We start from the raw sequence: 57,450 nt of genomic DNA on the forward strand, positions 1-57,450 counted from the left end.
ATCATCGGGCGTGACAGCGATGCCGGACGCGGTCGCCAACCCGCACATCGCGTGTTGCTCGAGCATCACGCCTTTCGGGATCCCCGTCGATCCCGAGGTATAGATCACCGCGCCGAGCCGGTCGGCGCCGGTGATGGCCGGCAGATTCTGCCGCTCGTGCGGCAGGCGGTTCAGATCGCCCAGCGTGAGGACGGACACGGCGTGCGGCATCATCGCCGCCAGCGCCTCGGCGGCCGACTGCAGGCTTTCCCCGGCGATGAGCACCGGCGCGCGCGTTTCTTCGAGAATATGCCGAATGCGCGCCTGAGGATAATTGCAGGAGAGCGGCACATAGGCCGCACCGGTTTTCAGCACCGCCAGCAGCGCCACCACCATTTCCAGGCTTTTCTCGCTGTACAGCGCAATCAGCGTGTCCGCCTGAGGGGCGACCCCGGTCAGCGCTTGGTAGCGGAGCGTAATTTCGCGCGCCAGGCTATTCGCCATGCCGTTCAGCTCACGGTAGCTGACATGCAGCCCCTCAAACTCCAGCGCAATCTTATCCGGATAACGCAGCGCGATCGCCTCAAACCGGGCGCTGAGGGTTTCTCTCGGCAACGCAGGGACCGCGTCGTCATCTGGCGGCATGTCGGCGGCGGGATAAAAGGCGAGGTGGCGTAAAGGCGCGTCAGGCGCGCGCATCGCCGCTTGCATCAAACGCATGAAATGTTCCGCGCAGTCGCGCATGTCATCTTCGTCAAACATGTCCTGACGAAAACGCAGCCGGAACTGCAAGGCATCGCTGTCGGCCCGATCCTCATATTCCAGGGAAAGCGACGCGCTGGCCATATCGTGGTTGGCTTCAAACAACGGCGAAGTGGCGCAATCGGCCAGCGCCAATGCCGCATCGCGCAGGTTGGTTTGGGCAAAGGAAATCGGCATCGCGCGGATCCCCAGCGCCTGCACCACCTGTTGCGTGGGCAGTTGGTTAAACCGTTGGCGCGAGTGCGGCGCCGCGGCGGTAATAAACGCCAGCGCGCGTTGATAAACGGCGGCGAAGCCTTCGCCGTCACGCAGCGCGAGGGGCATCACGCTGGTGTTGACATGCCCGCCAAGCGCAAATCTTTGCCCCTTTTTTATCGACACCGGATAGCTGATATAGACCGTTTCCTGATTGCCGCTGCGCGCCATCAAGATGCCCCACAGCACCAGCAACGCCAGAAAGTCATTCATTCGCCGTATTCCCGCGCCCTGTTTCAGCGCTTTCCATTGCGCTTTGGGCACCTGGAAACGCAGCTCGGCCGCCTCATCGTTTCGCACGGCGCCGCTTTTCTCAAAGGGCACGTCTATCGCGCCCAAATTTGCCGCTTCGGCCCGCCAGTGCGCCAGCGCTCCATCGGCGGCCAGTTGTTCCACCTCGCGCTGCAGCTGCCGGTTGATGGCGGCAATCTCGGTCGCCTCGAGGCGGGTCGATAGCCGCTGTTGACCATAGTACTGGCTCACCAATGAGAAAAACTCGTCGGAAGACGCGCCGTCGATCACCAGATGATGGCCCACCAGCGCCAGGGTATAGCGCCCCGGCCCCTCGGCGAAAAGCGCCCAACGATAAAGCGGCCCGCGGTAAATGTCGAAGGGCTGGCGAATCACTTGGGTCAGCAGCGTGCGGTCCGTGTAATGCTGCAAAGGATGGATTGCGTCATTGCGACGCCAATACAGTTCGCCATTCCGTTCATGAATATGGCTGTTCAGCAGGACATGATCTTGCACCAGCGCATTCAGCGCAGCTTGTAATCTGATGGGATCCAGCGCGCCCTCAATACGCTGCAGCACCAATACGTTGTAATTACAGCCCTCTGGATGGCGGTCATATTCATCGATAAAAACTTTTGAATAGGGTGATACAGGAATCTCTTCCATGACAAACACTCCATTTAGAATACACGTGCCCTGCTTAACGGCGATCCATGCGGCATACCCAAACCTCTTTCGGCATCAGCTCGCTTATCTTTTCTGAGTAATAACCGATCAGCATGTTGATGCGCTTTTCTGCAATGACCTCCGCCGCCTGAGCGCAAATCGACTTGTAAAAACCAATAGGGATCATCACTTTGCAACGGCTATGCAGGTGCCGACAAACGCCGATGGCCCAGGAAAAACACTCCCTGGAGGGATTGGAAATATCCAAAAGTTCGGCACACTCACTGGAACAGCCAATCACAGCGTAGAGATTGCCTTTATTAATATAATGAATTTTATGATACAGAGGATGTTTTTCAATATATTCAAATGCGCGATGATCTTTTTCTCGCCCCAGATTATTGATAAAGCTGGCCTGCCGCGCTTGGTCGCCCTCGGTAAAACGAAAGGCCATAAACTTATCAGGCTTTAAGGTTAATTCGACGAAGGGATAGATTTGCGTATTGGTCGTTAAATACTTTCTAAAAATCTTTTCATAAACCCTGATCTTCCTGTCATCGGAAAAGCAGATATCCGCCGCCACATCCGAACGCCTGGCCTGCAGGAAAAAATCTTTCAAGACGGTGGAAGATTTGACCTGACGGTGGATCCCAAGATCGCCAAGCATATTGACATTAAAAGACAATTCATTGATTTTAAAAGGATAAAAACTGGATACAAACATCCCGAGATAACGTTCTTGATCCTTGTAAAATATGCCCGTTTTTTCCATCGGCGCCCCACAATGCGGATCGAGCAAATGCTTCCAGTGCAGGAAACGCTCCCCGCCCAAATCTCTGCCATAAAGCTCTTGCAATAATTTGAAATGATTATGAGAAACCGCTTCTCTCACAAAGACAGCCATGTTTTATCTCCCTATAAAACCGATTCCATGCCGGGCGGAAATCAATAAAAGATGACCGCTCAGCGCCGCTGATAATACGGCGCCGGACCGTTCGCTTCCTTTCCCTGATTAACAAGAGTCGCTGTGCATTTTTAACCAGCGCAAGAATTCAATATTATTATCGATGTTCAGTTTTCTCATGGCCGAACGTTTATGAATGCTCACCGTCTTCGGGCTGATGCCGAGCAACATCGCCGTTTGGTTTTGTGAATAGCCCAGATGGATTAAACGGCACACTTTCCCCTCGCTAAAGGTCAACTGGGTACGACAACGCGGGCAATAGCTTGAAACCAAACTATTTTTCTTGCGATAGCAGAACATGACCTTGTCCACGATCGCCGCCACGCTGTCTTTGCGCGTAATACTTCCGGCTTCCAAATTGCAATGAATTTTAGGGAATGTCTTTTTATGCTCCAATATTGAAAAATAGAGCGGAATAGAAGAAAAGTTGCCCTGCAAAAGCTGGGTATGACAAAAATTTATGGACACCCGCTTGTCCGGCGCCCTGAATATGATGTTGGCACGTTCTTCTCCCGTGATCTTGGCCTTAATGCCATTCGTGAGAAAACCTTCTTGCAAGGCAAGACTCAACCCCAGCTTGAAGAATTGATTTTTATCCACAATAGCGATATTGACGCGCTCCATTAACAAACCTCCCTTTTGACTACGCTTGCTCACTCTCCTTACTGCAATATCATTGCTGTGATTATTTTTTGTTTTAACGTGCTTTTTAATAAAAAAGCGTTATAGGCGAAGCAAAAAAGACCTTGCCTCGCAAAAGTGCATTTTATATATAGGTTATATAAATCATCTGCCCTGGAGAGCATACAAAAGCAAGACGCGGTAAGCTGCCGCGCTTCGCAAGGGAAATTGTTATCGTAAGATATATTTATAAGGCATCATTGCCATCAGCATCACGGTGCTAAGATTTTTCTCTGATACGTTAATTTTACTCCAAGAGCGCAATATATCCAGATAAATATCGAAAAAACACATAATATAGAACATAACATTGCGCGACATTGATTGTTAAGAGAATCCGTTTATGCATTAGGAATTTACTTATGATAAAGGCAGGATAATGCTTTTTTCGCACGAGGCGGCGGGGTCATCGCAGACCCTATTAAACAGAGTATAACCATATTCATTTTATTGTAAAAAAATTGCATAAAAAAAAGCTACACTTTATGGCAGTAAGTGATTCCCGCCCTTTCATGTAGACGGCAACAAAAAAGAAGAAGGCGAACCCATCGGCCGCCCGCGCAAGAAATGCCTGGTAGGAGTAACGATTTTTCAGGAGTGATGCGCAGCGCAGAAAGATAACGCGGCATCGTTGACGAGCGGGATGATTTATATTTTTTTTATCCTCATCAATTTTTTAGCCTCCAGGCAGGAAACCAACCCGAGGTGATCTTTTTTTAGCTGCTTGTCGCTCCCAAGAGGAAGAATGACTTTGAACGTTTGCAACTTACCGTGATTATTATAGATATCAAAGACTATCACCGGCGGGCCATAACCCAGGATCATGCAGTCTAAAAACCGCAGAACGGCGCAGCCCAAGCGGCTCCTGGCCTCCCGGATGATTTTATCCGCAAGCTCATCATACCGGAAAGGTCTTTCCGGCGTCGTCAATACCTTCATAAGGTCTCCCTTCTGGTATATATCATTCCGATTTAAAATAATAACCTCATAAAACCGCCGCCGTTCAAGGCGAGTAAGATATAAAAACCAAGGCTTCGGCAATATATAATCTAACGATGCAAAATCAATCTAACAAAAAACACAATAGTATAAAAAAACAGCACGAGTTTTATTGAAAAAATGACCTGATTTGCAATAATGAAATTGCCTGAAGTAAAGGGCTAACTGAAAAAGGAGTTTCAATCATGAAAGAACTATCCGCAGTAGAAATTGAACAAGTTAACGGTGCTGGTTTTTTTGGTGACGTAGGCACACTGATTGGCAGTGCGGTAGGTACAGGTATTGATACCATTTCCGCGATTGCCGGTGTTAACCCGGATGCCAAAACCGTTGTCGGCACCATCGGTAAAGGTATTGGTCTGGCCGTCGATGCGCTGATTTCCAGCGGATTGCAGATCATCTCTAAACTGTAATAACAACTCATAATCATCCCTTCCTATTTTTTAATTCGCTTCATTTTAAGCACCTTCGCGGGTGCTTTTTTTTACACCAAAGAATCAAAAAATAGATAAGGTCAGAAAAACCAATATCCAAAAAAACAGGCTGGGTATCACCATGATAAAAAAACCCATGCGTTTATTGGCGTTTTTGAGCATCCAGTCATAGATCATCGCAACACTCCTTGTGAATACCAGGAGGCATTTCCGCCTCCCGGTATTTTATCCATCGAGTTTTTGATTACAGTTTCGGCACTTTGGAAAAGAAGTCCGCCATTTCGTGCGGGAACCCTTTCGCAATCGCCGGACGAAGATCGTCCATGGAAACATTAAAATCTTTCGGCTGCTCGCTCGTTTGCATTTTTTGGTGTGCGTTCACATTCGATTGCAGACCATTAAAAATGCCCTTCATATTGCCGAACATATCATCGCAAGATTTTGTCACATTACTCATGACCGACTTGGCCGCATCCGGCCCCGACATTTGAATATTGCTGACGCCTTGCATAAACGGTTGACTCAGCGACGATTGGGAATTGGTGCCCAAATTGCCGCCGGCCTTCATGGTTTCTAAAATTTTGGCTGGATCTAACATGTTTATCACCTCTTTACGGTTGTGTTTACATCGCTTTCGGGCACGAGAATCCTCGCAACGCCCGTGACCAAAGTGGGAAATCTTTCATCGTCGAGCGCAATTCCAGTTTGAGCACGCCCACCACCGACGACATCGACATCGTCAGCTCTCGCCTGTCGCTGGCGAGCGGCACGGGATTGCTGGCGTCGAACATTCGGAACAAGGCCCAGGGCCCGTCGAAACTGGCGACCTGGATCTGGCCGGTGCCGGTGCGGAAGGTGAGTCGAACATAGCTGCCGCCTTTCGGGCCCGGCCAATCGATACGGGTAGGCTGGCTGAAGCCATGGCTGTAGTTAATCACCTGCCCATCGATATCCAGGGTCGCTTCCGTAATGGTCGGCGTCAGGGACAACGGCCTGATGAACATGGAGAAGGACAGCTTGTCGCCGGCGGTGAAGAAGGTATCGCGGATCAGGCGGGCATTTTCAAACGCGCCCAGCGTGCTGGCATTGACGATCCCCTCTGAACCCGGTTTGGCATTCCATTTCTGCGCGTTGACGTCCACATAAGGGGCCAGGTTCTCATCGAAGAACTGCTGCATCGCGCCGCTTTGGCCAAACATGCGCGAGAAGTCCTCGATGCCGACCTCCGCTCTGGCGTTGCGCGAGAATGGATAACGCCCGCTGATGCTGCTCTTGCACAAGCCGGAGGCCAGCGACGAAGCGCCTTTGCTCAGGTTCTTTTGGCTCTGCTGAATAGTCTGGCTGTCCCCGACCTGCAACAGATCCATCATCACGCTGCGCACCGGTTCCGGCTGGCGCGCCGCATCCAACTGCAGACGCTTCAGCGTGCCTCCGGCGGGCACCACCTGGCCGCCGCGCAGCGAGGTGGACAAGGTGGTCAACTGGCTGTACAGCGCTTCGAAACTGCGGCTCAACGGATCGTTGCTGGCGTTGGTGGTCTGTAACAGCTGATAGCCCAGACGCCGCAGCAGCTCGAAGCGATCTTCCACCGCACGTTCCGGCGTGAGACGAAAACGCGCGCGCTCGCCGGAAATCTCGCCGAGGATGTCGCGCCGCTGCTGCTCGATGCGGTTGCGCTGGCGATCGAACCAGCTTGCCGCATCGCCCTGGTTGGTGCCGGTCATGCTGGTTTCGCGCGCGGCGAAGCGCACCAGATTGGCCAGCGGGGAAGAAGGGTCGGACAGTTGACGCGCCAGGATCGCCGCATCCTCAAGCCCGTTGACCGGCCGGGCGCGCACGTCGCGCATGAAAGCATCCCATTTGTCGGCATACTCGATGAGGTATAGCTTCCTCGCCTCGTCGGCCAGCTTCTGCGCCGAGGCCAGCGAGTTCACCGCGTTTTTCCCTTCCGCGCTGTCGCGCAGCACCCAGGACTCTTCTTCGATCATGTCCTTGGCGGCGTCATCGAGCTGCGCCAGGAAAACGTCGCGATAGCTGGCGCGGGTATAGAACCCCGGCACGGCGGTATCGGTGACCGTCGCCTGGCTCTTGCGGCGCAGCATCAAGGAGACGTTCGGCCCGGCGGCGTCGGCTAACGAAATATCGTTGATCGCCGCCGGCAACGGTTTCTCTTCGATGCGGCGCACCACCCGCACCTGCATCGGAATGTTCATCGCTTTCACCCGCGCCAGGCGCAGCAGATCGCCGTTCATCTTCATGACCGGCGCGTCCGGCAAAGAGAACATCTCCCGCAGATGGTAAGCGAAGATGCCTTTGTTCATGTCGGTGTAACCCTGCGGCATAAAGGTTTCCCAGCGCGCCATGAACCAGTCGACCAAGGCTTCGGCGGAGCGATGCGAAGGTTCGCCCATCATCAGGTACACTTTCAGAGTGCCGTAGACGTCCTTGTTGGACGCCGAGACGTCATTCTTGAGTTCGTCCGCGATATAGTTTTCCACCGCCGGCCAGAAGATCTGCAGCAAATGGCGTTGGTAGGTTTTTTGCGCCGCGCTGTTGATCAGCTTGTGCTCGAAATAGGGATTCGGCACCGGCGACACTTCGCCGCCCAATTGCGCGTTCATGTACCCCAGCTGCTCATAGGCGGAAATGACATCGTCGCTGACGCGGTTAGTCACCGGAATTTCGCGCACGATGCGCTTTGTCTCATCGAAGCGCGCCGCAATGTAGGAGATGTAATCGCTCTCCCACAGGTAACGCATCGCCAGCAGGTTAAACGAGACCGCCAACAGAATGAGCACCAGCACATAGCGGCCCAAGGAGCTCATGCGGCTGCCGAGCGGCCTGGCGTGCGAAGACTGCTGCATCACCCCGCGTTCTTGCCGGGCGTAATCCAGCTCCGGGTGATAAATGCGCCCGGTCGGGCGAGCTTCATAGATATCCGCCGCTTCCGCGTTGTAGATCGCCCCCTGCGGCGGCAAGGCGATGGTGCTGCCCAGCCACACCTGCTGCAGATGGCAGGCGTAGCCCACCGGCGTTTGCGGGAAGATCTGCTCTAACAGGGAATACAGCGGGTTGCCCAGCGACCCCAGCGATTCAGTGAAGAACAGCAGCTGTTGGCGGTTTTGGCCGTCCGGCGCATCGTGCAACAGTTCGAGCACGTGATGGCTGACGCGCGCCACCATCTCCCGGTAGAGGGTTTCATACTGCTCGAAGGGGGTTTCTCCCTGTTCGGCGCGGTTCAGGCTGAAGCCCATGCCTTTTTGCAACAGATCGTCACCCAGCATGGACAGGAAGGTCTCGCCGCCGACCAGTTGATCGAGGTGGCTGATGGTGAGATAGACCGGCAGCTCGCTGCGGAACCACGAGGCCATCTCCAGCAGGCGCACGCGCAGCGCGTCGGCGACCGACTTTCTCTCCGTCAGCGAGGCGTGCAGCAACCAACGCGCATCCAGACACAGCATGATGCCGTCGATGCCCGGATGGCGGCGATGGCGGCGGATCAGTTTGAACAGGGTGTCGCGCGCCCTGGCGCCCTCTTCCCCCAGGCCGTTCAACTGCAGCCATTCGCCGGAGGTGTCGACATACACCGAATTCTCCGCCAGCCACCAGTTGCAATCCTGGGTCGGCCCGACGTCCACCGTCTGCTGCAGGCCATAGTGCTCGGCCAGCAAGAAGCGTTCGCCGCTTTCGCCGATCAGCGAGGTTTTGCCGCTGCCCGGCGGCCCGATGACCAGAAACCACGGTTTTTCGCTGACGTAACGGCGCGTCAGGCGGTATTTGAAGCGCTGCCAAGGGGTGCGCTGCTTCGCCGTGCCGACGTACTGCAAGGTGCGCAAGGCGTCGTAAAAGCGCGAGGTCACGCGGTCTCGCTGGGCGGTCTTGCGTTTGGCCGGGGCCGGCGCTCGCGCGTGGCGGAACACCCAGGATAAGAACGTCGCCACGAACGGCCACAGCGCCCAGCACAGGATCAGCGCGATGATGATGCCCCTGACCCAGACCGACAGCAGCGGCCGATAGGTGCCGATGGCGATCAACGGCCCAATCCACCACACCACCGCACACAGCAGCAAGGCAATCACCAATATGAATGATCTACGTATCATATAATTTCCTTATTATCTCTACGCCGGCGGATGTCTTAGTTATCCTCGGGGACCTCGGCGGCTACCCCTGCCTGATTTAACGTTGCAGACGGTGAAGCCATCTCCCTCTCGCCGATTTTCCAAAGGATGTCCACGCGGCGGTTGCGGCGGCGCCCTTCTTCCGTCGCGTTGTCGTCCAGCGGCTCCTGATCGCCCTTGCCGACCGATGTCACGGTGCGGTTGTATTTACTGTTGGCCAAGGATTCGCGCAGCTTGTCGGCGACCGTCTGCGCGCGAGCCTCGGACAGTTTCAGGTTGGAGTTGTTGGAGGTGTTGCGATACGGTTTGTTGTCGGTATGCCCGATGACCTCCAGATCGCCCGGCCACGGCGCCAGCGCTTCCCCCAAACGCTCAATGTTGCGTTTCTTTTTAAACTCTTCCGACAGCTTCGACTGCCCGGTGGCGAATGCGCCGTCGGAGGTGAAGATCAACAGCCAGCCGCGCGGATCGGCGCGCACCTCCAGCCACCCTTCGCTGAGGATTTGCGGCAGCGGCTGCGGCAGCGTCTCCATGATGTTGATTTTGCGCGGCTGCGGCGGCGTCCAGGCCAAAATGGCGTTGCGCAGCGCGCGGGACTGATCGTGCAGATACCAGGCGGCCGAGGCATACGCCAGCAGCGCGATGGCCAGGCCGTAGCACAGCAGCTTCAGCGGCGTGATGCGGGTGGCCTTGCGCACCACGTTGCTCGGCTCGGCATCGGCCAGCGTCTGCGTCGGGTTCTGGCTGTACAGATAGCCGTCAAGACGGTTGCGCACGTCGGCCAACAGCACCGCGCCGCGTTCCATTACGTGGTATTGCCCTTCGAAGCCCAGCGACAGGATCAGATCGTAAAACGCCAGGATCTCCTTGTTGCGCGGCGAGGCGGCCAGATAGGCCTGCAGGTGCTCGAAGCATTTTTCCCCGCCCCAGGCGTCGCGATAAAACTCCACCAGCAGGCTGAGATTCAGTTCGCCGGATTCGAGCGTGCTCATGCAGCACTCATCCACGTAGGAGCACAGCAGATAGGCCAGCTTGTCCACATCGCTCGGCGCGATGTGATCCGCCAGCAGCGTCTGCTGAAACTGTTGGATCTCACGCACGATCTGCGCGCGCACCGCGCCCGGATTCAGCTGTTTCTGATCGCGCACCCGCTCCACCTGCAGCAGGACCGGGATAGCGGCGGCGATCAGCGGGTTGTCCCAATGGCCCATCATCACGCCGGGCTTGCTCAGCGCGGCGCGGCCGAACAGCCCGCTCGAGGTCGGCGCCGCCTCGGCCGGGCGCTCGCCCGGCGCGGGCTCGCTGCTTTCCGGCGCAACGCTTTCCGCTTCATAAGGCTTGGGTTCGGGGGGCGTCGCCACCCCGGCGCTTCCCGGCCGCAGCTTGGCGGCCAGCGCCCGCGCGCCGAAGGACAGCGCGGCGATCTCCGCCGTCGTTTTGCCCACCGAGCCGGACGCGGGAAGGCGCGGCGTCGCGTTGTTGCGCGTTACCGCCATCGCCTCGCGTATTTTTCTCTCGAATTCGTTCATCCCACCCTCCCTTGCCTTAATCCCCAGACGTCAAAACGCAGGTCGGGGAAATCACCCACGATGCTGAGCGCCATCGCCGAGCCGGCCATCATTTCCTTATAAATCGGGTCGGCATGATCAACCTCGAAATAGATGCTGTTCGGGTAATACGGTATGTGCCGCGGCGGCGAGGCCATCGGCAGCAAGCGAGCGCCCGGTAATTGCAGATCGATCAGCTGAATGATTTTCTCGACCGGCCCCAGTTTGACCTGCGCGGGGAAATACGAGCGCAGATGCTCGATGGACAAACCGCAGCTGACGGCGAACACCAGTTTTTCCAGGCGCAGCTGCGAGTCGTTCGGGCACAGATAAATGCTGTCGCCGCGATCGATAAACGGCAACGCCACCGCCGGCGCTTCGATCACCAGCGACAGCGCGCGGCGAATCGAGGCGAACAGCTGGAAGTAGCAGTTGTGCGGTTCATCGTGCAGATACACCAAATCGGCCCGATCCCAGAGGCGTTCGCCGCCGGGAATGATGCTGAGCCGCCCCAGCAGGCTCAGCAACGTGTCGAACAGGGTTTCAGGATGCACCTGCGGGCTGGCCAGCAGTTGGCTGATGCGCAAATTGAACTCGCTCAAGGTTTGCAGCAACAGCAGTTCCAGCAGCTCGGAAAGCCCGCCGATCGTCATATGCACGTCCGGGCGGAAAACCGACTCCAGACGCTGGCTGATCAGCCCAAGCAATTCGGTGGTGAACGCGGGCAGCCAGCCGATGGCGCGGAAATCCAGCATCGGCGGCAAGGCGCGCTCATCCAGCAGCACCCGACGATCGCTGGTCAGCTCGCGCACGAAACCGACCGGCAGCACGCTTTCCGCGCTGCTGACCGCGTCCTCCAGGCTTAGCCGCGTCACCAGGCTGCCCAGTTGCATCGTGCACACGCGCGGGGTCCCCTCCAGGCTGACGCCGTGGTTGCGATCCGGCACCTCGGCGTCCATGGTGCGAAAACGGCTGCTTTTTCGCGCATCCTGGATAAGATCGATCTGGGCGTTGCCGGCGATGTCCATCAGCACGGACAGGCACACCACTTTCCCCTGGCAGCCTTCTCCCAGCACCAGCGGCGGCGGCAGCGGAATATCCTCAGGCATGCTGAACGCCGTGCCGTCGGGGAAAACGCCCTTGGCTTTCTTCAGCGCAAACTTGCCCTGTTCCAATAGCCCGTTGTCGATCTCCAGCGTCAGGAACCCCCAGGTGAAGGTTTCGACGCTGCGCAAGCGCGCTTCAATCAAGTGCTCGAAAAAACGTTCCTGCTGCTGGAAATGCTGCGGTTCCATCAACATGCCTTCTACCCAGGCGACGCGTTGTTTAGGTAACATGTCATTCATCCATTTTGTCGTTAGTCACTATGCTGAGTGACGTCATCCCCACCATCACCTTCATTTGCGAATCAGCCTGCGCAGGGGACTTTTGCTCGGCGAGCGGCAACACGCCGCTGATTTGCTGAAACTCCGCCCCGACGACGACCCATCGCTCTTGCCCCGCCGGCACCTCGAAGCGATAACGCAACGTCTCCCTCGGTTGCAAAATGCTCTGGTGCCGGCTCAGCGCCCCTTCCGACGGCGCCGTCTCGCGGCAAGGGGCGCCGTCGCCAATTCCCTCAGGCATCCACCCCGATCGATTGGTTTCTATCACGCACACCTTGACCGGCTGCGCCTCCCCGGCGGCATTCGGGTTCACGTTGTCGTTGGCGGTCACCTCGACGTCGATAAACCGCAACCGACGCCCCGCATCCGCAGCCTCATCGTGAGAAAACCAGCTGCATCCGCCGAGCATCCCCACCGCCAACAGTCCCCCTGTCGCAATCCCCCGGAGCGTTTTCACCATGCTGAACTCCTATGCATTAACGAAACATTTGGTCTGGCTCGGCGCGACCTGAGTGCAGACCATGTTGTTGTTGTTCGTCGTGCTGGAATCACCTAGCCGCGTGACCGGCATGCCGCCGGAGAAATACTTACCCGATCCCTGCACCGGCTGCGCCTGGGCCGAATGCGTCCCCGAGGCAGCGCCGATCACTCCGCCCGAATCGGCGGTGGCCACACGAGTGGTGCCGAGGTTTTGTTCATTGCCGCCGGAAATGAAAATGTTAGGCACGTTCGGTATGCCGGTGTTGTTGGGCGAGGTGTTCGGGCCCGGCGCCGGTATCATCGGGTCGCAGCCGGCAAAGCCGATCCCGCCCATGTTGGTATTGGCTGCAGTCATGGTGGTTTATCCCATATGTATCTGGCCACCGTCGATCTTCAGCACCGCCGAAGACTTCAGGGAACCAATTTCACTGTTGATGACGAGGGATTGCCGCGCATCCTGAATGATGTGCTTGGCCAGCACCTCGTCGGTTTCCTCCACCCGCCGGCTCGCGTGCTTGCTGCGCACAAACAGGCGTTGAGAGATTTGGTGCAGCGTTTCGGCAACCCAACGGCTGCTGCGCGTCAGCAGCGTGAAGTGCGGGCTGCGCAGCGTCAGCCGCTTGCCGCCCTGCAGCTCTATCTCCGGCGCCACGATGCGCAAGTTGGCGCAGCGGCTGTCCAGCGTCATAACGGCGTTCGCCTGTTGCCGCGACAGGATCTCGGTGATGACCAACTTGTCGCCGTCGGCGATGACGCAAACGCGATCGCCCGCCAGCGGCTGAACCAGGCAGCTGGTGGCGACCGCCAGACAATGCGCGCGCATGCCGTCGACATACAGACCGCCGTTGGCGTCGGCCGCCAGCGTCACCACCTTGCGCCCCCCTTGTTCGGGAAGCGGAGCGCTGCGCACCAACTGCAAAGGCGTCACCCTGGCGTTGGCATAGACCTTCTGATGCTCTCTTCTGGATTTATACATATCTGCTTACTCCTGTTGGCCGTTGATACGACGGTTGCCGCGGCCCCGGTTGTTGATGCGCATACCAGGCGTCGATCGCGCTCAAGAACGGATCGGCGGTAAGCGGCACGTTTTCGGCGCGATGACGCTGCGCGCCATGCAGGCGAGCGCTCTGTTGCTGAGCGGCGGTCAACGGCTGTTCGATCAGGTTCGCTTCCCGCAGCTCGGCCTGCTCAAGATTGGCTAACGCCAGATCGCACGCCCTGAATTCCGCTTGCGGCAAGATGGCGCGCCCCCAGTTGGCGCCGCCCATCGCACATTCGCTGAACCGGGCCTTCTGCCCCTGCGCCAGGATCAGCGTCGCGCGCTCGAAATCGCAGCGCAGCGCCTGCGCTTCAGCGAAGATCGCCGAGGTCAGATCGCTGTCGGCGAACGAACACCCCTCCAGCTCGCTACGGTGAAAACTGGCGCCCTGCAGCTGTAGCTGAGCCAAAGTGCAGCCCGACAGGCGGCAGGTGAACCAGATGCGCGCCTGCCCCGCGATCGTCTGCCAGCTGCACGTCTCCAGCCGGCAGCTCCCCATGATGTGGCGCTCGAGGGTCGACGCCTGCCACAGGCACTGCGTGAGTTGGCAGGCGTACCAGTTGGCGTCCTGTATCACGTCCTGGTGAAACATCAGGTTGGTCAGGGTGCAGGACTGCACGGCCAGATGCCCCAGGCTGCTGCGTTCAATTTCCGCGCCGTTGACCTCGCACCGGATCAAACCGCAGTCATCCAGCAGACAATCGCCGACGTAACACCCCTGCAGCGTGGTGTCGTTGAACGCCAAATTGCACAGCAGCCCCTGTTGCAGCGTCAGGTTCTCAAACCGGCATTCGTTGAACGACAGGCGCATCAGGCTGCCGCCGACCACGTTGACCTGCTGCAGGGTGCAGCCCTCAAAGCGCACCGCCCGCAAATCACAGCCTTCAAACGTGACGCGTTCGAAATGACAGTCGATGAAAAAGCAGTCGCTCAGCGTCAACCCTTTCAGCTCGCGATCGTGAAACCGGCGTTTCTTGAAGATCCGCGGCATGGGCGGCGTCTGCGCCACCGCCTGGGCGACCTCCAGTTCGATCGCCTCTCGGTCAGGCAGCGCCTGTTGAATCACGCGGCTTTCAGTTTTCATGCACATAGTCCCCATGAATGATTCTGCGCGGCACCCAACACGCGCGCTCCAGCAGACAACCGCTGAACCGCGTGCCGGCGTCCTGCCAGGTCATCGCCAGATGCGCCGCCGCCAGATTGCACTGGTCAAATTCCGCATCGCGCAGATCGGCGTTATAAAACAGGCCTTGCTGAGCGCTGCTGTTTTGCCAACGTGAGTGCGTCAACAGGCTGTCTTTAAACCGTACGCCGGCCAGATCGCAGCCGGCGATCGCGCAGGCCGTCAGATCGGCCTCGTCAAAGTTGCATTCAGTGAAAACGCTGTACATCAGTTGGCACTTCTCCATGCGCGCCGCTTTCAATCCCACTTTGGTGAAACAGCTATCGCTGAACACGGCGTGGGAAAAGTTCGCCTGCATGCCCGCCGTCAGGCTCTCGACGCGGCAGCGTTCGAAGCGCACGCCGCGCCAGTTGCCGCCAATGAACGAGTTTTTGGTGAGCGTCATCTCCAGCGCAACCGCCTCTTCGGCGAGGCAGCGGTTAAACACGCACGCGTCCAGCTCGCCTTGCAGAAACTGCGCGCGGATCAGCGTCGCGCCATTAAACATGCCGTTGCCGATCGCCGCGTGTTCAAAGCGGCTCGCGGTGAAATCGCCCCGTTCGAAAACGCAGTTATCCAGCTTCACGTGGTCGGCGCGCAGCCCTTGCCCCTGAGGCTCCGCCAGCGTCACCCGTTCGAAGACCGCCTCTTGCCACACGCTTTCCGCCAGCAACGGCTTTTGCAGCGTGCACGAGATCATGCGGATCTGGCGCAGCGCCGCCTGCGTCAAATTGACCGCATCAAAAACGCAGTTTTCGAAGGTGCAGCCGTCGAGGGAAGCCTGCGAGAAATCGCAGCGCTCAAAGCGGCACTGCAGAAAATGCCGGCCCGACAGCGCCTCGCAGCGCAAACCGGTGAAAGTCTTCCCTTCCACGGTCGCGCTATCGGGGAAAAACGCGTCATTGCCGTCTTCGGCGGGAAGATCCGGCAAATCGGGCAACGTCACGGAAGCGGGCTCCGCCGCCGCTTGTTGCTGGTGCAAGGCGATCGCCTCGCGGATGCGTTGATAGAACACGGCGGAATCGCCCAGAGAGGTGGGCGACGGATCGTAACGCAAATCGCTGGGGTGATCCGACACCGCCTGGATGACGTTCAATCCCATCTCCGCCGGCATCAGATCCGGATCGAACAGAAACTCAAAGGGCGAGGCGTCATCGTCGCTGCGCTTGCGGAATACCTGTTGGAAATAGTCGAACGAGCGCGGCGCATCGCAGCGATCCAACGCCAGCATGACGGACTCGATGGACTCGTCCAGCAGATGCGTCAACGGCGCATTGCCGGTGAAGATAAGCAAAGCGATGTCGCTGTCGGGCAGGAACCACAGCGTTTTGCGCTGCAGCTCGATTTCCTCGAGGCTGTCGCTATCGTGACGGCGGATGAACGCCCGTCCGCGCACCGCCGGCAGCTCGCCGCGAATCGCCTCGCTTTGCGCGCCGACGCCCTGCAGCTCGAAGGGCACCCGATCCGGCCACGCCGCTTCCGGCAACCACTGCGCCGGCGGCGCCATCTGGAAATAACGCCGATCGATATTGGCCGGCAGCCCGGGGAATGCCGTCTCGAGATAGGCTTTGCCGGCGATCTGGCCCGCCACCTTATCGATGTGCGCCTTGCGCAGCGCAAACTCGTGCGGCACCGGCGCCGGCGCCGCCAGCGGAGAGCGCTCCTGCGCGGTCCCCTCGGCGGACAGCGTCATCAGCAGCGGCCGCAGCCCGTCATTGCAGCCGCGGCCAAACGGGTTCTCCTTGTTGTCTTTGCCGCCCCAGGCGGAGGTGTGATCCAGCGGCACGCTGAGGAAGGGTTCCACCTCCATCGCGCCGCGCCGTCCCTCGCCCTCGACCCGCCAACGGCGCTTCAGCCCGCCGATGTCGGCGCTGACATTCAGCGTTTTCACCGGCTGACCGATGCCGGCATGGCCGGCGATCAGGTATTCGGCGAACGGCTTCGGCTCGGCAACATCCAATATCGGCAGGCTGAGCGGCACGCGCTTCCATGCCTCCCAGATTTCGGCTTCGTTCACGAAGTGCTCAGGCCGGGACAGGTAGCATCCGGCCACGACGCTGATGCCGAGCCGGCTGTCTGTCCCGATCTGGTAACTTCCTTTAATCGCCACCAATTGCTGTGGCCGTATGATTCTCATTGCCGCGCCTCGTTAGTTTTTGCTTTGCATCCCGACTTTTTTCAAATCGACGCCGGTCTCGGACAGTGACGCGCCGGTATAGCTGATCGACACCCCTGTCGTGCTGGTGCTGCTGCCGGTATTGCTGACGCTGCTGCCGGTATTGCTGACGCTGCTGCCGGTGCTGCTGACGCTGCTGCCGGTGGTGCCGACGCTGCTGCCGGTGGTGCTCACGCTGCTGCCGGTGGTACTGATGCTGCAGCCGGTGGTGCTGGTCGACGATCCGGTGGTGCTGATGCTGCAGCCGGTGGTGCTGGTCGACGAGCCGGTGGTACTGACACTGACGCCGGTAAAGCTGGTGCTGCTGCCGGTCTGGCTGGTGCTGACCGTGGTGTAGCTGTTGCTTTCGCCGGTCATGCTGTTGCTGATGCTGGTGAAGGAGTTGCTTTCGCCGGTCATCGAGTTTGATACGCCGGTGCAGCTGGTGCTCTGCCCGGTGAACGAGGTGCTCAGCCCGGTGAACGAAGTGCTCACGCCGGTAAATGACGTGCTCACGCCGGTGAACGAGGTGCTCACGCCGGTAAACGAGGTGCTCACGCCGGTGGCGGTGAGGCTGACGCCGGTCATCGACGCGCTGACGCCTTTAATCGAGGCGTCAAACCCGGTAATGCTGAAGACGTAATCCTTGTAAGAGACGTGGTTGGTGAACCAGTCGGTAAAGGTGCGGCGGATGATGTCGAACTTGTCCATTCCCACCTCGGTGGCCTGGTTGCGCTCCACCGTGGTTTGCAGATCGCGTTCGGCATGCAGCATGACGCGTTCGTTGTTGCGGTTGTCATCGAAGGTCAACTGGCTGGCATGCTGCGGCTTGCCGAAGCGCAGCGAACGCGACACCATGCCCGAGTAGTTGATGTATTCAGGTAACTGATAAGGCGGCGGGTTGTCGCCGTTATACACAATCCCGGTCACCATCGGACGATCGAGATCGCCGTCGACATAGGTCACCAGCACTTCCTGACCGACGCGCGGCATGGCGATCACGCCCCAGCCTTTCCCTGCCCAGGCCTGCACCACGCGGATCCAGCAAGAGCTGTCTTCCTCGGTGGTTTTGTAGCGATCCCAGTGGAAATGCACGCGGATGCGCGCAAATTTGTCGGTATGCACTTCGGAGTTGGGCGCGCCGACCACGGTGGCGCTCTGGATGCCCGGCATCTGCGGCTTTGGCGTTTCGCGCAGCGGGCGGAAAGGCACGTCGTCGTTCAACGCATTGAAACGGCAGGTGACGTTGCGGCCGTCGCTGCTGCTGTCCGGACCGTCTTGCACGAACACATAGTCGCAGCGAGTCAGCTTGAAGCGGCGGTTGCGGTTGGCGTCCGGGTGCAAAATCAAGGAGAAATCCTTGCCGGCCATCAGCCCGACGGCGTTGCTCTCGCCAAACAGCAAATGGCCGTCGCTTTGCATTTCTTCAAGGCGCAGCCGCGCCAGGTTTTCACCGCGTTCGGTATCCACATAACCCGCCGCGTAGTCGTACCACTCCAACGGGGTGTTCTGCAGGCCGAGGCGGCTCTCTTCCACCTTGGTTTGCAGGTTCTTGCGCGGGTTCTGGAAGTCGAAGTCGCGCAGCACGATTTCATTCGGGCGCACTTTGCGTGAACGCTGGATGCGCTGGATCCCTTCGCGGATGGCGCGGTTTTCTTCGCTGTCCGGCATGAACGGCAACACGGCGTAACCGAAATCCAGATCGTCGAAATTCTGCCGGTCGGTGATCACCAGCGTGTGTTTATCCTCGGCGTGATCGAAGTAATACCAGATGCCTTCGTCTTCAAGCAGGCGGCTGATAAACGCGAAATCCGTTTCAGAAAACTGCACGCAATATTCACGCGTCGGATAAGTGCCTTGAATATCCAGACGGTAGTCGGCAAAACCGTAGCGCGAGAAGATTTGCTCGATGATGTCGAGCACGTTCAAATCCTGGAAAATGCGGCTGTTGCGGTTCTGCATCAAAAACCACAGCCAGGTGCTCAGCTCCAGCTTATAAACGAACTTATCCTGATGCTGCCCCGAATCGGAGGCGCCGATCACGTAAGCGTAAAACGGCCGCGCGCCGAAATCCGGCCTTTCTATTTGAATGCTGATCCCTTGACCCAGCAGAGATTCATAATCAACGTCCGCCTGTTCACATTCGAATTCGAGCGTATATTGCGAGTTGCTCGACAACCCTTCTTTGGTGGTGAAGCTGAGTGGAAACGCATTTAATTCGGCTAACACCGGGTTATCAATTTCGATTAAAGGCATAACAACCTCTCTGATCCGATATCGAACCCCGCCCCGCGTTTGCGGGCCGGCGGCAAATTAAAAATCAGTCGAAATAAACACTTAAACTATCGTTCTCGACCATGAGTTGGATATTCTGCAGTTCCTGTCCCGTCCGTTTGCGCTGCAGCACTTCATTGCTGATGGGCGGCAAAATCGCCTGCTGCAGCAGCGACTCGACCGCTCTGCCGCGCGAAGGATGGGCGCTGATGCGTTTGGCTATCCAGCCTGGAATGTCGCCTTCCAGCACCAGCGACACGCCCACTTCTTTGTGCAAACGCTGTTGTAAACGCGAAATCTGTTTGGTGGCGATATGGGTTATCGCTTCGGTAGAAAGCGGCACGTAGGGAATGACGTTCATGCGCGCCAACAGCGCCGCCGGGAAGAAGCGCGCCAGCACGTCGTGCAGCATCGGCCGCAGCGCTTCGGTTTTCAGATCCGGCGTTTCCGCCAGCGTCGCTTCTATTTCGCCGGCGCCGATATTGCTCGTCATTAAAATGAAACACTGGCGGAAGCTGATCATGCGGCCCTCACCGTCTTCCATCACGCCCTTGTCGAAGACTTGATAAAACGCCTCGTGGATATCGGGATGCGCCTTGTCGAATTCGTCGAGCAAGACGATGGAATAAGGTTTGCGGCGCACCGCCTCCGTCAACTTGCCGCCCTTGCCGTAGCCGACATAGCCCGGCGGCGCCCCTTTCAGGGTGGAAACGGTATGCGATTCCTGAAACTCGCTCATATTGAAGACGATCAGGTTATGCGCGCCGCCGTACATCGCCTCCGCCAGCGCAAACGCGGTCTCCGTTTTGCCGACGCCGCTCGGGCCGGACAGCATGAAAACGCCCAATGGCCGATCGTGCGCCTGAATGCCGGCGCGGGAGATGCGCACCGCCTGCGCGATTTCATCGATCGCCGTCTGCTGGCCGAATATCTGGCGGCTCAGCAGTTGGTTGAGATTGAGCGCATTGTCCAGATCGCTTTGCAGCATGCGGCCGGTGGGGATGCCGGTCCAATCCGACAACACCTCCGCCACGACGCGGTCGTCCACCCACGGATACACCAACGGCAGGCCGCCGTCTTGCAAGGCTCCCAGCTCGGAGGCCAACTGCGGCAAGCGCTCCGGCGACTGCCGCTCCGCGTCGAGCAAGGTGGTGACCGCCTGTTGCTCCTGCGCCTGCCGCTGACGCAGCGCATCCAGTTCGCCTTCCATGTCGCTGAGGGTCTGCTGCAATTCAGTGATGCGGGTAAGCGCCAGATCGTCGAATTTGCTTTCCTCCTGCAGGCCGTTCATTTCGGTGCGCTTCACCGCCAACCCGGCCTCGAGCGACTCGATTTTTTCAGGCAACGCATGCTGGCTCAGCGCCACCCGCGCGCAGGCGGTGTCCAGCAAGCTGATGGCTTTGTCCGGCAGTTGCCGCGACGGCAGATGGCGCAGCGACAAATGCACCGCCGCCTGCAGCGCCGACTCGCGGATCTTGACGCTGTGGTGCTGCGCAAAATGCGGGGCGATGGCGCGCATCATGTTCACCGCATTCTCTTCGTCGGGTTCAGAAACCAACACGTACTGGAAACGGCGCGTCAGCGCGGCATCCGGCTCGATGAACTGTTTGTATTCCGACCAGGTCGTCGCCGCCACCATGCGCAGCGCCCCCCTGGCCAACATCGGTTTCAACAGGTTGACGGCGTCGCCGGTGCCGGCCTGCCCGCCGGCGCCCACCAGCGTATGCGCCTCGTCGCAAAACAGGATCACCGGTACCGCCGAATGCGCGATGGCGTCGATCAGCGCTTTCAGGCGCGATTCGAATTCGCCCCTCATGCTCGCCCCGGCCTGCATGCGCCCCAGATCCAAAGACAGCAGCCGGGCGCCCTGCAGCAGCGGCGGCACCTGCCCCTGGGCTATCTTGCAGGCCAGCGCTTCTGCCACCGCCGTTTTGCCGACCCCGGCTTCGCCCACCAAAATCGGGTTGTTCTGCCGGCGACGCAGCAAGATGTCGATCACCTGGCGCAGCTCCGCTTCGCGGCCAATCACCGGGTCGATTTCACCGTCGCGCGCCTGGCGGGTCAGATCGGCGCACCATTTATCGAGAATATCGACCGTCTCGGACGCCTCCGGCGCATCGCCGTGGGCGCTGTAGACCTCTTCTTCCTCTTCCTCATGCTCGACGGACTCCGCCAGAATCGCCGGATAATCGTCGAACAGCTGCGGGATCGGCAGTTTTTTGAACTCGTCGCTCAGCCGGTACAGGCTGCGCTGCAACGTGGGATCCTGCAGAATGCCGACCAGGATATGAATGGTGCGCACCCCGCCGGACGGCGTTTCGGCGAGCTGGCTCATCAGCAGCCCTCTTTCCACCACCGTTTCCAGTTGCGTCGACAGGTCCACCACCGCATTCGTCCGGTTAGGCAAGGTATGAAGAATGCGATCCAACGCATCGCTGATACGCTGACTGTTGATGGCGTAGTGCGCCAGGATCATCGGCAAGTCGCCGCGTTCCTTGTCCACCAGGACTTTCAGCCAGTGTTCCAGCTCCACGTATTCGTGCCTGAAGGTTCGGCACAGCTTGGTCGCTTCGACGAACGACTGATAGGCAAAGTGGCCCAATCGCGAAAAAAGACGTTCTCGTTGATACACCTTAAATTTCCTTATATTAAGTTGTTGATTGATAAACCAGCTGCCTAAACGTCCCTGTCTTAGGTTTCAGCCAGCTGTCTTTACTCAGCGACTTGCCGCCCAGCTGCGCCGCCATGCCCGGCTCCGTGGCAATCAGCAGGCTGACATCCAGCATCAGCTGATGGCTCGTAAAGTCATGACAGATGCTCACCAACGCCTGCAGCCGCCGGCTGCCGCGCTGATACTGCTGATACTGCGGGGCCCCAGCGGGCCGATCTGAATATGCGCGCCGTACTGGGCATCGAAAAAGCGGCTGCCGATGCGCGTGCTGCCCAACTTGCCCAGCTTTTGGCTGCCGCTTTGCTTGCCGTCGTCGATCCACTTGGCGTAGCGCGGCGTAATCGTGATGGGAACGGCGAAATAGGCCGCCAACATCTTGTTGAGCTGCCGCAGCGAGCGGCGACCGGGCAGATAAGTGCCGGGGTACGCCTCGCGCAGGCGCTGGATATGCGGGTTCACCGTCAGCGCCGTATCGACGCCCACCGTCTGGCGCAAATGGCGCAAGAACGGGTTTTTGTCATCGTCATGCTCATGGCCGATCATCGCCTTCAGCTGCGCCCAGGCCCGGTAGTGCAATACGGCGAAGCGCTGGCTGACGATGCCGACGAACTGCTGGAACGCCTGGTTGCGTCTGGCGATGACTTCGGTGCGCGCGTGCTCAGTCACATGAATCGGCAGCGGGCCGTAGGGGGCGAACATGCCGAAATGCCGCGCCTGAATCAGCACTTGCTTAGGGCGCTGCACGATAGAGGCGATTTCACGTGAAGCGAACGCCATATCCGCCGGCTGGGTAATGCAGAGCCTTTCGCGGCTGCGATCGTTGGAGACGCCGAGCCGCGGCGCATCCGGCTGCGCGCGTTCGATACGCCGCAGCAGCTCGAAAAAATCCTGTCGATTGGACAGCCCGCGGATTTCGGCCTGGCCCGCGCTTTCGCTTTGCGCCCCCGGCGTCGGCGCCGGCTCCAACGAGAGCGCCGTTTCACGCATCAACGACATATCAGCCATAGTAGAGCGCCCCCCAGTCGGCGTGGGTTTCCCCATCCAGCAACAGCTTCATGCTTAACGTTTGGTTCAGGTCGCCGTATTGGCTCAACGCGTGGTGCAATATTTTGCCGAACAGATAGGCGCCGTGGTCGGCATGATGGTTGGCGCTTAAGTTGACGGCGATCTCGGCTCCGCGGATCCAGGCCAGCGGCCCCGGCCCCTGATTGCGTTCGAAGTGGTGCTCCACCCAGGCGTTTTTGATGCTGGCGATGCGCTTGCGCTGGCTGGAGTCATCCTGATGGCAGAACAACGACAGCCAGTCGCGCAACAGCGCCGAACAATCCTGAACGTCGGGGCGCGCATGGCGCAAAGGATTGGAGGCCAGCATCTGGATCGCCTGCCACGCCTGGCTGATGTTCGGCACCGCGACCGGGTTGCTCGGGTAGCGGACGATCTCCACCTGGTGGATCGGCATCGCCGTTTCCAGCTGGAAATGCGGCTGCTGAAGGTGCGCCGGCACCAGATGCCGTTCGCATACCAGCGCCTCGACGCTGAGCGACGTGATGTCGTCGATGTCGATGCCGCTTTTGCCCGGCGAGATGGCGATGAAGGTATCTTCGTTGGGCAGGTGCGGATTGTTGTACTTGGAGGGCGACGGCTCCCGGCGACGGTGCAGCGTATAACCGGCCGGCTCCCGCTCGCAGTCGTACTGCACGTCGGCCTGCAGCGAAGAGAAAATCACCGGGTTGCCGTCGGGCAGCATGCCTTTCACTTGTTTTACGCTGTGTATCTCATACAGCGAGGTGTTCAAACGATCGACCACCAGCTGGTGCTCCGTGCGCTCATCCGTCAGCAGCACCGGCGAGCAATGGCGGCGATACAGGTTGATGACCGGGGTCGCGAAAAGATGAAAATCCCTGGCGTTGACGCGACCGATCAGAGTGAGTGGGCGTTGCTCCAGCGCGAACAAGATCTCGAACTCGTGAACGCGTTCACATTGTCGCAGAAAATCCTGCACGCCATGCAGCTCCAGGCTGAAGAAGCGGCTTGGCGCGGCGAAGTATTCGCGCATCAGCCGGTTGCCGGGCAGTTCCCCCACCACGGTGGGCAACAAGGCTTCTTCATCGCTGACGCCGCCCAGGCGCAAGCTGTCCGGCTGCAAGACTTTGACGATTGGCCGGTCGTCGCTTTTCGCCCATAGCACGATGCGCAAGGTGCGATTAAGCAACGCGGCCAGCAGTTGATTGGCCCGCACCGTATCTTCCGCCAGCGTCAGGTGCAGCGGCTCGAGATCCAGCTCCGAGACGGGAAGCACGCCGTGCGTCGTCAGGCATATCCTGACGTAGGCCGAGCAATCCTGCATGTGTCTGGCGGCGCCGTCAGGCAAATGGTGCGGCGGCAAAATCTCACATTCCGCCAGTGAAATCTCAACGGGCTGCACTTTAATATGCCGCGCCGTGGTAAACGTGGCGGGTTTGTTGTTCAGCGAGATATCGTTGAGGGTCATGCGGCTCCCGCGCGGCAGGTCAACCTGGCTGTGCCACTGGGGAAAAGAGAGATCGGGCTTAATCGCGACGGTGGCGATCGCAGGAACCGGCGTATACCACAGCGGCGCCAGGCGTGAGAGCATTTGCAGGGCAAATTCCGGCTGCTCATTGTTCAGCTTTTCCTGGATGCGGGTGCAAAGGAACGCGGAGCCCTCCAACAGACGCTCAACGAAAGGATCCAGCACGCCGTCGATATGCATGCCTAAATGCTGGGCGACCTGGGGATGAGAAGAGGCGAACTGACGACCGGCCTCGCGAAAATAACGCAGCTCATCATTATATAATTGGAGAAAGCGCTCACTGAACATAGTCACCCCTATTAATCAAATACGTGTACGGCGCCACAGGAATAATCAAGAGCGATGCGCAAATTAACCAGCATTTCGTCACCCGGTAATGAGCAGGTGCCATAAATATCGAATAAAATCGCCAGCACATACGATTGGCGTTCATTCACTACAGGCACCACACGAATCGTTTTCGGATCCAGACGCGGCTCAAACGAAGTAATGATTCTTTGTATATGTCTCGCCAGCGTTAACGGATCGGTATTAATCGGTATGCGTTGGCTCAGCGACGGCAGGCCATAATTCAATACCGAACTTTCGCTGTGCGCATAATCATGAAGTTTCAAATCAGCGCTGCGCGATGCGTCATTCAGTAAAAATTCGATATCACGCACCAAAACACGCCGCCAATTATCGGCGCTGGCGCTTTGATGTCTCACGCTGAGCTTATCGAATAGCATGGGCAATGACGCTTTCATTTAACACCTCGCGATAAGGCTTATGTCTGCCCGCAATCGCTGCGGGCAGACAGCCTGCAATTAGTGTTGTGACATCAATGATCAGATACGGGCATTAAGCTTGAGGTCATACCCCGTCTTAATTACCGCACCCATGGAGCCATCATTGTTTTGCTCTTTGTACTCAACTTCGATACGTGCGAAATTCAGCTTGATAACGTCGGTTGGCAGCACGGTATCGATTTCAGTACCGATGGTGGAATTCAGCGGCATATTACCCACGGTCTTGAATGAAGAAACCAGGCAGTTGCTGAAGGTCACGGCAATGAAGTCTTGCTGACCCTGGCCTGATTTACGGCAAACAAGTTTTGCCTGAGGAATATGCTCGCCGGTGGCGCACATCAGGAACAGTTTCGGCGAAGCCTTATTGCTCACCATGCGAAACTCAAAGTCTTTCATCTCGACTTTGCCTGAACCGCCGCCGCTCCCGAACCCCCAACGGCCGGCGTTTTCTTCCGCCCATTGCCAGGCTTGCAGCTGAATCCAGCCAGGGTAGGTTTGGTCGGGTGATTCACCATCAACACCCTCAATTTTCAAAAAATAGTCTACTAAAGCTTTCGTGCTCATTTTTTGTCTCCTTGACTGATAGGTCTACTTCGTTAATTGAAAAGTCTATTCAGATAAGTCGTTATATTGCCTACGCGATCATTGAAATAGCGACAATGAGAACCCATTAGCCATTAATAAATAGCAATAGCGTAAAAAACAGCGCCACTAAATTTCAATGAAATATCAATTCCCACCAACGCCATTTAATAATTAACGTCGGCAATATCCAAACCAATGACCAGCCGTAACTTATCTGCTCCCATCTTTTTTGGCTGACGGAAGTTTTGATACAAGTCGCAAGGACACGGTCATGCCTTCCAACTGGTAATGCGGGCGCAAATAGAAATGCGCGCGGTAATAACCCGGATCGTCTTCTACATCCTCAACGCGCACCTCGGCGGCGGCTAATGGACGACGCGCCTTGGTCGCCTCGGTCGATACGGAAGGATCGCCATCGACATAGTTCATCAGCCAGTCATTCAGCCACAGCTGCATATCGTCCCTGGACCGAAAAGAACCGATTTTGTCGCGCACGATGCATTTCAAATAGTGCGCGAATCGGCACGTGGCGAAAATATAAGGCAAGCGCGAAGACAGCTTGGCGTTGGCCGTCGCGTCGGGATCCTCGTATTTCGCCGGCGCGTGCATGGTGCAAGAACCGATAAAAGCGGCGAAATCGGAATGCTTGCGATAGACCAGGGGCAAGAACCCGGCGTCGGAAAGTTCTTGCTCGCGCCGATCGGAAATGGCCACTTCCGTCGGGCACGTCAGTTCATATCCGCCCTCATCGGATGGAAACGCGTAGGCGGGCAGTTCTTCCACCGAGCCGCCGGATTCGATGCCGCGAATCTTCGAACACCAGCCGTACTCATGGAACGCGCGGTTGATGTTGACGCCCATCGCATACGCCGAGTTGGCCCAGGAAAAATCATCATCCACATCCGGCCTGACAGACTCCTCGAAAGCGAACTCTTCGATCGGGTTGGTTTTCGCCCCATAAGGCAAACGCGACAGGAAACGCGGCATCGTCAACACCAGGTAACGCGAGTCGTTGCTTTCGCGCAGGCGGCGCCAGGACGCATATTCCGGCGTGGTGAAAATCTTGCCGATATCCCGCGGGTTGCCCAGTTCGTTCCACTTGCTCATCTGCAGCAGCGACGGCGACGCGGCGGAAATGAACGGACAGTGCGACGCCGCGGAAATTTTCGCCAACTCGGTCAGCAGCGTAACGCTCATCGGGCTGTGATCGAATTCAAAATCGCCGATGATGCAACCGAACGGCTCGCCGCCGAACTGACCATATTCCTGTTCGTAAATCTGTTTGAACACCGGGCTTTGATCCCAGGCGGAGCCCCGATAGCGGCGCAAATTGCGCGTCAGCTCATCCTGACTGATGTTCAACACCCGGATCTTGAGCGTTTCGCTGACGTTGGTGTTATCGACCAGATAACTCAGACCTTGCCAGGCGGACTCCAGCTTCTGGAACTCCTTGTGGTGCAAGATATTATTCATCTGTTGCGAAAGCTGTTCGTCGATCTGGGCAATCAACGATTCAATGGTCAATACGACATCCTGGCTGACCTTGACCTTGCCTTTATTGGCATATTCGGACAGCGTGCCGATAGCCCGACGAACCGCTTCCGAAGCCTCGTTCGTTCTGGGCCGGAATGAACGCTTGAGCAAACCGTCAAGCTCATTTTCCGTTTCCTGCGTTTCAACTTCAGCGACTGCCGTAGCCTGCTGCTTAGCCGAATAGCGTCGTTGCCTCGCTCTCATTCCTCATCTCCTTTATTGCCGGAATCCTGCACATCCTGTTCTGCATCCGCGACCGTTTTACGCGCATCCGTCACCAAACGATGCAGAAAATCGGGTTTCTCCAGCAGATTCTTCACCACTTCTTCCGCGCTGGATTTACCATCCATATAGGTGATCAGCTCCGTGAGATGCTCCCGGGCTTCAAGCAGGCGTTGCATCTGCGGAACCCGTTTGGCGATGGCGCCAGGCGTGAAGTCATCCATCGATTCAAACTCCAATTCCACGTCCAGCAACGCATCGTCTTCGCTCAGGGTGTTCTCTACGTAAAATTGCAGACGAGGCTTGATGGCGCGCATGCGATCGTTGAAGTTGTCCTGATCAAAGGTCAGGAATTTCCGCTCTTCGATCGGCAGCAAAGGCTTTTTCCGATGCCCAGAGAGATCGGACATGACCCCCGTAACAAAGGGCAACTCCACTTTCTTTTGTGAACCGTAAAGCTCTACGTCATATTCAATTTGCACGCGCGGCGCGTTATTTTTACCGATAAATTTCTGAGAGCTTGAGTCCTTAGCCATTGGAAAACTCCTTTGTGATAAAAATTACTTCCCGGACAATTGATTTAACGAGGCCAGAGATTCCGGCAAAAGCTCCTCAACAATCGTCGCGAAGTCCATACCGATCATTTTTTGTGAACGTCGAATAAGAATGGGGGCCGGATGGCTGGGCTCATAGTTTTGGAAATAGTCCAAAACCTGATCCAACAGCAAGATGACATCCTGCCGGGAACGGATATATTTGCCGGGCATGGCGACAGGCGCGTCAGCATCCGGCGAGTCAATCTCCGCGTCATCCCGTTCAGCCGGCAATTCCTGCTGTTCCAGTGAAGCCAGCTGGCGGTTGAACTGTTTCAAATAGTCGCGCACCTGCCGGCAGTCCAAACGATAATCTTCGGCCTGCAGATTGGCGTAATTCTCGACGCGCTCCAGCGCATCGATTTCCAGCGCCAATTGCTCTTTCAGCGAAGGCAGATTTCTGCCGGCAAAATAACTGTCGGCTTGCCCCAGCACCTTTACCACCTCCGAAAAATGCAGGCTTTTGCCTTCCTGCTCGTCAAGCCGCATATTCAGCAGCTCGTCGGTGGTTAACGGCGTGTCGGGAAAAATCTTGCTGTTCTTGATTTCGTGCAGACAGGACGATGTGGCGAGCCACCCTAATGCGGCCGCATGAAAGCTGTCCGATGAGGGTTCCATATCCGCCTGAGGGAAAATGGTGGCGCCCTCCTCGGCATATTTGGCGTCAATATCCTTAATGCCCTGGTAGAAGGCCGAAAAACCGTCGATATGAAGATTGGCACGCATAAACCACAGCACGACATGTAAATCGAAGCACTGTTCCAGCAACGCGGCAGACTGCTCGCGAATGGCGTGCCAATTGATATCACGCGCATTGTCTACGGCATTAAGCGGATCGGTTTGGCTGTCATATTCCGAAAGCGTGAATTCAATTTCACTGTATCGTGGATCAAATTCGACGCCATTCACTTCCGTTGAGATGACTTCATTCATGGCCTGATATCCTTTTCAATCAGCACTAGAAACATAAAGCCTAATAAAGCGGGCTTTTACGTTCGCCAGTCTTTCCCAGAGTCCTTTTAGCGTAAGTTAGTCGTCACCAAGCTCGCAAATTGTTTAGATGTATTAATATTAACAACAATAATAGATTGAACCTATCAATAGAATCACAGTGATCGGTTTAAACTATTTTACATTTACATATTTATTTTTTCCTTTTAAAATCAATAAATTGCAAACGATAATTATGCAAGCTAAGAATAGGAAAAAAATCAAAAACTGCCCTAAAAACAACGTTTCATCCTTGGTAGGATAATTCCAGTAATACCACTGGATACAAATAATTTAATTAGCAAATGATAACCACGGTAAATAGTGAAATTTTTTCATAAAACCATGACAGCCAGTCGTTTCTTGCAAGCGGGTAGCACGCAATGATCAATAGAAGACGATGGCAGTGTGACTTTCATTTCCAGCACTCAGTACTTACACATGCGAAACCTGGTGTGAAAATAAACAATTTGGCGAGAGTTTTGATTATTAATTTTAAAGCTAAAGCACAGATTAACATTCCGCCGTGGTGCACCGAATACCTATTGGTACACAAACAGCCTGGTGGATAAAGCATCGTTCTTTTATAGTTAACTCAGGGTAATGATCAGAATAATTTAAGATTCAATTCCCCTTCATGTGTGTTCTCATACGTCTTACCGCGGCAAAAGCACCACTGCAGTAAAGGGTCTCGCAGACTAAAGTGGCATTAGAGATATCATTTACTATAACCGCGAAATAACCACGTAAGCGCTGCAACGACAGTAACCGTGTTAAGACCAGCGATCTGTTCCATATACAAGAAATGTTTCCCTAACTGATAAGACCACTAATTTGATACTAGCAAAGGCAAACCCAATATCAAGAAAAAATATTATTTTTTTAATAAAAAAATAACAAATCAATATACATAAAACAAACAATTCAATAACTTAAAACAGCGCTGAATCGATTACTTTTACGCCAGGAAAAATAGTTCATGGAAATTTACACCCACTCATAACCCCCTCAGTCAATCTCACTCATTCTCTTCGGCATTGAATTGTCATCAAAAAATAAGAAAATCTATAAAAATAAAACCCGCCACTGGCCGTGCGTCCCACAGGATCAACTTTCGCAAGGCAAAATAAGCAAGATAATTCCCAATAAAAAGGCCGAAAAAAAGCGTCAATGATTTAGCGGTTCAAAATAAAAATAAAGGTAACTCTATTGGGTTATTAAAGCGAAAACACGCACCTTTTCATTGCTGCAAAAAAACCTTATGAATCTTTACGTTGCCTGTCCTTTGACAATCATTGATGAAAACGCAAATCAGGTAGCCAACACATACAGAAAAGAGATGGGCTACGCGGCGGGCCAACCCTGCCGATGACTTTTCTCATCCCCGGTTCGGCCCGTGCGCACAGGTTATTCCGCCTAAAAATCAGGCCGCATCGCCGGCCTCGTCCGGCGATTTAACGCCAAGCCCGCCGTTTTCCTGATCCAGAACAGCTTTCGCATTCATCCGACTGATATATTGATTGAAAATCATTCCTATTCAGGAGAAAAAGCCATGGTTAAGTCACTCAATGCGGCATTCACTCGCTTTTTTGACCACCCGGACGCAGGCAAATTGGCGCTCAGGCTAACCTTCGGCGGGCTGATGCTGTTTCACGGCGTCGCGAAAGTTCAGCATGGCGTCGGCTGGATCGCCGATGCGTTACAACAACAAGGGCTGCCCGCCTTCATCGCCTATGGCGTATATATTGGGGAGATCCTGGCGCCGATACTGATCGTTTTGGGGCTGTTCACCCGCCCCGCCGCAGGGGTTTACGCCCTCACGCTGGTGGTGGCGTTTTTGATGGTGGGCACCGGCAAGGTCTTCACCGTCACCGACGTCGGCGCCTGGGGCATTGAAAACGAACTGGTGTTCTTTATGGGTGGGGTCGCCATACTGCTGCTGGGCAGCGGGAAGTATGCCATCGCGCGCAATGAAGCCTATCGATAAACCGCGCTATCAATAAGGAGGTTCCTGGTCTGAGCCTCCTCTTTATCTATAACGGCCATTAACGGTCGGCCAGCCGGTAAACCGGTACCTTGCGCGTCGTGCCGGTCAGGGTGTCGAAAATCTCCGTTTCCGCCGTCACGATCGTCATGCCGGTTTTTCTTAGCCTGCGCACTTCGGCGGCGATGCGCTGTATGCCGAACCAGAACAGTCCGTCCAGCGCCGTGACGCGCAGCCCCTGCTCCAGCGCCAGCTTAAGCCGCTCACGCGGCGCCTTGAGCGCCTTGGCGATTTCCCGGTAAGGCAGCGCGTCCACGCCCGACGCCGAGGTTCGGTGAATGCGGGTCGACAGACCGTATTGGAAGGCCTCGGGCACGTCGCTTAAATCGCTCTTCAGGCTGTAAACGCAGCCAAAGCGCTTGCCGTTGAACACCACATTTTTTTGACTGATCGACAGCTCATCGCGCAGGCCGGCAATCAGCTGCGGCGCCCGCACCAGCAATAAGCGAAACGGCAATTCGAAACTGGTCACATAGTCCACGTTGAGCAACGCAATGCGCAGGCGCTCTTCCGCGCCCGCCTGCGTCTGGCGACACTCGTTCAACACCTCGCTCCACTGGCGCGCAAGCCGCGGGGCTTCATCCAGCGGCGCGAAATGGTATTTCTCGATGTGGTAGTCGATTCTTTCGTTCATGTCCGTTGGCCCCCGCGTCAGTCATCATGCCCTCAGCAAATTACCTTACCCGCGGCCCACAATACAACACCGCATCACGCCGCAAGACGCGGAAAAAATCGGGCGCATACGCCCCCTGTGCGCGCTCAAGGTGAGTCGTGCAACAGCAGCGATATCTCTTCGGCGGCCGAGCGCAACAAAGGCAGGTGGTGCTGGTGCAAACGCTCTGCGGAAACCTGGCCGGCATGCACGCCGACGTTCAACGCCGCGGCGATGCGGCCGTCCGGCGTGGTGAGCGGCACCGCCAGTGAACGCAGGCCAATCTCCAGCTCCTGATCGTTGATGGCATATCCCTGCTGACGCACGCGCGCCAGCTCTTCCCGCAATGCGCTGACGCTCACCAGGGTATGGCTGGTGTAACGCAGTTGAGTCAATCGCGCCAAATAGTCGTTCAACGTCTCACTGGCGAGCCCGCTGAGCAGCACCCGCCCCATCGACGTCGTGCTGGCGGGTAAGCGACTGCCGACGTGCAAATCGATGGTCATGATCCGCGAAGTTGATGCGCGGGCGATATAAAGAATGTCATCGCCGTCCAATATGGCCATGGAACAGGACTCATTGAGCGTCTGGCTGAGTTGCCTCAACACCGGCTGCGCGGCGTTGGCCAACGGCGAAGCCCCCAGCCAGTTGTGACCCAGCGACAAGACGCGCGGGCGCAGCTCATAATTCTTGCCGTCTTCCGCGTACACAAAGCCCAGCTTACTCAGGGTGTAAAGGCAGCGGCGCACCGCCGCGCGCGGAATGCCGGTACGCTGGCTAATCTGCGACACCGACATCAGCCGCCGCTGCGGCGTAAAAGCCTGCAGGACCTCCAATCCTCGCGCCAAAGAGGCCATAAAGTCGGGATCCCCCTTCCAGGGATCGGTGCTGCTGCGCGTAATTTCCTGTTCTTTTTCCATTCTCGTTACCCCGCTGTCTGCCTGAAATATCGCTGTGCCGACGATCACAACCTGCGAATGCCTCTCAAAGAATAGCCGATAATCGCACACTTTTTCGATAATCGGTATTGTTTGCCTGAAAGGGACGATCTACTTTCCCATTGACGATAAACACTCCCCCGGCGGGCGCCGAATGAAAGGAACAACAGATGATCGATAAAAGTGTGGCCACCCTGGAAGACGCCGTGTCCATCATTCCGGACGGCGCGAGCATCATGATTGGCGGCTTTGGCCCCGCGGGACAGCCGCTGGAACTGATCGATGCGCTGATTGAACACGGTGCCCGCGAGCTGACGGTAATCAGCAATAACGCCGGCAACGGCGACAGCGGCCTCGCGGCGCTGCTCAAGACCGGCTGTGTGCGAAAGATGATTTGCTCCTTCCCGCGCCAGGCCGATTCGTGGGTCTTTGACGACCTTTATCGCCGCGGCGCGATCGAACTGGAACTGGTGCCTCAGGGCAACCTTGCCGCCCGCATGCAGGCCGCCGGCAGCGGGTTGGGCGGCATTTTCACCCCAACCGCCTTTGGCACGCCGCTGGCGCAAGGCAAAGAAACGCGTGAAATCGACGGACGGCATTACGTATTTGAAACGCCCTTAAAGGCGGATTTCGCCTTGATAAAGGCCCATCGGGGTGACCGCTGGGGCAATCTGGTTTACCGCAAAGCGGCGCGTAATTTTGGCCCGGTGATGGCGATGGCCGCCGCCACGACGATAGCGCAGGTCGCTGAATTGGTGCCGCTTGGCGCACTGGATCCGGAAAACGTGATAACGCCGGGCATCTTCGTCCAGCGCCTGGTGGCGGTGGCGCACCCCGCGACCTTTTCCCTCTCTGCCTGAGGAGTCATAACATGCAAAAATTAACCCGCGACCAATTAGCCCAACGGGTAGCGCGCGATATTCCGGAAGGCGCCTACGTCAACCTCGGGATTGGGCTGCCGACCCGCATCGCTAACTACCTGCCCGCCGACAAAGAGGTGATTCTGCACAGCGAAAACGGCCTGCTCGGCATGGGGCCGTCACCCGCGCCGGGCGAAGAAGATCCGGAGCTCATCAACGCCGGTAAAGAACTGGTGACCTTGCTGCCCGGCGGCAGTTATTTCCATCACGCCGACTCTTTTACCATGATGCGCGGCGGCCACCTCGATATCTGCGTGATGGGGGCATATCAGGTCTCGGCTGCCGGCGATCTGGCCAACTGGAGCACCGGCGCCGAAGACGCGATCCCGGCGGTGGGCGGCGCTATGGATCTGGCCATCGGCGCGCGCAAAGTCTATGTGATGATGGACTACCTGACCAAGACCGGCGAATGCAAGCTGGTGGAACAGTGCAGCTACCCGTTGACCGGATTGGCCTGCGTCAGCCGCATTTATTCGGATATGGCAATCATTGATATCACCCCGGACGGCCCGCAGGTGCTGGAGCTGTGTCCGGGGCTCACCTTTGACGCGCTGCAAGCGTTAACCCCGATACGTTTACTGCAATCTGACTTGATCCCCGCTTGAGGAAATCGCCATGCAACAGGCTTTTATCTGCGATGCCGTTCGTACGCCATTCGGCCGTTACGGCGGCGCATTATCCGCGCTGCGCGCCGACGATTTGGCCGCTCTGCCCCTGAAGGCGCTGCTTGCCCGACTGCCGCAGTTGGATCCCCACGCCATTGATGACGTTATTCTGGGGTGCGCCAACCAGGCCGGTGAAGACAACCGCAACGTGGCGCGAATGGCGCTGCTGTTGGCCGGATTGCCCCACACCGTGCCGGGCACCACCCTCAATCGCCTGTGCGGTTCGGGATTGGACGCGGTAGGCATGGCGGCGCGCGCCATTAAATGCGGCGAAGCGGAGGTCATCATCGCGGGCGGCGTGGAAAGCATGTCGCGCGCGCCCTTTGTCACCGGCAAAGCGGACAGCGCCTTCAGCCGATCGCTGAAAATGGAAGATACGACGATGGGATGGCGCTTTATCAACCCGCAGATGCGCGCGCGGTTCGGTGTCGAAACCATGCCTGAAACCGCCGAAAATGTGGCTCGCGATTTCGCCGTCAGCCGCGCCGATCAAGACGCCTTTGCATTGCGCAGCCAAGAGCGCACCGCCCGCGCTCAGGAGCTGGGCCTGTTTGATGAGGAACTGATCGCCGTCAGCATTCCGCAACGCAAAGGCGAGCCGCTCAGCCTGGTTCGCGACGAACATCCCCGCAGCACTTCTTTGGCCGCGTTGTCCGCCCTGAAAGGCGTCGTGCGCCCCGAGGGGAGCGTCACCGCCGGCAACGCCTCGGGCATCAACGACGGGGCCAGCGCCCTGCTCATTGCCAGCGAACGCGCGGCGGTGCAGTATGGACTCGCCCCGCTGGCGCGTGTGGTCGGCATGTCCGCCTGCGGCGTAGAGCCGCGCATCATGGGTTACGGGCCGGTTCCCGCAGTCCGCAAAGTGCTGGCGCAAACCGGTTTGAGCCTGGCGCAAATGGACGTCATCGAGTTGAATGAAGCCTTTGCCGCCCAGGCGCTGGCCGTGACGCGCGCCCTGGGACTGCCGGATGACGCGGAACGGGTCAACCCTAACGGCGGCGCTATCGCGCTGGGGCATCCCCTGGGGGCATCCGGCGGCAGGTTGGCCATGACCGCCGCTTATCAACTGCGGCGCACCGGCGGGCGTTTTGCCCTGTGCACCATGTGCGTCGGTGTCGGGCAAGGCGTCGCCTTGATTCTGGAACGGATATAACGAATGTCTCTCTATAGCGCAATGTTTATGGCTTCGCCATTAACGCCCTGCTTCAGCGACACGGCGCTGCTGCAGGGCATGCTTGATTTCGAAGCCGGTCTGGCGCAGGCCCTGGCGTCTGCAGGGATTATCGATGACGCGTCCGCGCGGATCATACGCAGCCACTGCCAGGCGGAAAAGCTCGACGCCGCCGCGCTGACGCAGTCCGCCGGATTGGCGGGCAATTTAGCCATTCCCCTCGTCAAACAATTGACGGCGTTGGTGGCGCAAACCTCACCGGAAGCGGCGCGTTTCGTTCACTGGGGGGCGACCAGTCAGGATGCGATTGACAGCGGGCTGATGCTGCAACTGCGCAGCGCGCTCGATAAAACCGACGCGCTGCTCAATCAGCTGATTGCGGCGCTGACGGCGCAATGCCGGCGCCATAGCGCAACGTTAATGGTGGGCCGCACCTGGCTGCAACACGCTTTGCCAACGACGCTGGGGCTGAAGCTGGCCGGCACGCTGGACGCCTTGCTGCGCTATCGGGCGCGTCTGGCTGAAATGCGGCCACGCGTGCTCGCGTTGCAATTCGGCGGCGCGGCCGGCACGCTCGCCTCGCTCGGCGAACAGGGTGAGCGCGTTGAGCGGGCGCTGGCGCAAGCGCTGGCCCTGCCGCGCAGCGCCACGCCGTGGCATACCCAACGCGATCGGTTGTTGGAGCTGGCGAGTTGGTATGCCGGCCTGACGGGCTCGCTCGGCAAGCTGGCGCGCGACATGTCTTTGTTGATGCAGACCGAAGTCGCTGAAATCAGCGAGCCGTCGGCCCCCGGACGCGGCGGCTCTTCCACGATGCCGCATAAGCGCAATCCGGTACTCTGCGCCGCCATCCTCAGCGCGGCCAACCGTCTGCCTGCGTTGATGTCGGGATTGTATGCCGGCCTGGTGCAGGAGCACGAACGCGCGCTGGGCGGCTGGCAGGCCGAGTGGCAAAGCCTGCCGCAGCTCCTGGTGCTGAGCGGGGCGGCATTGGCGCAAAGCCTGGATCTCATTAACGGTCTGGAGGTGCATGAAGCGGCGATGAGGCGCAATCTGGCGCTGACGCAGGGGCTGATCATGGCTGAATCGGTTACACTGGCCTTAGCCCCCACCCTCGGCCGTCAACAGGCGCACCATCATATAGAACGGTGCTGCCGGCAAGCCCTGGCCACCCAGCAACCCCTGTTAACCCTTCTGTGCGCCGATGCGGAAGTCTCTTCCCGACTCAGCCGGGAAACCCTGGAAACCTTGCTCGATCCGGCCAATGCCACCGGCAGCACGCAGCGTTTCATTCAACAAGTCCTGGCGATGGCCGAGAGGGAGCAATCATGTTGAATTATGTCCTTGAGGGGCCTGAAAACGCCCCGGTTATTCTGTTTGGCAACTCGCTGGGCACCTCATTGGCAATGTGGCAGCCGCAGCGCGACGCGTTCATCGCCCACTATCGCATTCTGCGCTACGACGTTGCCGGCCACGGCGACTCTGCGCCCGATGAACAGCCCGGCTCGCTGGCGCGACTGGGCGAACAGGTGCTGTCCCTGCTGGACACTCTGACGATTGATCGGGTGCATTTCTGCGGCATCTCCATGGGGGGGCTGACGGGGTTATGGCTGGCGCGCTTTCATGCCGATCGCTTGCTGACGCTGACGATCGCCAATAGCGCCGCGAAAATCGGGGTGACGGAGCATTGGCGAGAACGCGCCGCGCAGGTGCGCCAGTGCGGCATGTCCGCCGTCAGCGATGGCGCGGCAGCGCGCTGGTTCACCCCGGCATTTTGCCAATCCGCCCCCGTCAAGGTGCAAACCGTCGTGCAACAGCTCACCGCCTGCGATCCCGAGGGCTATGCCGCTTGCTGCGACGCGCTGGCGACCGCCGATTTACGCGCCGAGCTGGCAGGCATCCGCGTTCCGACGCTGGTTATCGCCGGACATGAGGATGCGGTAACGACCGTCGACGATGCAAAAGCCTTGGCGGCAGGCATTCCCGACGCGCAATGCGTCATCCTGCCCGCCGCCCACCTGTCCAGCATCGAAGCCTGGCGGGCATTTAACCGCGCGTTCCGGGCCTTTTTGGATGAGCAGCTCACGCAGCGGCAACGTTATCAGCAAGGCCTGACGGTGCGCAGAGCGGTGCTGGGCGATGAGCATGTCGATAATACCCTCGCGGCGCTGTCGCCGCTCAACGAGGAGTTTCAGCATTTCATCACTCGCTACGCCTGGGGGAAATATGGACGCGTCCGGGCTTGTCGCGCCATACCCGCAGCCTGATCACCATCGCGATGCTGATCGCCTTGAATCGCGAAGCTGAGCTGAAAATGCATATCCGGGCCGCCTTCAATAACGGCGTCACGCGTGAAGAGATCAAAGAAGTTCTGATGCATGCGGCGCTTTACTGCGGCTTACCCGCCTCGAACGCCGCTTTTCATCTGGCGCAGTCCGTCTTTGCCGAACACGACGCCGGGCGGCGATCGGACGACTAGAAGACGCGGTTATACCGGCACATCCAGCACCCTTTGGCGCAGCGCAGCAATCAGGCGCTGCTGCTCAGGGGACGAGAGCGCCTCTTGCCGGGTAATGATGCCCAGCGGCTCGGCCATGCCCTGGGTAGGCAACGGCAGCGCACGCAGGTGATTGCTGAACAAGTCGTCACGCACCGCGCCGTAAGGCACCAGCCACACATAGCCATACTGTAGCGTCAGGCAGCGCGCCAGCGTAACCGACAACGTCTCGACGCACCCTTCCGGCACCGCCAGCCCGTGGCTGACAATGAGCGCCTCCGCATTCTGACGCGGCACGGTACCCCGCGGGGAGAGCACCAATGGCCAGCTCAACGCCTCCGCCAACGAGACATCCGAATGCAACAGCGGATGATGAGGAGCAACCACCAGCCGCAGCGTTTCATGGTACAGCAGCTCGAAGTTGAGCCCCTCCATGCGGGAGGGGTCTGACATACGCCCGATGCCTAACGTTAATTGCCCCGATCTCACCGCCATCATCAGCGCATCGTTGGCCAGCGTCGTAACCTGCATGCGCCAGCCGGGGGATTGCTGCTGCAACCCCACCACGACCGGCGCGACCAGGCTCACCAGCGTGGTGGGCAACGCGCCGATATGCAGCGGCGCCGGCAGCGCCTCGCTGTCCGAGGCAAGCGTGCGCCCCAACACATTCAGCGCATCCAAAACGCGGCTGGCATCCTGCAGGAAACGCGCCCCGGCGGCGGTCAGTTCCGCCCCCTGCCGATTGCGCAAAAAAAAGGCGCTCGCCGGCCAGGCTTTCCAGTTCGTTGAGCGTTTTAGAGAGCGCGGGCTGCGTGATGCCCAATTGCTGTGCGGCGCGCACCAACGTCCCCTGTTGCGCGGTAGCGACAAAGGCGTGCAGATGACGAAGGCGGATGCGTTGGCTAAAGCGAGAAGTCATGTTCATGATTTATAGTATTAACTTGCCGCCGGCGCGGCAAGCTCATTGTCAGGGCGAACGGAGGATCAAATATCAAAAAAAACGGTTTCGTTCTCGCCCTGTAACCAGATGTCGAAATGGTACACCGTCTGATCCCCTCGCTGCCGCCTTTGCGCCAATAACGTGCTGCGCCGTTTTTCCCACTCGATGAGATTCAACACCGGATCTTCGGCATTGGCCGCCTGTTCGTCGGCAAAGTAGAGACGCGTGTTCAACCCGATGTTGATGCCGCGGGCCACTATCCACAGATTGAGATGGGGCGCCATCAACCGGCCGTCGCGCCCCGTCACGCGCCCCGGTTTAATCGTCTCGAATTGCCACAGGCCGCTGGTGAAATCCGAACAGGTTCGCCCCCAGCCGCGAAACGCCGGATCGTCGGGTTTATCCAACTGGCCGTCGGCGGGGTGCTGATATCGCCCGGCGGCATTGGCCTGCCAGACTTCGACCAGCGCGTCTCGAACCGGCGTGCCGGAACCGTCATAGACATGCCCTTCCACCACGATGCGCTCCCCGCGCGTCTCCGGTTGCGTCAACACATGGCTAAAATTACGCTCGAAAATATCAAAGCCGGCGGCATGCGGCGCCAAACCGATGTGCACATAAGGCCCGGCGGTTTGCGAGGCCGTTTCAGACAAGTACTTTTTCATCACGCGGCTCCCTGTGTACGGTTCTCAAACCACGTGGCTCGATGGCCCCGCAGCACCAGATCGAAGCGGTAAGCCAGACTGTCCAGCGGCACGGCGGCGTGCATATCCAGCTCGGCAATCAGCGTGCGCATCGCATCGTCACTGCCTACCGACTGCAAGATGGGGCAGCGAACGAGCAACGGATCGCCTTCGAAATACATCTGCGTGATCAAGCGCTGCGCGAACGCCTCGCCGGAGAGCGAGAAGTGAATATGCGCCGGACGCCAGTCGCTGACCTGATTGCGCCAGGGATACGGGCCCGGCTTGATCGTACGAAAACAGTAATACCCGTTGTCGTCGGTCAGCATCCTGCCGCAGCCGCCAAAGTTGGGATCGATAGGCGCCAGATACTGATCTTTCTTGTGGCGATAGCGCCCTCCCGCATTGGCCTGCCATACCTCGACCAGGGCGTTGCGCACCGGCGTCCCAAAGGCATCCCGCACAAATCCATGCACGATGATCCGCTCGCCGATCGGTAAGCCGTCTTTGGCGTAATTCAGAATCAGATCGTGATCCAGCGGGCCGATATCCGTTGGCGTGAAGACGGGGGCGGTCAGTTCAGACAGCGAGTTTTGCAATGAAATTAATGCATTGCGCGGCGACCGCAGCACGCTGGTTTTATACAGCGGCGCCAGCGCCGGCGGGTGATGACTGTAATCGCGATGCACCAGTTCTCGCGCCATCCAATCACTTTTCATCCCGGTATCCTTATTATTTGAGGGTACATGTCGACAGAGTGTAGGAAGCGCAATATGTAAAAGTAAAGTGAGAAAACCGATCGCTTTATATAACCAAAAGTAATGGAATGTTCTGAATTGACGAAACATTTCATTTGGTCCATAACATGATTCAATTCCCGTCGGTGGTCCGCCTCGCTGCTGAATGGTCGCTTTCAGGTCATCCATGACCGCTTAACTGGAGGCAATGATGAAACGTTCTATCGCGACGGTCTCGGTATCGGGTTCGCTGCCGGAAAAACTGCGGGCTATCGCCGCCGCAGGCTTTGATGGCGTCGAAATTTTCGATAACGATCTGGTCTACTACCCCGGCTCACCGGCGGAAATCCGTGAGTTGTGCGCCGAACTGGGCCTGGAAATTTTACTGTTCCAACCGTTTCGGGACTTCGAAGGAGGCCCGCGCGAAACGCTGGCGCAGAACCTTTCCCGCGCGGCGCGCAAGTTCGAAGTCATGCAGCAACTGGGCTGTTCTCGCATGCTGCTCTGCAGCAATGTCTCGCCCGACAGCAGCGAAGACATGGCCACGCAAGTGAGCGATTTGCGCGCGTTGGCGGAGTTGGCCGCCGAGTATGATATTACTGTCGGTTATGAAGCGCTGGCCTGGGGACGTCACGTGAATATGTGGCGCGACGCCTGGGCGCGCGTGAAGGCCGTAGATCATCCGGCATTGGGGATCATTCTCGATAGTTTTCATATCCTGTCGCGCGGCGATAACCTCGATGGCCTCGAGGACGTGCCGCCCGAAAAAATCGTGTTTGTCCAACTGGCGGACGCCCCGCTGTTGAAGATGGATGTGCTCGCCTGGAGTCGCCATTTCCGCTGCTTCCCCGGCCAAGGGGAGCTGAATCTGACCCAGTTCATGACCCAACTTTCCGCGCATGGCTATCGCGGCGCCTGGTCGCTGGAGATATTTAACGATGGTTTCCGCGCCTCGCCGGTGCTCCCCACGGCCCAGGACGGTTTCCGATCGTTGTTGTGGCTGGAGGAGCAAACCTATGACTGGTTGGCCAAACAGCCTCTGCTGCCCAACGCCATGGCCTCGCTCATGGGACGTTCCTTATTTCATTCGCAGCCGCATCCGCCCTTGCTGGCGCTGGAGTTTATCGAATTTGCCGTCTCGCACAACGACGGGCTGGCGATGGGCCAATGGCTGACGCAACTGGGATTGGTTCACGCCGGCGAGCACCGCTCCAAAAGCGTCGCCCTCTATCGCAACGGCAAAGTGAATGTCATTCTGAATGCCCATCCGGAAAGCCAAGCCAGTGGCTATTATCACCTGCACGGCATTTCCCTGTGCGCCGTGGCGTGGCGGGTGCGCGGCGTAGCGCGTTTACTGCAACGGGCGCAAGACTACGGGTACGCCATCTGGCAAGGCGAAACCGGCCCCAACGAGCGGCAAATCCCCGCGCTGTGCGCACCGGACGGCAGCCTGATTTATCTGGTGGAAGCGGACGAAGATCCCAAGAACGATATTTATCACGCCGATTTTCATCTGACGCATCGCAGCGCGCCGCCGCCCGCGCTGCAGAGCATCGATCACCTGGCGATTGCGCTGGCGGATGAATCGAGCGGCAACTGGATCATGTTCCTGCGCAGCGTGCCGGGTTTTGTGCAGGACAACGAGTGGGAATTGCCCGATCCGCTGGGTTTGGTTCGCAGCCGCGTCCTGCGCAGCCCCAACGACGCCATCCGGCTGCCGCTGAATATGTCGGTGAGCCGGGAAACGCAAATTGCCCAGGCGTTAACCGCCTATCAGGGCGCAGGCTTGCAGCACGTCGCCTTTGGCTGCGAGGATCTGTTCAGCATGGTGAAAGCGGCGCAGGCGCGCGGATTAAAAACGCTGCGTATTCCCGATAACTACTATCACGATCTCAGAGCGCGTTTCGATCTCGACCCCGCTTTCCTCTCACAGCTGCAAGCGGGCAATGTGCTCTACGATCGAGACGATCAGGGCGGAGAATTGCTGCATGTCTACACCGTTCCCTATGAAAAAGGCCGCTTCTTCTTCGAACTTCTGGAGCGCCGAGGCGGCTACCGCGGCTTTGGGGCCGCCAACGCCCCGGTTCGGCTCACCGCCATGCGTTAATCGCGCGGGCCATCAAGGCCCGCCTGTTCTTCCATCTTACTGAAAAGGTTAATGATCGCGCTCACACTCTCAGTGGCCTCCGGCGCCGCCATTCTCACGGCAATCCCTTTTCATAACATAAAGTTAACACTGCCTCGTCACTCACCGCCGGCTCAATTGTCCGATAAACGCACATTTTTTCGATTATCGCCGTTTAACGTCCACCCAGGGGCTGCTTATAGTGATGACACTCAACTACTGCACCGGGGGCACCTCCATGTCGGGAAACAACGCAATCAATGTTCGGGCGCTGATCGACGACCGCCCGTTAGGCAAATGGCAAAAGATGATCGTGCTGCTCGGCTTTTGCATCATTGCTCTGGATGGATTCGATATCGTTATCATGGGATTTATTGCGCCAGAGCTTAAGGCGGATTGGCAAATCACTAACCGCGAACTGGGGCTGGTGATCAGCGCGGCGCTGATTGGCCTGTCGCTGGGCGCGATGCTATCCGGGCCATTGTCAGACAGATTCGGCCGCAAAGTCGTCATCATCAACAGCGTGTTCTTTTTTGGCGTATGGACGCTGGTGACGGCGTTTTCTCAAAATATGGAGCAGATGATGTTATTTCGCCTGCTCACCGGATTGGGGCTCGGCGCCGCCATGCCGAATGTCGGCACCCTGGTGGCGGAGTTCGCGCCCGCCCGACGCCGCGCTTTCTTGATTACCGTGGTTTTCTGCGGCTTCACCTTTGGCGCCGCCTTGGGCGGATTCGCCGCGTCCTGGCTGATGCCGCGCTTCGGCTGGCATGCCGTGCTGCTGCTCGGCGGGATCTTGCCCCTGCTGTTCGCGCCCGTGCTGATGGCGGCGTTACCCGAATCGGTGTGTTTCCTGGTGGCGAAACGGGCAGATCAGGGCGGCATTCAGCGCATTCTGGCGAAACTGGCGCCCGATCGCGATTTTCGACATTCTACCGTCGTTCTGCCCCCGCCGGGCCAGGTCTGCACTCATCCGGTTAAACTGGTGGTGAGCGCACGGTACCGCTTCGGCAGTTTAATGCTGTGGGGCGCGTATTTTAGCGCGCTGTTTCTGTACTACACCTTAGGCAGTTGGCTGCCGCTGCTGATTAAAGACAGCGGTTTCAACATCGCGCAAGCGGCGGTCATCACCGCGCTGTTTCAGGCGGGCGGGACATTAGGATCGCTATTTTCCGGGTGGTTGATGGACAGATCCGAACCGCATCGCGCGTTGGCGTCGATTTATGGGTTGGGGGCGCTGTTCACTCTGCTGATGGGGATGGCGATGGGTTACCCCCTCCTGATGGGCGGCTGCGCGATGGCCATCGGGTTCTGCATCGGGGGCGCCAACACCGGCATGAACGCGTTGTCGGCCAGCTTTTACCCCACCGAAGCGCGGGCCACCGGCTCCAGCTGGATGCACGGCATCGGCCGTTTGGGCGCTATCTTAAGCGCGCTGGCCGGGGCTGAAATGCTGGCGCTCGGTTGGAGCTTCAGCACCATTTTCGCCGTCCTGGCGCTTCCCGCCCTGCTGACGGTGGCGATGATCGTCGCTAAACGGCGTCATCAGGCGCGTCAAGCGACAGAGCATCAATATGCCGCCTATCTGGATGCGCGTTCGAATGATGTTTGATTGCGTCGGGAAATAATCGACAACAAAGGGCAAGGCGTGTCGGCCTGCAGGGCCGGGGCGCTTTAACTGTGATGGGGATCGTTGAAAGATTTTTTCGTAAGTGATTGAATAATGGCGGAGAGAGGGGGATTTGAACCCCCGGTAGAGTTGCCCCTACTCCAGTTTTCGAGACTGGTCCGTTCAGCCGCTCCGGCATCTCTCCTGACAACGCTTGCTATCATGCCCGCTTTTACGGCATTTTTACAGCATTAGCATACCGCTGAACGTTCAAGTGACGACTTTACGAGCAACCTGATGATTAAATGGCCGTGGAAAGCGACTCAACCTTCTCAACCCGAGGCGGATACCCAGGCACAGTGGCGGGACGCGCTGGCGATCCCGCTGCTCTCGCCGCTGAATGAGCAAGAGCGGCAGCGGCTGGTGGCCGTCGCCGGGCAGATTTTGCAGCAAAAGCGCATCGTGCCGCTGCAGGGGCTGCAGCTCACCTCGCAGATGCAGGCGCGCATCGCCCTGCTGTTCGCCTTGCCGGTGCTGGAGCTGGGCGCGGAGTGCCTCGACGGCTTCAACGAAATTCTGCTCTACCCCACCCCATTCGTGGTGGAAGACGAATGGCAGGACGAGATCGGCCTGGTGCACTCGGGGCCGGTGGTGCAGTCCGGCCAAAGCTGGGAACAGGGGCCGATCGTGCTCAACTGGCAAGACGTGCAGGACTCTTTCGACCTTTCCGGTTTCAATCTGGTGATCCACGAAGCGGTACACAAGCTGGATATGCGCAACGGCGGCGTCGCCACCGGCGTGCCGCCGATCCCGCTGCGCGAGGTGGCCGCCTGGGAACATGATCTGCACGCCGCGATGGAAAGCCTGCAGGACGAGATCGACATGGTCGGCGAAGAGGCCGCCAGCATGGATGCCTACGCCGCCACCGATGCGGCCGAGTGCTTCGCCGTGCTGTCGGAGTACTTCTTCAGCGCCCCCGAGCTGCTGGCCGAACGCTTCCCGGCGCTGTATCAGCACTTTTGCCGCTTCTACCGCCAGGATCCGCTGGCGCGCCTGCTGCGCGCCCAGGCAGAAAACGACGCGCAATGGGCTGATTGACAGGCTTATTGCTCAGATACCGAGCAGTCGAACCGCCTGGGGCAATTTAGCGTTGACACACCTGGGGCAGCTGGATATGATGCGCCCCGTTCACACGATTCCTCTGTAGTTCAGTCGGTAGAACGGCGGACTGTTAATCCGTATGTCACTGGTTCGAGTCCAGTCAGAGGAGCCATATTTAGAAAAGCCCGCTTAAGGCAACTTAAGCGGGCTTTTTGCTGTTGGGCGTTTACAGCCCGCGCTTTTCCATCAGCAGCGCCAGATCGACCAACCGATTGGAGAAGCCCCACTCGTTGTCATACCAGGCAAGCACCTTCACCAGATTGCCGCCGATCACCAGCGTGGACAAGCCGTCGATGATCGACGAACGCGCATCGCCCCGGTAGTCGCTCGACACCAGCGGCTCATCGCTGTAGCCCAGGATCCCTTTCAGCGGGCCGGACGCCGCCGCCGCGCGGAACGCCGCGTTGATCTCCTCCGCCGTCGCCGGGCGTTTCAGCGTCACCGTCAGATCGACGATGGAAACCACCGGCACCGGCACCCGCAGTGAATAACCGGTCAGGCGGCCGTCCAGTTCGGGGATCACCTTGCCGAGCGCCTTGGCCGCACCGCTGGAGTAAGGCACGATAGACTCCGCCGCCGCCCGCGCGCCACGCAGATCTTTTTCCGGCTGATCGTGCAGCGCCTGGCTGTTGGTATAGGCGTGAGTGGTGTTCATCAGCCCGTATTCGATGCCGAACGCCTGATGCAGCACCTGTGCGGCGGGCGCCAGCCCGTTGGTGGTGCAGCTGCCGTTGCTGACCACCTTATGCAGCGCCGGATCGTAGAGGTGATCGTTAACCCCCATCACCAGCGTGATGTCATCGTTCTTGGCCGGCGCCGAGATAATCACCCGCTTGGCGCCGCCATGCGTGATGTGCACTTCCGCCTTGGCCTTGTCGGTAAAGAAGCCCGTCGCTTCGATCACCACGTCCACGCCCACGCTGCTCCAGGGGATCTCGGCGGGATCGCGCTGCGAAAACACCTGAATCGGCCGGCCGTCCAGCAGCAGCTGGTTGTCGCCGGCTTCGACCCTGGCCGCCAGCGTGCCGGAAAGCGTGTCGTATTTCAGCAGGTGCGCCAGCGTCTTGCTGTCGGTCAGATCGTTGATCGCCACCACTTCAAAATCGCTGCGCCCCAGCGCCGCGCGCAGCACGTTGCGTCCGATCCTGCCGAATCCATTAATGCCTACTCTCACCATGATGCACTCCTCGTTTTGGGCTTTGCCTCAACTCTAGCCCTGCCCCAAAGCGGCGTAAATGACGTTTACCGATCAATTTACGCCAAATTGCGCGCATGAAAGCGTTCGCGGTATTCACTCGGGGTCAGCTGCAGTTTTCGCTCAAACACCCGCCGCAGGTTAAGGCCGTTGCCAAAGCCGGTGGCCAGGGCGATCTGTTCGATGCCTTGCGCACTCTGCTCCAGGCGCTGTCTGGCGGTATGCAACCGCCCTTCTTCAACGAATTTGGCGGGAGAAATGCCCGTCTCGCGGGTGAACACGCGGGTAAAGTTGCGCGGGCTCATCGCCACGCGTTCGGCCAACCGTTCGACGCTGAGATCGTCGGCGAGATTCTCCAGGATCCAGGACTGCAGGTCGCGGATCGGGCCCGGCGATTTGGCCTGGTTGAGCGGGTAGCGGCTGAACTGCGCCTGCCCGCCGGGGCGGCGCAGAAACATCACCAGATCCTGCGCCACTTCACGCGCCTGCACGAAGCCGTAGTCGTCCTCCACCAGCGCCAGCGTCAGGTCGAAGCCGGAGCTGACGCCGCCGGAGGTCCAAATCGGCCCGTCCTGCACGTAGATCGGGCCGTTTTCGACCTGCACCTGCGGGAAGCGCGCCTGCAGCGTTTCCGCCAGTCGCCAGTGGGTGGTCGCCCGCCGTCCGTCCAGCAACCCGGCTTCGGCCAGCAACAGTGCGCCGCCGCAAACGGAGGCGATACGGCGCGTCTGCGGCGCCGCGCGGCGCAGCCAATCCGCCACCAGGGCGCCCTCTTCTTCGCTCGCCCCTTTGCCGGCAACAATGACGGTATCGCGCGGCAGGCGCGGATCGAGATCCGCCAGGCGATGGTCGGCCAACAGGCTCAGCCCGGACAGGCCGTGTACCACCCGATGAGACTGCGTGGTGGCGACCGCGATCTGATACAGCGGCGTCTCGGCGGCACTCAGGCGATTAGCCTGCATCAGGATATCGGCGATGCCCGCCGCTTCGAACAGCATGCCCCCTTCAGGGACGATAATCAGGAATGTGTGCATGGCGATAATAGAGAGAACGGTCAAAACAGGTCAGGAAGCCACTGTATAAGAAAAGCGCCGTCGGTTCACCCTGCAGGCATAAAAAAGCCCGCCGGCAACCCGACGGGCCTGGAAGGAATAGCCATTTAAACCTGCGGCAAGCTCACCCCGCCGGCGCGCGCCAATTGCGCCAGCAGCGCCGTTTGAAACGCCTCGTCGTGTACCGCCGCGTGAGGCTCGAAGCGCTGCTGATGATGCCAATAGCCGCCGGAGGCCAGGGCCTGCGGTTCATCGCTGCTCACCAGCCATGCCTGCGTCACATGCCCCAGCGCCAGATCGTCGGGCGCGTCCGCGCCGCCCATTTTGGTCGGCACCCAGCCGGGATCGACCGCGCTGCTGATGACGTCGGGCCACAGGCGCGCCACGGCGGCGGCCAGCGTGGTGACGAACAGCTTGCTGTCCGAATAAGAACCTGCGGCGCCGCCAAGCCAGTCTACGCCGTTCAGCTCCGCCACGCCGTCAAAGTGCATACTGCTGCTCAGGTAGACGATACGCTTGGGACGTTCGATCAGGGCCGTCAGCAGGTAGGGCGCTATGACGTTCACCGGCATCACCTGCGGCCCGGTAAACATACCGGCATTGTGGATCACCGCGTCCGGACGGCCGAGGCGATTGACCTGCTCGGCAAGCTGCCGAGTCTGCTGCACATCGGACAAATCGCCGATCGCCGCCTGTGCACCGCGATCCAGCAGATCGCGCACCGCGTCCAGACGGCCGGGTGCGCGCGCATGCAGAATCACCTGATGCCCTTCGTCCAACAGCGTTTGCGCGGCGGCGCGGCCCAGCCCGTCCACCGAACCGGTAATGAAAATGCGTGACATGCCATCCTCCGTTTAGCGCCAGCCGAGCGCCGGCGCGACATGGGTTAAAATCGATTCGATGACGTGCGCATTGTAATCCACGCCCAGCTGATTAGGCACGGTCAGCAGCAACGTATCCGCTTCGGCGATGGCCTCGTCCTGCGCCAGCTGTTCGATCAGCGCGTCAGGTTCTGCGGCGTAACTGCGGCCAAAGATCGCCCGGGTTTGCGCATCGATATACCCCAGTTGGTCGCCTTCCTTACCGCTGCCGCCGAAGTAGTTGCGATCCCGCTGATCCACCAGCGCGAAGATGCTGCGGCTGACGGAAACCCGCGGCTCGCGCGCATGGCCCGCCTCTTGCCAGGCCGCGCGATAGGCGCGGATCTGCTTGGCCTGCTGGATATGGAAGGGTTCGCCGGTTTCGTCGTTCTTGAGCGTCGAGCTTTGCAGGTTCATGCCCAGCTTCGCCGCCCAGACGGCGGTGGCGTTCGAACCGGCGCCCCACCAGATGCGGTCGCGCAGCCCGGCGGAAAACGGCTCCGGCCGCAGCAGCCCGGGCGGATTCGGGAACATCGGCTGCGGATTGGGTTCAGCGAACCCTTCGCCGCGCAGCGCTTCCAGGAACACTTCGGTATGGCGGCGGGCCATGTCCGCGTCGGTTTCGCCGTCGGCCGGGGCATAGCCGAAATAGCGCCAGCCGTCGATGACCTGCTCCGGCGAGCCGCGGCTGATGCCAAGCTGCAGCCGCCCGCCGGCGATCAGATCCGCCGCGCCGGCGTCTTCCACCATGTACAGCGGGTTTTCATAGCGCATGTCGATCACGCCGGTGCCGATCTCGATGCGTTGGGTTTTGGCGCCGATGGCGGCCAGCAGCGGGAACGGCGATCCCAGCTGACGCGCGAAATGGTGAACGCGAAAATAGGCGCCGTCCGCGCCCAGATCTTCGGCGGCGACCGCCAGATCGATGGACTGCAGCAGTGCATCCGCCGCTGAACGGGTGCCGGACTGGGCGGAAGGCGTCCAGTGGCCAAACGAGAGAAAACCAATCTTTTTCATCGGGCATCGTCCTCAAAGGCAAAACATGGGCCTACAGTGACAAAAATCGCGCGCTTTGCGCCAGCAAAATCGCCCCCGATCGCACTAAACGAACCGATTGCCGCCGCGCCGCCCGGCGATTGTAATCAAAAAACAAATGTCGTATAACAGGCAGCTCCGAGGGGTGTCCTGTTACGGGCTGAGATGGCGCAAGCCGAACCCTTTGAACCTGATCTGGGTCATGCCAGCGAAGGGACGGTTAGGCAACAATGCGATCACCCGTTGCCTGTTCATACCTCAGCGTGCCCGGATCTCCACTGACTCAAGGAGGTCCCATGTCCATCATCACCCAGTTCGAAAGCGGTCTTTACGGCCGGCTGCGCCAACAGGCCGGCAGCCACTGGCAAAATTACGTCGAACACCCGTTTCTGCAGCAGTTGGCCGCCGGCACCTTGCCTGAACGCGCTTTTCGCCGTTACCTGACCCAAGACTACCTGTTCCTGCTGCACTTCGCCCGTGCCTACGCGCTGCTGGTCAGCAAGCTGCGCACCTTGCCGGAAATGCGCGCCGCCACCGCCTCGCTCAACGGCATCGTCGCCGAGCTGCCGCTGCACGTGGCCTACTGCGCCGAATGGGGGCTGAGCGAAGCGCAGATCGCCGCCCAGCCGGAGGCGGCGGAAACCATGAACTACACCCGCTACGTGCTGGACATCGGCCATGCCGGCGACGCCCTCGATCTGCTGGCCGGCCTGCTGCCCTGCGTGGCCGGTTATGCCGAAATCGGCCTGCGGCTGCTGCACGATCCCGCCACGCAAATGGAGGGCAATCCTTACGCCTCCTGGATCCGCAACTACGGCGACGAGGGCTATCTGGCCGGCGTGCGCGCCGCCATCGAACTGCTGGAAACCGTCGGCCACCAGCGCGGCGCACAAAGCCGCTTTACCGAGCTGGCGCAGATTTTCACCACCGCCACTCAGCTGGAAGCGGCATTTTGGCAAATGGGGCTGAACGCCTCATGACCTCCCCGCGCCTCCCGCCCGGCATCCAGGTGCGGGATCTCACTCTGCGCTTCGATCAACAGGCGATCTTTGAGGGGCTGAGCTTCGACATCGCCGGCGGCAGCTTCGTCTCCCTGCTCGGCGCCAGCGGCGCCGGCAAAACCAGCCTGCTGAAGATCATCGCCGGGCTGGCGCAGGCCAGCTCGGGCACGGTGAGCGGCAGCGACGGCCTGCCGATCGCCGGGCGCATCGCCTACATGGGGCAAAAAGACCTGCTCTACCCGTGGCTGAGCGTCGAAGACAATGTCGCCCTCGGCTCGCGGCTGCGCGGCGAAGCGCCGGATCGGGCATGGACCGCGCACCTGCTCGAGCGCGTAGGCCTGGCCGCGCATAGCCGCAGCCTGCCCGCCGCGCTGTCCGGCGGCATGCGCCAGCGCGCCGCCATCGCCCGCACGCTCTACGAACGCCAGCCGATCGTGCTGATGGACGAACCCTTTTCCGCACTGGACGCCATTACCCGCGCCGAGATCCAGAGCCTGGCCGCCGAACTGCTGGCACAAAACACCGTGCTGCTGATCACTCACGACCCGATGGAGGCTTGCCGCCTGAGCCACCGGCTGCTGGTGCTGTCGCCCTGGCCGCAGGGCCTCGATGATACCCACCGCATCAGCGGGCAACCGCCGCGCGCGCCGGATGACGCCGACCTGCTGAAAAGCCAGGCCGAGCTGCTGCTGCAAATGGTGAGGGCGGCGCAATGAATATCGCCAAAGAGCGCGGCTTCACCCGCCTGCGGCGTGGGTTGACGGTCTTCATCGGCCTGCTGCTGCTGTGGTGGCTGGCGGCGCAAAGCGGCATTCCGGCCTTTCTGCTACCCACGCCGGGCGCGGTGGCGCAGGCGCTGTGGGACGGACGCGGCTATCTCGCCTGGCACACGCTGGTCACGGCTTCGGAGATCGTCAGCGGGCTGGCGCTCGGCGTGCTGCTCGGCGCGGCGCTGGCGCTGTGCATGATCTTCTCGCCGCGCCTGCAGCGCTGGCTGATGCCGCTGGTGCTCACCAGCCAGGCGATACCGGTGTTCGCCCTGGCCCCATTGCTGGTGCTGTGGTTCGGCTTCGGCATGAGCGCCAAAGTGGCGATGGCGGTGCTGGTGATCTTCTTCCCGGTGGTGTCGGCCTTTTTCGACGGGCTGCGCCGGGTCAACAACGACTATCTCGATCTGGCGCGCACGATGCGCGCTTCGCGTTGGGCGCAGCTGCGGCACGTGCGGCTGATGGCGGCGCTGCCGGCCTTCGGCTCCGGCCTGCGCATGGCCGCCGCCGTCGCGCCGATCGGCGCCATTATCGGCGAATGGGTCGGCTCGGCCGAAGGGCTGGGCTACGTGATGCTGAACGCCAACGCGCGCATGCAGACCGACGTCTGCTTCGCCGCGCTGTTTATTTTGGTGCTGATGACCGTGCTGCTGTGGGCTGCGGTGGATGCGCTGCTGCGGCGCCTGATCGCCTGGGCGCCGGAAAACGACTGATGATTGCAACCATAACCAGGGATAAAGGAACGACCATGATCAAACAAACCGTTTGCGGGCTGCTGCTCGGCGCCGCCCTCACCGGCCAGGTCGGCGCGGCCGACAAGCTGACGCTGGTGCTCGACTGGTACATCAACCCGGATCACGCGCCAATTATGGTGGCCGAGCAGATCGGCGCCTTCAAGGCCGCAGGGCTGGACGTCAAGATCGTGCCGCCGTCCGATCCGGCGCTGCCGCCGCGGCTGGTGGCCGCCAAACAGGCCGACCTCGCCATCACCTATCAGCCGCAGCTGCATTTCTTCGCCGATCAGGGCCTGCCGCTGATGCGCGTCGGCACGCTGATCAACACGCCGCTGAATACGGTGATCGCGCTGGACAAAAACATCACGTCGCCGGCGGATCTCAAGGGCAAAACGGTGGGCTACTCGGTCAGCGGCATCGAACAGGCGACGCTGGCCACCATGGTCGAACACGAGCACCTCAAGCCGCAGGACATCAAGCTCATCAACGTCAACTTCCAGCTGACCAGCGCCCTGCTGGCGGGCCAGGTCGATGCGGTGATCGGCGGCTACCGCAATATCGAAGCGCTGGAGCTGAAGCTGCAGGGCAAAAAACCGGTGGTGTTCAACGTCGAAGACTACGGCGTGCCGGCCTACGACGAGCTGATCATCGTCGCCAACCGCGATGCGGTGAACGAGCCGAAAATCCGCAAATTCCTCGCCGCGCTGAAGCAAGGCAGCGACTACCTGCATGCACACCCGCAGGACACCTGGCTGGCGTTCGCCAAGGCGCACCCGGAGCTGAATACCGAGCTGAACAAACAGGCGTGGCAAGCCAGCCTGCCGCTGTTCGCGCGCGATCCGGCCAAGTTGGATCGGGCCCGCTATGAGGCTTACGAACAGTTCCTGTTCGACAACAAGCTGATCAAGAAAATCACCCCGGTAGACCAGTATGCGGTGGAGCTGAACTGATCACGCCGAGGCGGCCGGCGGCGCCACCGTCACCTCGCCCTGGCCGCTGCGCTGCAAGGCCGCCTTCACCAGCCCGTTGGCCTTGCAGCGTTCGATAAACGCGTTCACGTAGGCGGCGCCCTGCGTTTTTTGCCGCGGCACCGCCATCGCCTGGCGAATGGCGGTGAAATGCCCATCCAGCACTCGGTAGCCGGGATGGGCGGCCGCGGCGGCCAGCAGCGGTTGACGCACGCCGGCCGCCGCCTCCAGCCCGCGTTCGAAAAACAGCGCGATCGCCTCGGCGGAAGTAGCCGCCCGCACCAGCTGCGCCTGCTGCAGCGTGCGCGACAAAAACAGATCGTACGCGGCGCCCTGGCCGACCGCAATGCGCACCTCCGGCCTGTCGAGCTGCGCCACCTCAAAGTAAGGCGCGTCGTTCGCCACCAGGTAAGTCCCCTCAATGATCACGTAGGGTTCGCTGAAGGCAATTTGCGCCGCGCGCACCGGCTCGATGGCCATAAACGCCAGATTCCAGGCGCCGCTGTCCAGGTCGGCGAACACCTTGCCGGCCGCGTCATAGGTCACCAGCTCCAGCACCACGTCCAGTTCGCGAGCCAGCGCGGCGGCCAGCTCCACCGAAGCGCCTTGCGGTTTACCGCCGGGCCCGGCCTGCGCCAGCACCGGATTGCCGAGATTGATCGCCGCGCGCAACACGCCTTGCGGGGCCAGATCGTCGAGTACCGCTGCGGAAATCGTCTGCATACTTCCTCCTGAATGGCTGATGGACGCGCCGTCGTGGCGCTCATTAAGCGTAGAGCGAAAGCTCCGACCAGCAAGATTTCTCCACCGCGGCCGCCGTCGACGTGATTAACGTCACACTATTGTCATAAAAATGTACAATAGCCGCCGACCGTCGGCCGGAGCGGGACATCGCGCGTTGTTCCGCCGCCGACAATAGGCTATACCCTTCACTTTTCGCGCCGCGGCACGGTCGGCGGCGCAGACCAGGGCAGCAACGTTTTTTTCAATCAGACAAGGTTTGGCGGATGGTTCTCGCAGTCGTTTCGTTTGTTCTTTTTTTGGCGTCGATCTTGATTTATCGCACCCGGGCCGCCGCCAACCGCTGGTGGTTCGCCATTCTGCTGACGCTGCTCGGCAGCTATCTGGTGCTGAACGTCATTCTGATCGCCAGCAACTACTTCACCGGCGACGGCATCACCGATGCGGTGATCTACACCGTCACCAGCAGCCTCAAAGGCGCGGGCATCAGCAAATACGTGCTGCCGTTCATCGGCCTGCTGGCGGCGCTGGGGCTTATCTTCGCGGTGCTGGCCCGCAGCCTGCTGCGCCGCAAGGCCAAAGGCAGCAGCGTGGCCTACAGCCTCGTCGCCGTGCTGCTGGCGCTGTTCTCGGTCGGCACCACCCCGGCATTTCAGGACATCTCGCTGCTGGTCAAGAGCCAGATCGTCGGCGATACCGCCGATTTCACCACCTACTACAAGGCGCCGAAAAAGACCGTGCAGGGCAAACGGCCGAATCTGGTGTACATCTATGCCGAGAGCCTGGAGCGCACCTACTTCGATACCGAGCTGTTTCCCGGCCTGGCCGACGAGCTGAACGCCCTGCGCGCAGACAGCATCGATTTCAGCAACACCCAGCAGCTGCCGGGCACCGGTTACACCATCGCCGGCATGGTCGCCTCGCAGTGCGGCATTCCGCTGTTCGCGCCCTTCGACGGCAACGCCTCCAGCGCGGTCTCCACCTTCTACCCGGAGAACGTCTGCCTGGGCGACGTGCTGAAGGCCGCCGGCTACAGCAACTCTTTCTATCAGGGCGCCGAGCTGGCGTTCGCCGGTAAAGACACCTTCCTGAAATCCCACGGCTTCGACCACGTTTACGGTTTCAAAGAGCTGCGCGAACAGGTCGCCGATCCGAGCTACAAAAACGACTGGGGCTGGTACGACGACAGTGTGCTGGACGTGGTGTACGGCAAGTTCGTCGAGCTGTCCAAACAGCGCCAGCCGTTCTCGCTGTTTACCCTGACCGTCGATACCCATCACCCAGACGGTTTTATCTCCGCCAGCTGCAGCAAGAAAAGCTACGCCTGGCAGAACAAGGAAAACCGCTCGCTGAGCGCGGTGGCCTGCAGCCAGCAACACATCGCCGCGCTGATCGACAAAATCAAACGCTCGCCCTATTTCAGCAACACCGTGATCGTGGTGTCCTCCGATCATCTGGCGATGAACAACACCGCCTACGACATCCTGACCAAACAGAAGCGCCGCAACCTGTTCTTTATCATCGACGGCACCCGGCCGCAGGCGGAGCAGCGCAACGAGAAACGCAGCACGCTGGATAACGGCGCCACGGTGCTGGACGTGATGGGCGGCGACAACTACATCGGCCTCGGCCGCAGCAGCCTGTCGGCGCCGTCGCTGTCTACGGTGTTCCTGAATATCGAAGAGAAAATCAACGGCTGGAAACCGGCGGTGATCAATCAGTGGGGCCTGCCGAACCGCATCAGCGACTACAGCGTGGACACGCGCCAGCGCAGCTTCAGCTTCTCCGGCGTCACCTACAAGGTGCCGTTCATCCTGCGGGTGGGCGACAACCGCATCGAACCGATGTTCAACGTCTACCTCTCCACCCCGCTGCGCAAGCAGCTGGCCGGGCTGGGGGCGGGGGAGAAATTCGTCTGGGTCGATAAATGCTACGAGATCGGCCGGGTCTGGGCGCCGCAGCTGGCGCTGAGCACCGACATCTGCGTGGCCTCCGGCACCCTGGCCTCGCCGCCGCAGATCGTGCAGGCCAGCGGCGAGCGCTTCCGCGGCAAGGTGAACTTTACCGGCCCGGCGGCGGACAGCGTCGCCGATTACCAAAACGCCGTCGCCCGCCTGCAGGTGGACGACGCGGCGATGAAGTACCGGGCGGACGCCATCGAGTTCATGCTGCCCGGCATGCCGGAACAGGTGAAAGCCATTACCGGCGTCTCCGCCGTCGAGGAGTGGGGCCGCTGGTCCGACGCCAACCTGGCGCCGGCGGTCGACATCGATTATGTCGATCCGCTGCCGAAAACCTTCGATCTGGTGCTGCGCGCCCGCGCCTACGGCAACAACGTCGGCGAACCGATTTCGGTGCGCGTCGGCGACGAAGAGCGCTTCGTGTCGCTCGGCGAGCAGGACAGCACCGTCACCCTGCGTTTCGACAACCCGCGTGGCGCGCAGAAGATCAGCATTACCCCGCCGGCACCGACCGAGCCGAAAGAGAGCGCCAGCGGCGGCTTCACGCCGAAGAAGCTGGGCATCGGCCTGGTATCGCTGAAGGTCGAAGCGGCCGCTCCCGCCTCCTGATCCCCCCGCCTTCACGGGCGCGGTAATTTCTTTGCCGCGCCCGTCATTTCGACCAAGCTTTTACGCCCTGCTTCGGCTAACCTGTGACGGTGAAACGCCGCCAATCCCGCCCCAGAGCCGGGACATCGAAGGAGAAAGTATGAGCTATGCCCCACCTCGCAGCGGCCTCAGCGCCGATCAGGCACTCGATCAACTGGAAGCCTTGTATGACGCCGCGGTAGACGCGCTGCGTCAGGCGGTCAGTGACTTTATCAGCCACGGCACCCTGCCGGACCCGCAGGCGCGCGCCGCCGGGCTGTTCGTGTATCCCGAGCTGCGCGTCAGCTGGGACGGGCAGCAGTCCGGCCCGAACAAAACCCGCGCCTTCGGCCGCTTTACCCATCCCGGCAGCTACAGCACCACCGTGACCCGGCCGCAGCTGTTCCGCCACTATCTGGCCGAACAGCTGGCGATGCTGGAACACGACTACGCCGCCCATATCGAAGTGGCGCCGTCGCAGCAGGAGATCCCGTTCCCTTATGTGATCGACGGCTCCAGCCTGGCGCTCGATCGCTCAATGAGCGCCGGTATCGCGCAGCATTTCCCCACCACCGAGCTGGCGCAGATCGGTGACGAGACCGCCGACGGCCTGTATCACACCACCGACAACCATTTCCCGCTGTCGCATTTCGATGCGCTGCGAGCGGATTTCTCGCTGGCGCGTCTGCGGCACTACACCGGCACCCCGGTAGAGCATTTCCAGCCGTTCGTGCTGTTCACCAACTACACCCGCTATGTGGACGAGTTCGTGCGCTGGGCCTGCGCGCAGATCGCCGATCCGGCCAGCCCGTACATCGCGCTCTCCAGCGCCGGCGGTACCTACATCACGCCGGAAACCAGCGCGCCCGAACAGGCGGTGTCCGATCTGGCGTGGAAAAACCACCAGATGCCGGCCTATCACCTGATCTCGCGCACCGGCCAAGGGATCACGCTGATCAACATCGGCGTCGGCCCGTCCAACGCCAAAACCATCTGCGATCACCTGGCGGTGCTGCGCCCGAGCGCCTGGCTGATGATCGGCCACTGCGGCGGCCTGCGCGAAAGCCAGAAGATCGGCGATTACGTGCTGGCCCACGCCTATCTGCGCGACGATCACGTGCTGGATGCGGTGCTGCCGCCGGATATCCCGATCCCGAGCATCGCCGAGGTGCAGCGCGCCCTGTACGACGCCACCAAGATGGTCAGCGGCATGCCCGGTGAAGAGGTCAAACAGCGTTTGCGCACCGGCACCGTGGTCACCACCGATGATCGCAACTGGGAGCTGCGTTACTCCGCTTCG

The 57,450-nt window shown here is 59.4% G+C and carries 47 protein-coding genes, 2 tRNA genes, 3 pseudogenes and 1 riboswitch (2 of these 53 running past the window's edge); of the genes and pseudogenes, 18 read left to right on the forward strand and 34 right to left on the reverse strand.

The genetic code is table 11. The features are described 5' to 3' along the window. The 4 genes from SERRSCBI_RS15130 to SERRSCBI_RS15145 form a co-directional block, all read right to left on the reverse strand. On the reverse strand, positions 1-1,893 hold the beginning of the coding sequence (locus SERRSCBI_RS15130; protein ID WP_042784955.1) for a non-ribosomal peptide synthetase. Its footprint begins 3,894 nt before the window's first position; the window shows 1,893 of its 5,787 coding nt (coding positions 1-1,893); it begins with the start codon at positions 1,891-1,893; its stop codon lies beyond the left edge, outside the window. A 34-nt stretch (positions 1,894-1,927) separates the two neighbouring features. Beyond that, positions 1,928-2,797 (reverse strand): hypothetical protein, encoded by an 870-nt coding sequence (locus SERRSCBI_RS15135; protein ID WP_033650782.1) that lies wholly within the window; start codon positions 2,795-2,797, stop codon positions 1,928-1,930. A gap of 108 nt (positions 2,798-2,905) precedes the next feature. After that, the gene (locus tag SERRSCBI_RS15140; RefSeq protein WP_004935315.1) at positions 2,906-3,481 is read right to left on the reverse strand and encodes a LuxR family transcriptional regulator; all 576 of its coding nucleotides are present in this window, start codon (positions 3,479-3,481) and stop codon (positions 2,906-2,908) included. A gap of 705 nt (positions 3,482-4,186) precedes the next feature. Then, positions 4,187-4,477: a hypothetical protein gene (locus SERRSCBI_RS15145; RefSeq protein ID WP_004935318.1), complete on the reverse strand. Its 291-nt coding sequence runs from the start codon at positions 4,475-4,477 to the stop codon at positions 4,187-4,189. A gap of 245 nt (positions 4,478-4,722) precedes the next feature. Between SERRSCBI_RS15145 and SERRSCBI_RS15150 the strand changes: the two genes are divergently transcribed. After that, a complete protein-coding gene (locus tag SERRSCBI_RS15150; RefSeq protein ID WP_004935320.1) occupies positions 4,723-4,950 on the forward strand; it encodes a hypothetical protein in 228 nt (75 codons plus the stop codon). 265 nt (positions 4,951-5,215) lie between these two features. Here SERRSCBI_RS15150 and SERRSCBI_RS15155 read toward each other — a convergent pair whose 3' ends face one another. The 19 genes from SERRSCBI_RS15155 to SERRSCBI_RS15240 form a co-directional block, all read right to left on the reverse strand. Continuing rightward, positions 5,216-5,569 (reverse strand): DUF6277 family protein, encoded by a 354-nt coding sequence (locus SERRSCBI_RS15155; RefSeq protein ID WP_033632662.1) that lies wholly within the window; start codon positions 5,567-5,569, stop codon positions 5,216-5,218. Positions 5,570-5,594: 25 nt separating this feature from the next. After that, positions 5,595-9,074 carry a type VI secretion system membrane subunit TssM gene (gene tssM / locus SERRSCBI_RS15160; protein ID WP_033643653.1) on the reverse strand — a complete coding sequence of 1,160 codons (3,480 nt, stop codon included), beginning with the start codon at positions 9,072-9,074 and terminating at the stop codon, positions 5,595-5,597. 35 nt (positions 9,075-9,109) lie between these two features. Beyond that, on the reverse strand, positions 9,110-10,621 hold the full coding sequence (gene icmH, locus SERRSCBI_RS15165; RefSeq protein ID WP_033643654.1) for a type IVB secretion system protein IcmH/DotU: 1,512 nt from the start codon (positions 10,619-10,621) through the stop codon (positions 9,110-9,112). Next, entirely contained in the window at positions 10,618-11,976 is a 1,359-nt protein-coding gene (gene tssK / locus SERRSCBI_RS15170; protein ID WP_021505816.1) for a type VI secretion system baseplate subunit TssK, read from the reverse strand. Before tssK ends, icmH begins: the two co-directional genes overlap by 4 nt. 1 nt (position 11,977) lies before the next feature. After that, the gene (locus SERRSCBI_RS15175) at positions 11,978-12,484 is read right to left on the reverse strand and encodes a type VI secretion lipoprotein TssJ (RefSeq protein ID WP_033643655.1); all 507 of its coding nucleotides are present in this window, start codon (positions 12,482-12,484) and stop codon (positions 11,978-11,980) included. Positions 12,485-12,493: 9 nt separating this feature from the next. Next, entirely contained in the window at positions 12,494-12,859 is a 366-nt protein-coding gene (locus tag SERRSCBI_RS15180) for a PAAR-like domain-containing protein (RefSeq protein WP_033643656.1), read from the reverse strand. A gap of 6 nt (positions 12,860-12,865) precedes the next feature. Beyond that, entirely contained in the window at positions 12,866-13,480 is a 615-nt protein-coding gene (locus tag SERRSCBI_RS15185; protein WP_033643657.1) for a DUF3540 domain-containing protein, read from the reverse strand. After that, positions 13,473-14,627, reverse strand: a complete 1,155-nt coding sequence (locus SERRSCBI_RS15190; protein ID WP_232230711.1) for a pentapeptide repeat-containing protein — start codon at positions 14,625-14,627, stop codon at positions 13,473-13,475. Before SERRSCBI_RS15190 ends, SERRSCBI_RS15185 begins: the two co-directional genes overlap by 8 nt. Next, positions 14,617-16,842 (reverse strand): DUF2169 domain-containing protein, encoded by a 2,226-nt coding sequence (locus SERRSCBI_RS15195; RefSeq protein WP_042784957.1) that lies wholly within the window; start codon positions 16,840-16,842, stop codon positions 14,617-14,619. Before SERRSCBI_RS15195 ends, SERRSCBI_RS15190 begins: the two co-directional genes overlap by 11 nt. 12 nt (positions 16,843-16,854) lie before the next feature. Further along, on the reverse strand, positions 16,855-19,116 hold the full coding sequence (vgrG, locus tag SERRSCBI_RS15200; protein WP_004935351.1) for a type VI secretion system tip protein VgrG: 2,262 nt from the start codon (positions 19,114-19,116) through the stop codon (positions 16,855-16,857). Positions 19,117-19,180: 64 nt separating this feature from the next. Next, entirely contained in the window at positions 19,181-21,766 is a 2,586-nt protein-coding gene (tssH, locus tag SERRSCBI_RS15205) for a type VI secretion system ATPase TssH (protein WP_033643660.1), read from the reverse strand. A gap of 16 nt (positions 21,767-21,782) precedes the next feature. Then, positions 21,783-21,920 carry a hypothetical protein gene (locus SERRSCBI_RS25130; protein WP_232230712.1) on the reverse strand — a complete coding sequence of 46 codons (138 nt, stop codon included), beginning with the start codon at positions 21,918-21,920 and terminating at the stop codon, positions 21,783-21,785. A 32-nt stretch (positions 21,921-21,952) separates the two neighbouring features. After that, positions 21,953-22,810: a type VI secretion system baseplate subunit TssG gene (locus SERRSCBI_RS15210; protein ID WP_232230713.1), complete on the reverse strand. Its 858-nt coding sequence runs from the start codon at positions 22,808-22,810 to the stop codon at positions 21,953-21,955. Further along, positions 22,803-24,644, reverse strand: coding sequence for a type VI secretion system baseplate subunit TssF (gene tssF / locus SERRSCBI_RS15215; RefSeq protein ID WP_033643661.1), 1,842 nt, complete (start codon positions 24,642-24,644; stop codon positions 22,803-22,805). The genes SERRSCBI_RS15210 and tssF overlap by 8 nt, the downstream gene beginning before the upstream one ends. 11 nt (positions 24,645-24,655) lie before the next feature. Further along, positions 24,656-25,102, reverse strand: a complete 447-nt coding sequence (locus tag SERRSCBI_RS15220) for a type VI secretion system baseplate subunit TssE (protein ID WP_015378391.1) — start codon at positions 25,100-25,102, stop codon at positions 24,656-24,658. Between the two features lie 81 nt (positions 25,103-25,183). Further along, on the reverse strand, positions 25,184-25,708 hold the full coding sequence (locus tag SERRSCBI_RS15225; RefSeq protein WP_004935369.1) for an Hcp family type VI secretion system effector: 525 nt from the start codon (positions 25,706-25,708) through the stop codon (positions 25,184-25,186). Positions 25,709-25,939: 231 nt separating this feature from the next. Continuing rightward, on the reverse strand, positions 25,940-27,466 hold the full coding sequence (gene tssC, locus SERRSCBI_RS15230; protein ID WP_033643662.1) for a type VI secretion system contractile sheath large subunit: 1,527 nt from the start codon (positions 27,464-27,466) through the stop codon (positions 25,940-25,942). Then, positions 27,463-28,020, reverse strand: coding sequence for a type VI secretion system contractile sheath small subunit (gene tssB, locus SERRSCBI_RS15235; protein WP_033643663.1), 558 nt, complete (start codon positions 28,018-28,020; stop codon positions 27,463-27,465). The genes tssC and tssB overlap by 4 nt, the downstream gene beginning before the upstream one ends. Positions 28,021-28,044: 24 nt before the next feature. Continuing rightward, positions 28,045-29,010 (reverse strand): ImpA family type VI secretion system protein, encoded by a 966-nt coding sequence (locus tag SERRSCBI_RS15240; RefSeq protein ID WP_033643664.1) that lies wholly within the window; start codon positions 29,008-29,010, stop codon positions 28,045-28,047. A 1,609-nt stretch (positions 29,011-30,619) separates the two neighbouring features. Here SERRSCBI_RS15240 and SERRSCBI_RS15245 point away from each other — a divergent pair. Then, positions 30,620-31,054 (forward strand): DoxX family protein, encoded by a 435-nt coding sequence (locus SERRSCBI_RS15245; RefSeq protein WP_033651807.1) that lies wholly within the window; start codon positions 30,620-30,622, stop codon positions 31,052-31,054. A gap of 58 nt (positions 31,055-31,112) precedes the next feature. Here SERRSCBI_RS15245 and SERRSCBI_RS15250 read toward each other — a convergent pair whose 3' ends face one another. Then, complete coding sequence (locus SERRSCBI_RS15250; protein WP_033643666.1) at positions 31,113-31,745, reverse strand: helix-turn-helix domain-containing protein; 633 nt, start codon at positions 31,743-31,745, stop codon at positions 31,113-31,115. A gap of 125 nt (positions 31,746-31,870) precedes the next feature. Then, the gene (locus SERRSCBI_RS15255; RefSeq protein WP_033643667.1) at positions 31,871-32,683 is read right to left on the reverse strand and encodes an IclR family transcriptional regulator C-terminal domain-containing protein; all 813 of its coding nucleotides are present in this window, start codon (positions 32,681-32,683) and stop codon (positions 31,871-31,873) included. A 188-nt stretch (positions 32,684-32,871) separates the two neighbouring features. Between SERRSCBI_RS15255 and SERRSCBI_RS15260 the strand changes: the two genes are divergently transcribed. The 6 genes and pseudogenes from SERRSCBI_RS15260 (at position 32,872) to pcaC (ending at position 37,936) form a co-directional block, all read left to right on the forward strand. After that, positions 32,872-33,561, forward strand: a complete 690-nt coding sequence (locus tag SERRSCBI_RS15260) for a 3-oxoacid CoA-transferase subunit A (RefSeq protein WP_033651809.1) — start codon at positions 32,872-32,874, stop codon at positions 33,559-33,561. An 11-nt stretch (positions 33,562-33,572) separates the two neighbouring features. Beyond that, a complete protein-coding gene (locus SERRSCBI_RS15265; RefSeq protein WP_033647889.1) occupies positions 33,573-34,226 on the forward strand; it encodes a 3-oxoacid CoA-transferase subunit B in 654 nt (217 codons plus the stop codon). A 10-nt stretch (positions 34,227-34,236) separates the two neighbouring features. Then, positions 34,237-35,439 carry a 3-oxoadipyl-CoA thiolase gene (pcaF, locus tag SERRSCBI_RS15270; RefSeq protein ID WP_042784958.1) on the forward strand — a complete coding sequence of 401 codons (1,203 nt, stop codon included), beginning with the start codon at positions 34,237-34,239 and terminating at the stop codon, positions 35,437-35,439. Positions 35,440-35,442: 3 nt separating this feature from the next. Beyond that, a complete protein-coding gene (locus SERRSCBI_RS15275; protein ID WP_033651812.1) occupies positions 35,443-36,792 on the forward strand; it encodes a 3-carboxy-cis,cis-muconate cycloisomerase in 1,350 nt (449 codons plus the stop codon). Beyond that, positions 36,783-37,526: pseudogene (pcaD, locus tag SERRSCBI_RS25135) on the forward strand (3-oxoadipate enol-lactonase); the annotation flags it as partial. The gene SERRSCBI_RS15275 and the pseudogene pcaD, both read left to right, overlap by 10 nt. Further along, positions 37,527-37,936 (forward strand): annotated as a pseudogene (gene pcaC / locus SERRSCBI_RS25140) (4-carboxymuconolactone decarboxylase). It abuts the pseudogene before it with no gap. A gap of 9 nt (positions 37,937-37,945) precedes the next feature. Here the strand turns inward: pcaC and SERRSCBI_RS15285 are convergent. The 3 genes and pseudogenes from SERRSCBI_RS15285 to pcaH all read right to left on the reverse strand — a co-directional run bounded on the left by SERRSCBI_RS15285 (position 37,946) and on the right by pcaH (position 40,296). Next, positions 37,946-38,879: pseudogene (locus tag SERRSCBI_RS15285) on the reverse strand (LysR substrate-binding domain-containing protein). Between the two features lie 59 nt (positions 38,880-38,938). Next, a complete protein-coding gene (gene pcaG / locus SERRSCBI_RS15290) occupies positions 38,939-39,559 on the reverse strand; it encodes a protocatechuate 3,4-dioxygenase subunit alpha (protein ID WP_042784959.1) in 621 nt (206 codons plus the stop codon). Beyond that, positions 39,559-40,296, reverse strand: a complete 738-nt coding sequence (pcaH, locus tag SERRSCBI_RS15295; protein WP_033651814.1) for a protocatechuate 3,4-dioxygenase subunit beta — start codon at positions 40,294-40,296, stop codon at positions 39,559-39,561. Before pcaH ends, pcaG begins: the two co-directional genes overlap by 1 nt. Positions 40,297-40,525: 229 nt before the next feature. Here pcaH and SERRSCBI_RS15300 point away from each other — a divergent pair, with 229 nt between their 5' ends. Together SERRSCBI_RS15300 and SERRSCBI_RS15305 are read left to right on the forward strand one after the other, a co-directional pair. Further along, positions 40,526-42,421: a bifunctional sugar phosphate isomerase/epimerase/4-hydroxyphenylpyruvate dioxygenase family protein gene (locus SERRSCBI_RS15300; protein ID WP_042784961.1), complete on the forward strand. Its 1,896-nt coding sequence runs from the start codon at positions 40,526-40,528 to the stop codon at positions 42,419-42,421. Positions 42,422-42,677: 256 nt separating this feature from the next. Continuing rightward, complete coding sequence (locus SERRSCBI_RS15305) at positions 42,678-44,051, forward strand: aromatic acid/H+ symport family MFS transporter (protein ID WP_046687396.1); 1,374 nt, start codon at positions 42,678-42,680, stop codon at positions 44,049-44,051. A 112-nt stretch (positions 44,052-44,163) separates the two neighbouring features. Here SERRSCBI_RS15305 and SERRSCBI_RS15310 read toward each other — a convergent pair. Beyond that, positions 44,164-44,253 (reverse strand) — tRNA-Ser (locus SERRSCBI_RS15310). Between the two features lie 92 nt (positions 44,254-44,345). Here SERRSCBI_RS15310 and mtfA point away from each other — a divergent pair. Then, positions 44,346-45,146, forward strand: coding sequence for a DgsA anti-repressor MtfA (gene mtfA / locus SERRSCBI_RS15315; RefSeq protein WP_033651816.1), 801 nt, complete (start codon positions 44,346-44,348; stop codon positions 45,144-45,146). A gap of 99 nt (positions 45,147-45,245) precedes the next feature. After that, positions 45,246-45,321 (forward strand) — tRNA-Asn (locus SERRSCBI_RS15320). A gap of 54 nt (positions 45,322-45,375) precedes the next feature. Here SERRSCBI_RS15320 and gap read toward each other — a convergent pair. The 4 genes from gap to SERRSCBI_RS15340 all read right to left on the reverse strand — a co-directional run bounded on the left by gap (position 45,376) and on the right by SERRSCBI_RS15340 (position 49,333). Continuing rightward, complete coding sequence (gap, locus tag SERRSCBI_RS15325; RefSeq protein WP_033643676.1) at positions 45,376-46,386, reverse strand: type I glyceraldehyde-3-phosphate dehydrogenase; 1,011 nt, start codon at positions 46,384-46,386, stop codon at positions 45,376-45,378. A gap of 77 nt (positions 46,387-46,463) precedes the next feature. Then, positions 46,464-47,438 carry a GlxA family transcriptional regulator gene (locus SERRSCBI_RS15330; RefSeq protein ID WP_033644315.1) on the reverse strand — a complete coding sequence of 325 codons (975 nt, stop codon included), beginning with the start codon at positions 47,436-47,438 and terminating at the stop codon, positions 46,464-46,466. A 125-nt stretch (positions 47,439-47,563) separates the two neighbouring features. After that, positions 47,564-48,298 (reverse strand): SDR family NAD(P)-dependent oxidoreductase, encoded by a 735-nt coding sequence (locus SERRSCBI_RS15335; protein ID WP_033643677.1) that lies wholly within the window; start codon positions 48,296-48,298, stop codon positions 47,564-47,566. Between the two features lie 12 nt (positions 48,299-48,310). Then, entirely contained in the window at positions 48,311-49,333 is a 1,023-nt protein-coding gene (locus SERRSCBI_RS15340; RefSeq protein WP_042784962.1) for an LLM class flavin-dependent oxidoreductase, read from the reverse strand. A 149-nt stretch (positions 49,334-49,482) separates the two neighbouring features. Continuing rightward, a riboswitch (TPP riboswitch) is annotated at positions 49,483-49,585 on the forward strand. Between the two features lie 62 nt (positions 49,586-49,647). Here SERRSCBI_RS15340 and SERRSCBI_RS15345 point away from each other — a divergent pair. Genes SERRSCBI_RS15345 through SERRSCBI_RS15360 form a run of 4 tightly spaced genes read left to right on the forward strand, consistent with a single transcriptional unit; the run spans position 49,648 to position 52,803 of the window. Then, complete coding sequence (locus SERRSCBI_RS15345) at positions 49,648-50,331, forward strand: TenA family protein (protein WP_042784963.1); 684 nt, start codon at positions 49,648-49,650, stop codon at positions 50,329-50,331. Further along, on the forward strand, positions 50,328-51,068 hold the full coding sequence (locus SERRSCBI_RS15350) for an ABC transporter ATP-binding protein (protein ID WP_042784965.1): 741 nt from the start codon (positions 50,328-50,330) through the stop codon (positions 51,066-51,068). Before SERRSCBI_RS15345 ends, SERRSCBI_RS15350 begins: the two co-directional genes overlap by 4 nt. Then, positions 51,065-51,832: an ABC transporter permease gene (locus SERRSCBI_RS15355; RefSeq protein ID WP_042784966.1), complete on the forward strand. Its 768-nt coding sequence runs from the start codon at positions 51,065-51,067 to the stop codon at positions 51,830-51,832. The genes SERRSCBI_RS15350 and SERRSCBI_RS15355 overlap by 4 nt, the downstream gene beginning before the upstream one ends. A 35-nt stretch (positions 51,833-51,867) precedes the next feature. Continuing rightward, complete coding sequence (locus SERRSCBI_RS15360; protein ID WP_042784967.1) at positions 51,868-52,803, forward strand: ABC transporter substrate-binding protein; 936 nt, start codon at positions 51,868-51,870, stop codon at positions 52,801-52,803. Here the strand turns inward: SERRSCBI_RS15360 and SERRSCBI_RS15365 are convergent, their stop codons facing one another. Continuing rightward, positions 52,804-53,544, reverse strand: a complete 741-nt coding sequence (locus tag SERRSCBI_RS15365; protein WP_042784969.1) for a transporter substrate-binding domain-containing protein — start codon at positions 53,542-53,544, stop codon at positions 52,804-52,806. A gap of 284 nt (positions 53,545-53,828) precedes the next feature. On the opposite strand from SERRSCBI_RS15365, the gene opgB reads away from it, so the two are divergent. Both opgB and SERRSCBI_RS15375 read left to right on the forward strand, forming a co-directional pair. Further along, positions 53,829-56,132, forward strand: coding sequence for a phosphatidylglycerol--membrane-oligosaccharide glycerophosphotransferase (opgB, locus tag SERRSCBI_RS15370; RefSeq protein WP_042784970.1), 2,304 nt, complete (start codon positions 53,829-53,831; stop codon positions 56,130-56,132). A gap of 139 nt (positions 56,133-56,271) precedes the next feature. Beyond that, positions 56,272-57,450, forward strand: the 5' portion of a protein-coding gene (locus SERRSCBI_RS15375; protein ID WP_033643685.1) for an AMP nucleosidase. 285 nt of this gene lie beyond the right edge of the window; the window shows 1,179 of its 1,464 coding nt (coding positions 1-1,179); its start codon is at positions 56,272-56,274; the stop codon falls past the right edge of the window.

Origin of the sequence: Serratia sp. SCBI (genome assembly GCF_000747565.1) — a bacterium.
In the GTDB taxonomy this organism is placed as follows: domain Bacteria; phylum Pseudomonadota; class Gammaproteobacteria; order Enterobacterales; family Enterobacteriaceae; genus Serratia; species Serratia ureilytica.

Bases quoted from the DNA above. Each gene is read 5' to 3' on its own strand.
- SERRSCBI_RS15135 (WP_033650782.1), bottom strand. From the start codon at position 2,797: ATGGCTGTCTTTGTGAGAGAAGCGGTTTCTCATAATCATTTCAAATTA.
- SERRSCBI_RS15220 (WP_015378391.1), bottom strand. From the start codon at position 25,102: ATGAAAGCGTCATTGCCCATGCTATTCGATAAGCTCAGCGTGAGACAT.
- SERRSCBI_RS15210 (WP_232230713.1), bottom strand. From the start codon at position 22,810: ATGGCTGATATGTCGTTGATGCGTGAAACGGCGCTCTCGTTGGAGCCG.
- SERRSCBI_RS15260 (WP_033651809.1), top strand. From the start codon at position 32,872: ATGATCGATAAAAGTGTGGCCACCCTGGAAGACGCCGTGTCCATCATT.
- SERRSCBI_RS15185 (WP_033643657.1), bottom strand. From the start codon at position 13,480: ATGTATAAATCCAGAAGAGAGCATCAGAAGGTCTATGCCAACGCCAGG.
- SERRSCBI_RS15275 (WP_033651812.1), top strand. From the start codon at position 35,443: ATGTCTCTCTATAGCGCAATGTTTATGGCTTCGCCATTAACGCCCTGC.
- gap (WP_033643676.1), bottom strand. From the start codon at position 46,386: ATGGTGAGAGTAGGCATTAATGGATTCGGCAGGATCGGACGCAACGTG.
- SERRSCBI_RS15245 (WP_033651807.1), top strand. From the start codon at position 30,620: ATGGTTAAGTCACTCAATGCGGCATTCACTCGCTTTTTTGACCACCCG.
- SERRSCBI_RS15140 (WP_004935315.1), bottom strand. From the start codon at position 3,481: ATGGAGCGCGTCAATATCGCTATTGTGGATAAAAATCAATTCTTCAAG.
- tssK (WP_021505816.1), bottom strand. From the start codon at position 11,976: ATGTTACCTAAACAACGCGTCGCCTGGGTAGAAGGCATGTTGATGGAA.
- SERRSCBI_RS15265 (WP_033647889.1), top strand. From the start codon at position 33,573: ATGCAAAAATTAACCCGCGACCAATTAGCCCAACGGGTAGCGCGCGAT.
- SERRSCBI_RS15255 (WP_033643667.1), bottom strand. From the start codon at position 32,683: ATGGAAAAAGAACAGGAAATTACGCGCAGCAGCACCGATCCCTGGAAG.
- SERRSCBI_RS15330 (WP_033644315.1), bottom strand. From the start codon at position 47,438: ATGCACACATTCCTGATTATCGTCCCTGAAGGGGGCATGCTGTTCGAA.
- vgrG (WP_004935351.1), bottom strand. From the start codon at position 19,116: ATGCCTTTAATCGAAATTGATAACCCGGTGTTAGCCGAATTAAATGCG.
- tssB (WP_033643663.1), bottom strand. From the start codon at position 28,020: ATGGCTAAGGACTCAAGCTCTCAGAAATTTATCGGTAAAAATAACGCG.
- SERRSCBI_RS15150 (WP_004935320.1), top strand. From the start codon at position 4,723: ATGAAAGAACTATCCGCAGTAGAAATTGAACAAGTTAACGGTGCTGGT.
- tssC (WP_033643662.1), bottom strand. From the start codon at position 27,466: ATGAGAGCGAGGCAACGACGCTATTCGGCTAAGCAGCAGGCTACGGCA.
- SERRSCBI_RS15250 (WP_033643666.1), bottom strand. From the start codon at position 31,745: ATGAACGAAAGAATCGACTACCACATCGAGAAATACCATTTCGCGCCG.
- SERRSCBI_RS15240 (WP_033643664.1), bottom strand. From the start codon at position 29,010: ATGAATGAAGTCATCTCAACGGAAGTGAATGGCGTCGAATTTGATCCA.
- SERRSCBI_RS15225 (WP_004935369.1), bottom strand. From the start codon at position 25,708: ATGAGCACGAAAGCTTTAGTAGACTATTTTTTGAAAATTGAGGGTGTT.
- SERRSCBI_RS15360 (WP_042784967.1), top strand. From the start codon at position 51,868: ATGATCAAACAAACCGTTTGCGGGCTGCTGCTCGGCGCCGCCCTCACC.
- SERRSCBI_RS15335 (WP_033643677.1), bottom strand. From the start codon at position 48,298: ATGTCACGCATTTTCATTACCGGTTCGGTGGACGGGCTGGGCCGCGCC.
- pcaH (WP_033651814.1), bottom strand. From the start codon at position 40,296: ATGAAAAGTGATTGGATGGCGCGAGAACTGGTGCATCGCGATTACAGT.
- SERRSCBI_RS15355 (WP_042784966.1), top strand. From the start codon at position 51,065: ATGAATATCGCCAAAGAGCGCGGCTTCACCCGCCTGCGGCGTGGGTTG.
- SERRSCBI_RS15350 (WP_042784965.1), top strand. From the start codon at position 50,328: ATGACCTCCCCGCGCCTCCCGCCCGGCATCCAGGTGCGGGATCTCACT.
- mtfA (WP_033651816.1), top strand. From the start codon at position 44,346: ATGATTAAATGGCCGTGGAAAGCGACTCAACCTTCTCAACCCGAGGCG.
- SERRSCBI_RS15180 (WP_033643656.1), bottom strand. From the start codon at position 12,859: ATGACTGCAGCCAATACCAACATGGGCGGGATCGGCTTTGCCGGCTGC.
- pcaF (WP_042784958.1), top strand. From the start codon at position 34,237: ATGCAACAGGCTTTTATCTGCGATGCCGTTCGTACGCCATTCGGCCGT.
- icmH (WP_033643654.1), bottom strand. From the start codon at position 10,621: ATGAACGAATTCGAGAGAAAAATACGCGAGGCGATGGCGGTAACGCGC.
- SERRSCBI_RS15340 (WP_042784962.1), bottom strand. From the start codon at position 49,333: ATGAAAAAGATTGGTTTTCTCTCGTTTGGCCACTGGACGCCTTCCGCC.
- opgB (WP_042784970.1), top strand. From the start codon at position 53,829: ATGGTTCTCGCAGTCGTTTCGTTTGTTCTTTTTTTGGCGTCGATCTTG.
- pcaG (WP_042784959.1), bottom strand. From the start codon at position 39,559: ATGAAAAAGTACTTGTCTGAAACGGCCTCGCAAACCGCCGGGCCTTAT.
- SERRSCBI_RS15145 (WP_004935318.1), bottom strand. From the start codon at position 4,477: ATGAAGGTATTGACGACGCCGGAAAGACCTTTCCGGTATGATGAGCTT.
- tssM (WP_033643653.1), bottom strand. From the start codon at position 9,074: ATGATACGTAGATCATTCATATTGGTGATTGCCTTGCTGCTGTGTGCG.
- SERRSCBI_RS15305 (WP_046687396.1), top strand. From the start codon at position 42,678: ATGTCGGGAAACAACGCAATCAATGTTCGGGCGCTGATCGACGACCGC.
- SERRSCBI_RS15300 (WP_042784961.1), top strand. From the start codon at position 40,526: ATGAAACGTTCTATCGCGACGGTCTCGGTATCGGGTTCGCTGCCGGAA.
- SERRSCBI_RS15195 (WP_042784957.1), bottom strand. From the start codon at position 16,842: ATGAGAATCATACGGCCACAGCAATTGGTGGCGATTAAAGGAAGTTAC.
- SERRSCBI_RS15175 (WP_033643655.1), bottom strand. From the start codon at position 12,484: ATGGTGAAAACGCTCCGGGGGATTGCGACAGGGGGACTGTTGGCGGTG.
- SERRSCBI_RS15365 (WP_042784969.1), bottom strand. From the start codon at position 53,544: ATGCAGACGATTTCCGCAGCGGTACTCGACGATCTGGCCCCGCAAGGC.
- tssF (WP_033643661.1), bottom strand. From the start codon at position 24,644: ATGTTCAGTGAGCGCTTTCTCCAATTATATAATGATGAGCTGCGTTAT.
- SERRSCBI_RS15190 (WP_232230711.1), bottom strand. From the start codon at position 14,627: ATGAAAACTGAAAGCCGCGTGATTCAACAGGCGCTGCCTGACCGAGAG.
- SERRSCBI_RS25130 (WP_232230712.1), bottom strand. From the start codon at position 21,920: ATGCTGGATGTCAGCCTGCTGATTGCCACGGAGCCGGGCATGGCGGCG.
- SERRSCBI_RS15155 (WP_033632662.1), bottom strand. From the start codon at position 5,569: ATGTTAGATCCAGCCAAAATTTTAGAAACCATGAAGGCCGGCGGCAAT.
- SERRSCBI_RS15345 (WP_042784963.1), top strand. From the start codon at position 49,648: ATGTCCATCATCACCCAGTTCGAAAGCGGTCTTTACGGCCGGCTGCGC.